The organism is Actinospineispora acaciae DSM 45401, assembly GCF_000620785.1.
In the GTDB taxonomy this organism is placed as follows: Bacteria; Actinomycetota; Actinomycetes; order Mycobacteriales; family Pseudonocardiaceae; genus Pseudonocardia; species Pseudonocardia acaciae.
The window spans coordinates 1,753,585-1,808,519 of sequence record NZ_JIAI01000001.1 but is presented as its reverse complement, the minus strand read 5'-3'; the positions used below and the strand labels follow the sequence as shown (position 1 = coordinate 1,808,519).

57 protein-coding genes and 1 pseudogene (2 of these 58 only partly in view) are annotated in these 54,935 nt (G+C 71.6%); 27 read left to right on the top strand and 31 right to left on the bottom strand.

Annotation, left to right across the window (positions count from 1 at the left end):
- On the bottom strand, positions 1–186 hold the 5' portion of the coding sequence (locus N912_RS61910; RefSeq protein WP_245645227.1) for a helix-turn-helix domain-containing protein. 72 nt of this gene lie to the left of the window's left edge; the window shows 186 of its 258 coding nt (coding positions 1–186); it begins with the start codon at positions 184–186; its stop codon lies beyond the left edge, outside the window.
- On the opposite strand from N912_RS61910, the gene N912_RS63350 reads away from it, so the two are divergent.
- Both N912_RS63350 and N912_RS63345 read left to right on the top strand, forming a co-directional pair.
- Entirely contained in the window at positions 124–465 is a 342-nt protein-coding gene (locus N912_RS63350) for a hypothetical protein (protein ID WP_156993283.1), read from the top strand. The two genes, N912_RS61910 and N912_RS63350, sit on opposite strands and share 63 nt — an antisense overlap.
- A 225-nt stretch (positions 466–690) precedes the next feature.
- Positions 691–2,109 carry a hypothetical protein gene (locus tag N912_RS63345; RefSeq protein ID WP_156993281.1) on the top strand — a complete coding sequence of 473 codons (1,419 nt, stop codon included), beginning with the start codon at positions 691–693 and terminating at the stop codon, positions 2,107–2,109.
- Positions 2,110–2,225: 116 nt separating this feature from the next.
- Here N912_RS63345 and N912_RS0108715 read toward each other — a convergent pair whose 3' ends face one another.
- The gene (locus tag N912_RS0108715) at positions 2,226–3,425 is read right to left on the bottom strand and encodes an MFS transporter (RefSeq protein ID WP_028922146.1); all 1,200 of its coding nucleotides are present in this window, start codon (positions 3,423–3,425) and stop codon (positions 2,226–2,228) included.
- A gap of 300 nt (positions 3,426–3,725) precedes the next feature.
- On the opposite strand from N912_RS0108715, the gene N912_RS61905 reads away from it, so the two are divergent.
- A complete protein-coding gene (locus N912_RS61905; RefSeq protein WP_169747837.1) occupies positions 3,726–4,286 on the top strand; it encodes a universal stress protein in 561 nt (186 codons plus the stop codon).
- On the opposite strand, the gene N912_RS50395 is transcribed toward N912_RS61905, so the two are convergent.
- Positions 4,201–4,812 (bottom strand): TetR/AcrR family transcriptional regulator, encoded by a 612-nt coding sequence (locus N912_RS50395; RefSeq protein ID WP_051579846.1) that lies wholly within the window; start codon positions 4,810–4,812, stop codon positions 4,201–4,203. The genes N912_RS61905 and N912_RS50395 overlap by 86 nt on opposite strands.
- 94 nt (positions 4,813–4,906) lie before the next feature.
- Here N912_RS50395 and N912_RS0108700 point away from each other — a divergent pair, with 94 nt between their 5' ends.
- The gene (locus N912_RS0108700; RefSeq protein ID WP_028922144.1) at positions 4,907–5,797 is read left to right on the top strand and encodes an alpha/beta hydrolase; all 891 of its coding nucleotides are present in this window, start codon (positions 4,907–4,909) and stop codon (positions 5,795–5,797) included.
- Positions 5,797–6,270: a TIGR03618 family F420-dependent PPOX class oxidoreductase gene (locus N912_RS0108695; protein ID WP_156993279.1), complete on the top strand. Its 474-nt coding sequence runs from the start codon at positions 5,797–5,799 to the stop codon at positions 6,268–6,270. The genes N912_RS0108700 and N912_RS0108695 overlap by 1 nt, the downstream gene beginning before the upstream one ends.
- On the opposite strand, the gene N912_RS65085 is transcribed toward N912_RS0108695, so the two are convergent.
- The 15 genes and pseudogenes from N912_RS65085 to N912_RS50380 all read right to left on the bottom strand — a co-directional run bounded on the left by N912_RS65085 (position 6,267) and on the right by N912_RS50380 (position 18,937).
- Entirely contained in the window at positions 6,267–6,464 is a 198-nt protein-coding gene (locus N912_RS65085) for an NADPH-dependent FMN reductase family protein (RefSeq protein ID WP_028922142.1), read from the bottom strand. The two genes, N912_RS0108695 and N912_RS65085, sit on opposite strands and share 4 nt — an antisense overlap.
- A 19-nt stretch (positions 6,465–6,483) precedes the next feature.
- A pseudogene (locus N912_RS66960) lies at positions 6,484–6,825 on the bottom strand (NADPH-dependent FMN reductase); the annotation flags it as partial.
- Positions 6,822–7,202 carry an LLM class flavin-dependent oxidoreductase gene (locus tag N912_RS0108685; RefSeq protein WP_028922141.1) on the bottom strand — a complete coding sequence of 127 codons (381 nt, stop codon included), beginning with the start codon at positions 7,200–7,202 and terminating at the stop codon, positions 6,822–6,824. The pseudogene N912_RS66960 and the gene N912_RS0108685, both read right to left, overlap by 4 nt.
- Positions 7,203–7,222: 20 nt before the next feature.
- Positions 7,223–8,506, bottom strand: coding sequence for a hemolysin family protein (locus N912_RS0108680; RefSeq protein ID WP_028922140.1), 1,284 nt, complete (start codon positions 8,504–8,506; stop codon positions 7,223–7,225).
- A gap of 25 nt (positions 8,507–8,531) precedes the next feature.
- A complete protein-coding gene (locus tag N912_RS0108675; RefSeq protein WP_037063034.1) occupies positions 8,532–10,820 on the bottom strand; it encodes a heavy metal translocating P-type ATPase in 2,289 nt (762 codons plus the stop codon).
- 21 nt (positions 10,821–10,841) lie between these two features.
- A complete protein-coding gene (locus N912_RS0108670) occupies positions 10,842–11,741 on the bottom strand; it encodes a hypothetical protein (RefSeq protein ID WP_028922138.1) in 900 nt (299 codons plus the stop codon).
- Between the two features lie 24 nt (positions 11,742–11,765).
- On the bottom strand, positions 11,766–11,972 hold the full coding sequence (locus N912_RS0108665; protein WP_028922137.1) for a heavy-metal-associated domain-containing protein: 207 nt from the start codon (positions 11,970–11,972) through the stop codon (positions 11,766–11,768).
- 32 nt (positions 11,973–12,004) lie between these two features.
- Positions 12,005–12,286 carry a metal-sensitive transcriptional regulator gene (locus tag N912_RS0108660; RefSeq protein ID WP_028922136.1) on the bottom strand — a complete coding sequence of 94 codons (282 nt, stop codon included), beginning with the start codon at positions 12,284–12,286 and terminating at the stop codon, positions 12,005–12,007.
- An 81-nt stretch (positions 12,287–12,367) separates the two neighbouring features.
- On the bottom strand, positions 12,368–13,156 hold the full coding sequence (locus N912_RS0108655) for an alpha/beta fold hydrolase (RefSeq protein ID WP_028922135.1): 789 nt from the start codon (positions 13,154–13,156) through the stop codon (positions 12,368–12,370).
- On the bottom strand, positions 13,153–14,226 hold the full coding sequence (locus tag N912_RS0108650) for an NADH:flavin oxidoreductase/NADH oxidase (protein WP_028922134.1): 1,074 nt from the start codon (positions 14,224–14,226) through the stop codon (positions 13,153–13,155). Before N912_RS0108650 ends, N912_RS0108655 begins: the two co-directional genes overlap by 4 nt.
- A gap of 89 nt (positions 14,227–14,315) precedes the next feature.
- The gene (locus tag N912_RS0108645; protein ID WP_028922133.1) at positions 14,316–15,110 is read right to left on the bottom strand and encodes an IclR family transcriptional regulator; all 795 of its coding nucleotides are present in this window, start codon (positions 15,108–15,110) and stop codon (positions 14,316–14,318) included.
- A gap of 20 nt (positions 15,111–15,130) precedes the next feature.
- Positions 15,131–16,054 carry an ABC transporter substrate-binding protein gene (locus N912_RS0108640; RefSeq protein WP_211261149.1) on the bottom strand — a complete coding sequence of 308 codons (924 nt, stop codon included), beginning with the start codon at positions 16,052–16,054 and terminating at the stop codon, positions 15,131–15,133.
- Positions 16,055–16,083: 29 nt separating this feature from the next.
- Complete coding sequence (locus N912_RS0108635) at positions 16,084–16,830, bottom strand: ABC transporter ATP-binding protein (protein WP_028922131.1); 747 nt, start codon at positions 16,828–16,830, stop codon at positions 16,084–16,086.
- 2 nt (positions 16,831–16,832) lie between these two features.
- On the bottom strand, positions 16,833–17,600 hold the full coding sequence (locus tag N912_RS50385; RefSeq protein WP_051579845.1) for an ABC transporter permease: 768 nt from the start codon (positions 17,598–17,600) through the stop codon (positions 16,833–16,835).
- On the bottom strand, positions 17,597–18,937 hold the full coding sequence (locus N912_RS50380; protein ID WP_051579965.1) for an aryl-sulfate sulfotransferase: 1,341 nt from the start codon (positions 18,935–18,937) through the stop codon (positions 17,597–17,599). Before N912_RS50380 ends, N912_RS50385 begins: the two co-directional genes overlap by 4 nt.
- 141 nt (positions 18,938–19,078) lie before the next feature.
- On the opposite strand from N912_RS50380, the gene N912_RS0108620 reads away from it, so the two are divergent.
- The gene (locus N912_RS0108620) at positions 19,079–20,119 is read left to right on the top strand and encodes a LacI family DNA-binding transcriptional regulator (RefSeq protein ID WP_028922130.1); all 1,041 of its coding nucleotides are present in this window, start codon (positions 19,079–19,081) and stop codon (positions 20,117–20,119) included.
- 10 nt (positions 20,120–20,129) lie between these two features.
- Positions 20,130–20,750, top strand: a complete 621-nt coding sequence (locus N912_RS0108615; RefSeq protein WP_037063844.1) for a TetR/AcrR family transcriptional regulator — start codon at positions 20,130–20,132, stop codon at positions 20,748–20,750.
- Here the strand turns inward: N912_RS0108615 and N912_RS0108610 are convergent.
- Entirely contained in the window at positions 20,734–22,227 is a 1,494-nt protein-coding gene (locus tag N912_RS0108610) for a DUF2235 domain-containing protein (RefSeq protein WP_028922128.1), read from the bottom strand. The genes N912_RS0108615 and N912_RS0108610 overlap by 17 nt on opposite strands.
- Positions 22,228–22,294: 67 nt before the next feature.
- Entirely contained in the window at positions 22,295–23,386 is a 1,092-nt protein-coding gene (locus N912_RS63340) for a hypothetical protein (protein WP_156993277.1), read from the bottom strand.
- A gap of 276 nt (positions 23,387–23,662) precedes the next feature.
- Here N912_RS63340 and N912_RS50375 point away from each other — a divergent pair, with 276 nt between their 5' ends.
- From N912_RS50375 to N912_RS60080, 4 genes are read left to right on the top strand one after another with little or no spacing between them, the layout of a single operon-like run.
- Entirely contained in the window at positions 23,663–24,409 is a 747-nt protein-coding gene (locus N912_RS50375; protein WP_245645206.1) for a bestrophin-like domain, read from the top strand.
- Positions 24,410–24,433: 24 nt separating this feature from the next.
- Complete coding sequence (locus N912_RS0108590; RefSeq protein ID WP_028922126.1) at positions 24,434–25,339, top strand: aminoglycoside phosphotransferase family protein; 906 nt, start codon at positions 24,434–24,436, stop codon at positions 25,337–25,339.
- A gap of 55 nt (positions 25,340–25,394) precedes the next feature.
- Positions 25,395–26,201 (top strand): BtpA/SgcQ family protein, encoded by an 807-nt coding sequence (locus tag N912_RS0108585; RefSeq protein ID WP_028922125.1) that lies wholly within the window; start codon positions 25,395–25,397, stop codon positions 26,199–26,201.
- A 2-nt stretch (positions 26,202–26,203) separates the two neighbouring features.
- Positions 26,204–27,262 carry an SIS domain-containing protein gene (locus N912_RS60080; protein WP_028922124.1) on the top strand — a complete coding sequence of 353 codons (1,059 nt, stop codon included), beginning with the start codon at positions 26,204–26,206 and terminating at the stop codon, positions 27,260–27,262.
- Here the strand turns inward: N912_RS60080 and N912_RS50370 are convergent.
- A complete protein-coding gene (locus N912_RS50370; RefSeq protein ID WP_084210681.1) occupies positions 27,238–27,855 on the bottom strand; it encodes a DUF899 family protein in 618 nt (205 codons plus the stop codon). The genes N912_RS60080 and N912_RS50370 overlap by 25 nt on opposite strands.
- A gap of 119 nt (positions 27,856–27,974) precedes the next feature.
- Between N912_RS50370 and N912_RS0108570 the strand changes: the two genes are divergently transcribed.
- From N912_RS0108570 to N912_RS0108560, 3 genes are read left to right on the top strand one after another with little or no spacing between them, the layout of a single operon-like run.
- Entirely contained in the window at positions 27,975–28,316 is a 342-nt protein-coding gene (locus tag N912_RS0108570; protein WP_028922123.1) for an ArsR/SmtB family transcription factor, read from the top strand.
- 4 nt (positions 28,317–28,320) lie between these two features.
- On the top strand, positions 28,321–28,827 hold the full coding sequence (locus N912_RS0108565) for an SRPBCC family protein (RefSeq protein WP_028922122.1): 507 nt from the start codon (positions 28,321–28,323) through the stop codon (positions 28,825–28,827).
- Positions 28,827–29,489, top strand: a complete 663-nt coding sequence (locus N912_RS0108560) for a dihydrofolate reductase family protein (protein WP_028922121.1) — start codon at positions 28,827–28,829, stop codon at positions 29,487–29,489. The genes N912_RS0108565 and N912_RS0108560 overlap by 1 nt, the downstream gene beginning before the upstream one ends.
- Before the next feature lie 3 nt (positions 29,490–29,492).
- Here N912_RS0108560 and N912_RS0108555 read toward each other — a convergent pair whose 3' ends face one another.
- On the bottom strand, positions 29,493–30,455 hold the full coding sequence (locus N912_RS0108555; RefSeq protein ID WP_028922120.1) for a threonine ammonia-lyase: 963 nt from the start codon (positions 30,453–30,455) through the stop codon (positions 29,493–29,495).
- A 116-nt stretch (positions 30,456–30,571) separates the two neighbouring features.
- Here N912_RS0108555 and N912_RS0108550 point away from each other — a divergent pair, with 116 nt between their 5' ends.
- From N912_RS0108550 to N912_RS0108535, 4 genes are all read left to right on the top strand, one after another.
- Complete coding sequence (locus N912_RS0108550) at positions 30,572–31,804, top strand: flavin-dependent oxidoreductase (protein WP_028922119.1); 1,233 nt, start codon at positions 30,572–30,574, stop codon at positions 31,802–31,804.
- 124 nt (positions 31,805–31,928) lie between these two features.
- Positions 31,929–32,753 carry an SAM-dependent methyltransferase gene (locus N912_RS0108545; RefSeq protein ID WP_037063840.1) on the top strand — a complete coding sequence of 275 codons (825 nt, stop codon included), beginning with the start codon at positions 31,929–31,931 and terminating at the stop codon, positions 32,751–32,753.
- Between the two features lie 315 nt (positions 32,754–33,068).
- The gene (locus N912_RS0108540) at positions 33,069–33,935 is read left to right on the top strand and encodes a hypothetical protein (RefSeq protein WP_156993275.1); all 867 of its coding nucleotides are present in this window, start codon (positions 33,069–33,071) and stop codon (positions 33,933–33,935) included.
- A complete protein-coding gene (locus N912_RS0108535) occupies positions 33,932–35,776 on the top strand; it encodes a phosphoenolpyruvate carboxykinase (GTP) (protein WP_028922116.1) in 1,845 nt (614 codons plus the stop codon). The genes N912_RS0108540 and N912_RS0108535 overlap by 4 nt, the downstream gene beginning before the upstream one ends.
- Before the next feature lie 4 nt (positions 35,777–35,780).
- Here N912_RS0108535 and N912_RS0108530 read toward each other — a convergent pair whose 3' ends face one another.
- From N912_RS0108530 to N912_RS0108515, 4 genes are read right to left on the bottom strand one after another with little or no spacing between them, the layout of a single operon-like run.
- On the bottom strand, positions 35,781–36,179 hold the full coding sequence (locus tag N912_RS0108530; RefSeq protein ID WP_169747836.1) for an OsmC family protein: 399 nt from the start codon (positions 36,177–36,179) through the stop codon (positions 35,781–35,783).
- 2 nt (positions 36,180–36,181) lie between these two features.
- Positions 36,182–37,252, bottom strand: a complete 1,071-nt coding sequence (locus tag N912_RS0108525) for an S-methyl thiohydantoin desulfurase family protein (RefSeq protein WP_028922114.1) — start codon at positions 37,250–37,252, stop codon at positions 36,182–36,184.
- The gene (locus N912_RS0108520; RefSeq protein ID WP_028922113.1) at positions 37,246–38,802 is read right to left on the bottom strand and encodes a hydantoinase/oxoprolinase N-terminal domain-containing protein; all 1,557 of its coding nucleotides are present in this window, start codon (positions 38,800–38,802) and stop codon (positions 37,246–37,248) included. The genes N912_RS0108525 and N912_RS0108520 overlap by 7 nt, the downstream gene beginning before the upstream one ends.
- 1 nt (position 38,803) lies before the next feature.
- Positions 38,804–40,108 carry a purine-cytosine permease family protein gene (locus N912_RS0108515; RefSeq protein WP_028922112.1) on the bottom strand — a complete coding sequence of 435 codons (1,305 nt, stop codon included), beginning with the start codon at positions 40,106–40,108 and terminating at the stop codon, positions 38,804–38,806.
- A 216-nt stretch (positions 40,109–40,324) separates the two neighbouring features.
- Between N912_RS0108515 and N912_RS0108510 the strand changes: the two genes are divergently transcribed.
- Positions 40,325–41,335 (top strand): DUF917 domain-containing protein, encoded by a 1,011-nt coding sequence (locus N912_RS0108510; protein WP_028922111.1) that lies wholly within the window; start codon positions 40,325–40,327, stop codon positions 41,333–41,335.
- Positions 41,332–42,894, top strand: a complete 1,563-nt coding sequence (locus tag N912_RS60075; RefSeq protein WP_051579843.1) for a helix-turn-helix domain-containing protein — start codon at positions 41,332–41,334, stop codon at positions 42,892–42,894. Before N912_RS0108510 ends, N912_RS60075 begins: the two co-directional genes overlap by 4 nt.
- 7 nt (positions 42,895–42,901) lie before the next feature.
- Here the strand turns inward: N912_RS60075 and N912_RS0108500 are convergent, their stop codons facing one another.
- Positions 42,902–43,669, bottom strand: a complete 768-nt coding sequence (locus N912_RS0108500) for an SDR family NAD(P)-dependent oxidoreductase (RefSeq protein WP_037063030.1) — start codon at positions 43,667–43,669, stop codon at positions 42,902–42,904.
- A 99-nt stretch (positions 43,670–43,768) separates the two neighbouring features.
- Between N912_RS0108500 and N912_RS0108495 the strand changes: the two genes are divergently transcribed.
- The gene (locus N912_RS0108495) at positions 43,769–44,224 is read left to right on the top strand and encodes a winged helix-turn-helix transcriptional regulator (RefSeq protein WP_028922109.1); all 456 of its coding nucleotides are present in this window, start codon (positions 43,769–43,771) and stop codon (positions 44,222–44,224) included.
- Between the two features lie 67 nt (positions 44,225–44,291).
- On the opposite strand, the gene N912_RS50360 is transcribed toward N912_RS0108495, so the two are convergent.
- Complete coding sequence (locus N912_RS50360; protein WP_169747835.1) at positions 44,292–45,650, bottom strand: helix-turn-helix domain-containing protein; 1,359 nt, start codon at positions 45,648–45,650, stop codon at positions 44,292–44,294.
- Positions 45,651–45,874: 224 nt separating this feature from the next.
- On the opposite strand from N912_RS50360, the gene N912_RS0108485 reads away from it, so the two are divergent.
- The 3 genes from N912_RS0108485 to cyaB are packed head-to-tail and all read left to right on the top strand — an operon-like array spanning position 45,875 to position 49,659.
- Positions 45,875–48,028 (top strand): B12-binding domain-containing radical SAM protein, encoded by a 2,154-nt coding sequence (locus N912_RS0108485; protein ID WP_245645205.1) that lies wholly within the window; start codon positions 45,875–45,877, stop codon positions 48,026–48,028.
- 17 nt (positions 48,029–48,045) lie between these two features.
- Entirely contained in the window at positions 48,046–49,089 is a 1,044-nt protein-coding gene (locus N912_RS0108480; RefSeq protein WP_156993271.1) for an aldo/keto reductase, read from the top strand.
- Between the two features lie 15 nt (positions 49,090–49,104).
- Entirely contained in the window at positions 49,105–49,659 is a 555-nt protein-coding gene (gene cyaB, locus N912_RS60070) for a class IV adenylate cyclase (RefSeq protein ID WP_051579841.1), read from the top strand.
- 23 nt (positions 49,660–49,682) lie between these two features.
- Here the strand turns inward: cyaB and N912_RS61900 are convergent, their stop codons facing one another.
- Entirely contained in the window at positions 49,683–51,116 is a 1,434-nt protein-coding gene (locus tag N912_RS61900) for a helix-turn-helix transcriptional regulator (protein ID WP_169747834.1), read from the bottom strand.
- A gap of 555 nt (positions 51,117–51,671) precedes the next feature.
- On the opposite strand from N912_RS61900, the gene N912_RS63335 reads away from it, so the two are divergent.
- Together N912_RS63335 and N912_RS0108465 are read left to right on the top strand one after the other, a co-directional pair.
- Positions 51,672–51,914, top strand: coding sequence for a hypothetical protein (locus tag N912_RS63335; RefSeq protein ID WP_156993269.1), 243 nt, complete (start codon positions 51,672–51,674; stop codon positions 51,912–51,914).
- Positions 51,915–52,144: 230 nt separating this feature from the next.
- Positions 52,145–52,435, top strand: a complete 291-nt coding sequence (locus N912_RS0108465; protein WP_028922105.1) for a hypothetical protein — start codon at positions 52,145–52,147, stop codon at positions 52,433–52,435.
- 94 nt (positions 52,436–52,529) lie between these two features.
- Here the strand turns inward: N912_RS0108465 and N912_RS65080 are convergent, their stop codons facing one another.
- The gene (locus N912_RS65080; protein WP_051579840.1) at positions 52,530–53,090 is read right to left on the bottom strand and encodes a CGNR zinc finger domain-containing protein; all 561 of its coding nucleotides are present in this window, start codon (positions 53,088–53,090) and stop codon (positions 52,530–52,532) included.
- Positions 53,091–53,157: 67 nt separating this feature from the next.
- On the opposite strand from N912_RS65080, the gene N912_RS0108455 reads away from it, so the two are divergent.
- Positions 53,158–53,769: a GNAT family N-acetyltransferase gene (locus N912_RS0108455; protein ID WP_051579839.1), complete on the top strand. Its 612-nt coding sequence runs from the start codon at positions 53,158–53,160 to the stop codon at positions 53,767–53,769.
- On the opposite strand, the gene N912_RS0108450 is transcribed toward N912_RS0108455, so the two are convergent.
- Positions 53,749–54,935: the 3' portion of an aminotransferase class III-fold pyridoxal phosphate-dependent enzyme gene (locus tag N912_RS0108450; RefSeq protein WP_028922102.1), read on the bottom strand. 52 nt of this gene lie beyond the right edge of the window; only the last 1,187 of its 1,239 coding nucleotides appear in the window; the start codon falls outside the window, past its right edge — the gene reads right to left on this strand; it ends in the stop codon at positions 53,749–53,751. The genes N912_RS0108455 and N912_RS0108450 overlap by 21 nt on opposite strands.

The following is a 54,935-nucleotide window of genomic DNA, read 5'->3' as shown; positions in this document are numbered from 1 at the left end:
GTGCGCCGCTCGACCCGGCGGCGCTTGAGCTCGAGGTGCAGTTCGAGGCGGACCAGGCCGTTGGACAGGTCGACCCCCAGGCAGCTCTGCGATGCGGTCGAGCCGGTAGTAGAGGCTGCTGCGGTGCAGGTTCAGCCTGGTCGCGGTGGCCTGCGCGTTGCCGCCGAGATCAAGATAGGTCTCCAGGGTCTGGAGCAGCGCCGGCCCGGCCCGGTCGAGCGGCGTGAGCGCCCCGCCGGGCGTGGGCTGGTGTTCGAGCGCGGCACCCTCGCCGCCGGCACGCTCGGTTTCGGAGTCCTAGAAGCCACCGCGCGCACGGTGCCCGCGCGCCCGGTCCGGGTGGGCGCCGACGGCGGGTTCACCTTCCACGGCACGCGCTACACCGCGCCGGCCGGGACGGGCTCGCCATGGTGGCTGTCCCAGAGCTCGCCGGGCTCGCGGGTCACCGGGGCCCGGTCCGGGTAGGGACCTTCTGCGGCATCCGCTACAAGACGACACGTTGACGCCGATTCCGCCTGTGTACAGCCCGTCCATCATCGGTTGAACAAAACAGCCACCGCGACCGCAACGTACGCAGTAAGCTGTGTGCCCCCCATCGGATTGAATCCGGGACGGCACACCTTGGTGAACGAACTTATAGAATGGATCGGTGAGCTACGAGCGCTCCTGCTCTTCTTAGAGCCTCAGGTCATGGTCGGCTGGCCGCTAGAAGTGAGGCTCGCGCTGTATACGTTTGCTATTTTGATAATGCTCCGATTTGTCATCGGAACCCTGCGTCTTGTTGGCCTTCTTGCCTTCGTTCTATGTAGGGTCTGGATAGCATGTATTGGTAGATTCTGTGACGAGTTCCTACCGGGAAGCGACCTGGCTCTCGACGATCTGTTCGCCGACTGGTTTGTCGCGACCGAGTCGCTGCTTTGGAACGCAAGTCTAATCTTCCCCCCTGACGATACCCTGGCAAGGCGTCCCCGCGGAGTCGAAGACGGGCAAGGGTTCATCTTCCACTCTGACCTGAGTTTGAGAGTGCTCGCCTCGGGGCTCACTTCTTCTTTTATGCGAATGGTTGCGCTCTTCGTGACATTCGTCCCAGTATTCGTGGCGTCCGTCATCTTATCGATCTTTAGGTCATTCTTTAGGCAGAGACTGCTACTCTTGGTCGCAATCTTCGGTGCATTGTGGTGTCTGGGATTCCCGACCTTGCTAGTAGGGCCACTCGTTCAAATCTCAGGCTATATATTCGAAAGCGGCGTGAGCCTGCCGACACTCCTGGCGTTGGGAACGTTGCTGGCGTTCTTGTACGCGGCACTTAACAGCGATGTCCGTGGACGAGCAGAATTGAACAAAACCGCAAGTGTTGCATGCCGGACAAGCCTGCTGCGAGTAATCACGAGCCTGGAAGGCATCGAACACCGTCTCGCTCGCCTTCGCTTCAATGGGATAAGTCGCCTTCAGGTATTCCCCGAACGTGGCGATATCGCATCCTTTACGGGGCGTGACGATTTTGCTTGGCGCGGCAACAAACTGCTGCCCCGAGGCTCCCGCTGGATCTCTACGAGGAAAACCGCGAACGGGTCGACACTCAAAGAGATAATAGAAGTGGCGGACGAGTCGGCAACAGTCGACATTCCCCAAATCGGTTACGCCGACCCGAGCCTCGAACAGCTCGTCGCGAGCCTGCGCGCGGACGCTGAGATAGTCTCGTCCGCACTTACTGAAATTGAAGAAGCGGGCTACTGCAGTAAGATAGATCGCGTCGTTGGTCAATATGGTGTACTAATTTTGGAAGGCTTGCGAGAAAATGAGTTCGGCCTGGGCCACGCATTGGATAAACCTGGTACTCCATGGTGGGAAACTCGGTCCGCTCCAACAGGACGAGCGCTCACCGTGCGGGCAATTTTCCACGACCTAAAGTCGAGTCCTGATGACTATCTCATGCGTCATGCGTCCGAGAACCTTCGCGCGATTGTTCGCGAGACGAGAAGCAGCGCCTACAGAGCGTACTGGGAAATCAAGCTCGATTGCACCCGTATCAGGTGGCTCGTCTTCAAGGTTGACTCATCGCTGCGGCCAACCGCATGGGAGCGAATTCGCCAGTTCTTCGGAAAGTGATAACCGGAAGTGTGTCTCAACGGATCTGCACCGGCGACCCGGCATGCTGGACGTCGCCGGGATGGACTCCGCCGTGCCGAACCTGATCAGCGACTTCTCCCGGCCGCTCGATCTGGTCACCGAACGGCCGAGCCGAGCGCGTGCGCGGGCAGCCGGGGCGCCACCCAGCGCAGTGCCAGCCCGCCGGTCACGGAGAGCGTCGCGACCGTGAGCCAGGGCAGCCAGGGCGCGACGGAGAACAGCGCGACCACACTCGGGGCGAGCACGCCGGCGACGGTGAACGCGTACTGGAACGCGGAGAGGTAGCGGCCCCGGGCGTGCCGCGGCGCGGCGGCCTCGGCGAGGGCGTTGAGGCGGCCGCCGGAGATCAGGTTGGCGGCGGCGAGGAGCAGCGTGCACGCCAGCAGGTACGCCGGTCGCGCGCCCGAGGGCAGCAGCACGGCGGCGGCGCTCGCCGCGCACCACGCCACCACCACGGGCCTGGCCAGCAGCATCGCGGCGGGCCGGGACAACCTGCCGGTGGCCCGCAGCGCCAGCGTGCCCGCCGTGCTCGTGACCGCCGTGAACAGCGCCAGGATCGCGCCGGGCAGCCACGCCGGGGCGCCCAGTATCTCCAGCGCGTACACCGGCACGCCGACCAGGAAGAAGTCCACGGTCAGCCCGAACAGCGTGCTGATCACGATCAGGGTGAGGTAGGGCCGGTCGCGCAGCACACCGCGCCGAGGGGCGGTCGGCGCACCAGGCTCGGCCGGTACCCGCACCGGGGTAGGCAGCCAGAACGCGAGCAGCGCCGCCGCGACCAGGAAGCTCACCGCGTCGACGCCGATCGCGACCCGATACCCGACCGGACCGGCCCACACCAGCAACCCGCCCGCGGCCAGCGCCCCGAGCCCGAAGCTCGCGCCGCGCACCATGTTGGCCACGGTGAACGCCCGGTCCTTCGGCCCGTCCCCGGCCACGTCCGCGATCAGCGCGAACAGCGCGCTGTAGAACGCCTGCTGCCCGCAGGCCACCAGCACCGCCGCCGCCACCACCAGCGCCACGCCGTCCGCCGCCAGGTACGCCGCCACCCCGCCCGCCTGCAGCAACTGCGCGATGATCACGACCGCCCGCGCCCCGAGCCGGTCCACCAGCCGCCCGGCCAGCGCCGGAGTGGCCAGCCCGGCCACCGTGCCCACGGTGACCGCCGTCCCCGCCACCGCCAACGGCAGCCCCACCACGCGCGTGACGAACACCAGCGTCAACGGCAGGAACAACCCCGAGCCGAAGTTGTCGATGCCCAACGCCACGAACAACGCAACCCGGCTCCTGGTCACCGCCCGAGGCTACCCAACGCCGTCCGGTATTTCGGCCCACCTGGGTGAGACGGCCCCCATCGCGGCCGTCCGCGCGGTAAACTCGCAGGCCATCGGCGGTGGGGCTCGCCGTCAACCGTAGCTGTCGCAGCTGCCAACAGTCCCTACCTTGAACGGAAGGTAGGGACCCATGACCCAGTCACCGGAACCGATCCCCACCGGCCCCCGCCGTGTCCTCCACCGGCGGGCTCGGCGATGCTCAACGGTCGAGCTGGAGAGAGTTCGGGTCCTCGGCCGGTCGTACCGAAACGGGGAGTGGTGATGAATGAGTCCGGTGAGCACGACAGGGCATCCACGGTTGTGGTCGGCTATCGTCCAGACTCATCAGGTGAGCGCGCGCTCGCCGTCGCCGTCGACATCGGGCGGCGGCTGGCCGGCAGGCTGCGGGTCGTGCACGTGGTGGACCTGACCGACTACCCGGTTGATGTCGACTCGGCGGACTGGGAGCAGCGCGGCGAGGAGACGCTCGACCGAGAACGCGACCGGGTCACGCACACCCTGGTCGGCTGTGGCCTGGACTGGCAGTACGAGGTCCGGCACGGTGATCCCGCCTGCGAGCTGGACCAGGCGGCGCGGGAGAACGACGCGCTGCTGATCGTTCTCGGCAGCCGAGGCGGCGGCGTCGGCGCGACGGTGTCGCGATGGGTCAGGCCGTCGGTCACGCATCGAACGATCCGGTGCCAGCACCGGCCCGTCCTGGTGGTGCCGGCGCGGCGGAGCGTCTCCGAGGGCTGGCTCAGTGGCTCGGCTCGGAACCGGCATCACCAACAGGGTCGAGGGTCTCGATCCATCGTTCGAGGCGCCGGGCCTGGCCGGCCATGATCTGAGGCTGTCCGAGCGTGCCGCTGAGCGTCGCGGCACCGTGGTACGAGGCGACCAGCTCGACCGCCAGGTCGTGGGCGTCGGGTCGTCCCATGGCGCGGAACTGGCGCTCGGCCCAGTCGAGCGGGATCCGCATCAGCGGAGCGGCGAGCAGGTCCGAGCCCTCGGCCCGCTTGGCGAGCTCCGAGCACAGCGTCCCGTAGGGGCAGCCGTACCGGGCGATCACGTCCCGCCGCTCGGCAAGCAGGTGCATCAGCGCCGTGAGCCGGGCCTTGGGTGCGCGATGCCGGCGCTCGAGCTCGTCGACGGCCTCGGTGAGACGCTGCGCGTGCGCGTGCACGACGGCGCCGATGATGTCCTCCTTGGTCTTGAAGTAGTAGTACACGTTGCCCACCGGCACGTCGGCCGCCGTCGCGATGTCGGCCAGCGTGGTGCGCGCCACCCCCTGGTGGTACACCAGCTCGCACGCCGCGGCCACCAACCGCTCCCGCTTGCCCGGCCGGACGGCCCGTTCTGAGTCAGTCATCTCACCAAAATCATAGACAGCGCCGTGATCACCTTATACGGTCAGTGAGTGAGGTAACTAACTCACACCTTGTCCAGGTGAGGAGGACCGGTGCATGTCCAGTAAGGAATCGGCCGCGCTGCGTGAGGTGTACCGGGCGGTTGCCGAGCGCGCGGCGGCCAACCCCCCGGGGATGGACTACGAGACCGCGATGTCGCGCCTGGCCGCCGAGCCGGCCGATGTGCGCTACAGCGAGGTCACCGCGGCGGGCCTGCCGGCGATCTGGGCGGACCCCGAGGGCTGCGACCCGGAGCGGGTGCTGGTGTTCTTCCACGGCGGCGGCTTTGTCAGCGGCTCGAAGGACAGCCACCGCAAGCTCGCGGCGCACCTTGCGAAGGCCGCCGGCTGTCGCGCCCTGGTCCCGGACTACCGGTTGGCTCCCGAACACACGTTTCCCGCGCAGCTCGACGACGCGCGCGCGGTGTACGACTGGCTCCTCGACCGGGGCCACCGGCCGTCGCGGATCGCCCTCGCCGGGGACTCCGCCGGCGGCAACATCGCGACGGCGTGCGCGCTCGCGCTCGAACGCGACGGCCGCCCGCTGCCCGCCGCCGTCGCGGCGTTCTCGCCGTGGTACGACATGGAGGCCGCCGGAGAGACGTTCGAGTCCAACGCGGCCAACGACTTCTTCATCTCCCGCGAGCTCGTGCACATTGTCGCGCCGCTGTTCCTCGGCGGGCATTCCCCGTCCGACCCGCTGGCCAACCCGTTGTACGCGGACCCGTCCGGGCTGCCGGCGGTCTTCGTGACCTGCGGCGGCGACGAGACGCTGCGGTCCAGCGTCGAAGGGTTCGCGGAGTCGGCCCGGCGAGCCGGCGTCGAGGTCGCGCTCGACGTGTGCGACGGAATGCAGCACGCCTACCAGTGCATGGTCGGCCGTGCCCCGGAGGCCGACGCCGCTATCATCGAGGCCGGAAAATGGCTGCGCGAGAAGTTGGACAGCTGATGAATGCCAACGCCACCCGGCACGCCGGCGCTGATCTTTCCACGTTCGCCGAGCTCGTGTCCCTCGATCACGGGCTGTGTGTGCTCAGCACGCTGCGCGGCGACGGCAGCGTCCAGGCGTCGGTCGTCAACGCGGGCGTTGCGCGGCATCCGCTGACGGGCGCACCGGCCGTCGGGCTGGTGGCCACCGGCGGCTCCCGCAAGCTGCGCAACCTGCGCGCCGACCGCCGGGCCACGATCGTCGCGCGGGCCGGCTGGCGATGGGCGACGGTCGAGGGGACCGTCGAGATCATCGGCCCGGACGACCCGCATCCCGATGTCGACGGCGAAGGCCTGCGGCTGTTGCTCCGCGAGATCTTCCGGGCCGCCGGGGGCAGCCACGACGACTGGGACACCTACGACCGAACCATGGCCGACGAGCGGCGGGCCGCCGTCCTTCTGGCGCCCGCCCGCGCCTACACCAACCCCGCCTAGGCGCGACCCGTCGCGCGGGCGCGGAGCAGGTCGGCCACATCGTTGAGGCCCACCTCGATCCGCCCGTGGACGCGGGGGTTGAGCAGTGCCGTGCCGTCGAAGTCGCCGGAGGACGCGAAGACCGCGACGGGCACCGTCAACGCCTGGAAGAAGGCGAACAGGGGGCCGCAGGGCGTGGTCCAGGACCAGGGCATGGTGGTCTCCTCCGCCGGTCGCGGCGAGCAGGACCGGCTTGTTGGCGAGCGCGTACTGGTCGACGAGGTCGAAGAAGTGCTTGAACATCCCCGGGTACGAACCGCGGAACACCGGGGTCGCGGCGATCAGCAGGTCGGCCCGCTCGGCGAGCCGCAGCGAGGCCTCGACCTCGGGGCCGACGTCGTCGCGCTCGGTCGCTCCGGTGAACCCGGGGCCAAGGCGGTAGACGTCGATGCGGGAGGACCGCACGGGCAGGATTGCGGCCAGCGTGTCGAGGATGACGTCGACGAGGCCCAACGTCGTGGACGGCCGGTTCGGGCTGCCGGTGACGACGACGACCCGCAGTGCCGCGCCGGTCATGCCGCGCTCCGCTCGGCCGAGGCGACCTCGCGGCGCACGACCGGCGCGACCTCGGTGCCGAGCCGCTCGATCGCCTCCAGGTGCTCCTTCTGGGGCACGCCGCCGACCCCCACCCAGATCGGGATGGTCTCGCCGTCGGCGCGGGGCGCGATGTCCGCGTCGACCAACGGGGCGCGGAAACGTCCCCGCAAGGTCAGCGGATTCCGCTCGCGGATCTCGAGGAGCAGGTCGAGCTTCTCGCGGAAGAGGTCGGCATAGTCGCGCCGGTCGTACCCGAACAGCGGGAAGGACTCGGTGTAGGAGCCGCGCCCGGCGATGATCTCGGCTCGCCCGGCCGACAGCAGGTCGACGGTGGCGAACTGCTCCCACACCCGCACCGGGTCCCGCCGGGTGATCGTCAGGCCGGCGCGGTTGTGGGGTTCGGGCGCAGCCGCACTCCGGTGATGGCGTGGTGGGCGACCTCGGTCACCTCGACTGTCCAGTCGGTGAGCGCGACGGTGTCGCCGGGGGCGTCGGGGATGCGTTCGAGCACGGCCAGCACCAGGCCGGCGACGGTGGTGTAGTCACCGCGCGGCGCGTCGGCCAGCACGACGCCGAGGTCGGGCAGGTCGTGCACCGGGAACGTGCCGGGCAGCGACAGCGAGCCGTCCGGCTGTGGTTGCACAGCCATCACGTCGCGGTCGGTCTCGTCGTAGATCTCCCCGACGATCTCCTCCAGCAGGTCCTCCAGGGTGACGATGCCGGCGACGCTGCCATGCTCGTCGGCGACCAGCGCGAACTGCTGGCGCTCGTTCTTGAACCGGCGCAGCGCGTCGGACACCCGCACCGACTCCGGGAACACCACCGCCGGATGGACCACGTCACGCGCCGCGCCCCGCTCGCCGAGCAGCTCCCGCAGGTGCGCGATGCCGACCGTGTCGTCCAGGTCCCCCGAGGTCACCACCGGCGCGCGGGAATGCCCGGACGCGGCCAGCTCGGCGCGGGCCCGCGCGATCGGCAGGTCCGCGGCCAGGGTGAACACCTCCCGCCGCGGCACCAGCACCGCCCGCAGGGTCCGCTCGTGGATCTCCAGCGCGCCGCTGATGATCGTGCGCTGCTCCGCGGTGAGCCCCCGGTGGCCGACCACCAGGTCGCGCAGCTCCTCCGGGCTGAGCTGCTCGCGCGCGGCGCTCGGGTTGCCGCCGAACAACCGCACCACCAGGTCGGTCGCCGCGCCCAGCGTCCACACCGCCGGCCGTGCGATCGCCGCCAGGGCGTCCAGTGGCCGGGCCACCAGCAGCGCCCACCGCCGCGCGTACTGCATCGCCAGCCGCTTGGGCGCCAGCTCGCCGAACACCAGCGTGACGAAGGTCAGCACCACCGTGACCAGCGCGATGGCCACCGCCTCCGCCGCCGCGCCCAGGAACCCCAGCGGCGGCACCAACGGCTGGGCCAAGGTCACCGCCGCGGTGGCCGAGGCCAGGAAGCCGGCCAGCGTGATCCCGATCTGGATGGTGGCCAGGAACCGGTTCGGGTCGCGCGCCAGCCGTGCCAGGGTGCGCGCCCCGGCGCCGCCGTGACGTTCCAGCTGCCGCAGCTGCCCCTCCCGCAGCGAGATCAACGCGATCTCGCTGCCCGCGAACACCGCGTTGATCAGGACCAGGACACCGACCAGCACCAGGTTGAACCAGTAGCCGCCCATCTACCTCGTCGCACCGTCCCCGTTATCACGATGAACCACGCACAGTACCGGGGGCGAAGCGGCGCAGGGTGAGGCTGTTGGCGACCACGAACGCGGAGCTCGCGGCCATGGCGGCGCCGGCGATCATGGGGTTGAGCAGGCCGGCGGCGGCGAGTGGCAGGGCGGCGACGTTGTAGGCGAACGCCCAGAACAGGTTCGCCTTGATGGTGGCCAGGGTGCGGCGGGCCAGCCGGATGGCGTCCGAGGCCGCGCGCAGGTCGCCCCGGACCAGGGTGAGGTCGCTGGCCTCGATGGCGACGTCGGTGCCGGTGCCCATGGCCAGCCCGAGGTCGGCCTGGGCGAGCGCGGCGGCGTCGTTGACCCCGTCGCCGACCATGGCCACGACCCGGCCCTGCGCCTGGAGGTTCTTGACGACCTCGGCCTTGTCGGCGGGCAGGACCTCGGCGATGACGGCGTCGGCGTCGATGCCGACCTCCTCGGCGACGGCGGTCGCGGCGGCGGCGTTGTCGCCGGTGAGGAGCATGGGGGTCAGGCCGAGGCGGCGCAGGCGGGTGACGGCCTCGGCGGAGGTCGGCTTGACCGTGTCGGAGACGACGAGGACGGCGCGGGCCCGGCCGTCCCAGGCCACCGCGACGGCGGTGCGGCCCTGTTGTTCGGCGGCGGTCCTGGCGGCGGTCAGTTCGGGGGTGAGGGGCTGGCTCCATTGTTCGAGCAGGGCCGGGCGGCCGACCAGGACGGCGTGGCCGTCGACCGTGCCGTGCACGCCGAGGCCTTCGGTGTTGGTGAAGTCGGTGACCTCGGGCAGCGTGGTGTGGCGGTCCCTGGCGGCCCGGGCGATGGCGGCGGCGATCGGGTGCTCGGAGGCGTTCTCCAGCGCGCCGGCGAGCCGCAGTGCCTGGGCCCGGTCGGTGCTGGGGTCGAGGTGGATGTCCACCAGGGACATCTGGCCGGTGGTGACGGTGCCGGTCTTGTCCAGCACGATGGTGTCCACCCGGCGGGTCGACTCCAGCACCTCGGGTCCCTTGATCAGGATGCCCAGCTGGGCGCCCCGGCCGGTGCCGACCAGCAGCGCGGTGGGGGTGGCCAGGCCGAGCGCGCAGGGGCAGGCGATGATCAGCACGGCGACGGCGGCGGTGAGTGCGGCCCCGGTGTCGGTTCCGGTGCCGAGCCAGAACCCGAGGGTGGCCACCGCGAGGGCGATGACGATCGGCACGAACACCCCGGAGATCCGGTCGGCCAGCCGCTGCACGGCCGCCTTGCCGTTCTGCGCCTGCTCGACCAGGCGGGCCATCTGCGCGAGCTGGGTGTCGGCGCCGACCCGGGCGGCCCGAACCACGAGGCGGCCGCCGGAGTTGACGGTGGCCCCGGCGACCGGGTCCCCGGGGCGGACCTCGACGGGCACGGACTCGCCGGTGAGCATGGAGGCGTCGACCGCGGAGGAGCCGTCCTCGACCACGCCGTCGGTGGCGATCTTCTCCCCGGGGCGGACCACGAACCGGTCGCCGACGGCGAGCCGGTCGGTCGGGATGCGGACCTCGGTGCCGGCGCGCAGCACCGTCACGTGCTTGGCGCCGAGCTCGAGCAGCGCGCGCAGGGCGGCGCCGGCGCGCCGCTTGGAGCGCGCCTCGAAGTAGCGCCCGGCGAGGATGAACGTGGTGACCCCGGCGGCGACCTCGAGGTAGATGTTCCCGGCCCCGCCGTCCGGGTCGCGGGCCAACAGCGAGAACCCGTGGACCATGCCGGGAGTGCCGGCGGTGCCGAACAGCAGCGCGTAGAGCGACCAGCCGAACGCCGCGCTCACGCCCAGGGAGATCAGCGTGTCCATGCTCGCGGCCCCATGCCGCAGGTTCGCCCAGGCGGCGCGGTGGAACGGCCACGCCGCCCAGGTCACGACCGGTCCGGCCAGCGCAAGGGAGATCCACTGCCAGTAGGTGAACTGGGCGGCGGGGACCATCGCCATCGCGATCACCGGCACCGACAGCGCGACGCTGGTGACCAGCCGGTCACGCAGCGGCCGGGTCGGGTCGGTCCCGGCCGGCGTGTCCGGTGTGTCCCGCGCGTCCCGCCGGACCGGGAGCCGGGCGGTGTACCCGGCGGCCTCGACCTGGGCGACGAGCGCGGCGGGGTCGATCCCGCCGGGGGCGTGGACGCTGGCCTTCTCGGTGGCGTAGTTGACGGTGGCGGTGACGCCGTCGAGCTTGTTGAGCTTGCGCTCGACACGGTGGGCGCAGGAGGCGCAGGTCATGCCGCCGATGGCCAGTTCGATCTCGGTCACCGCCGGGTCCGAGGACGGTGCCGTCGCGGTGGTGCTCATGGTCGGGGCCTCCGGTGGGGGTCAGTGGCCGTGGGCGTGCTCGGCGGCGGGCGGTGCGGCGGCGGTGGCCGGCCCGGTGGGCACGGTGAACGCCGCCGTGCGGACCACGCCACCGTGCTGGAAGTCCAGGAACAGCCGGTAGGTGCCGGCGCTGGGCACCTCGGCCACGAAGGTGACCGTCGGGCCGGGCGCGGTGCGGCCGTCGCCGGGCGAGCCGTCGGGGTGCACGTGCAGGTAGGCCAGGTCGCCTCCGCGCAGCGCGACCAGGTGCCCGTAGGCGGAGAGGTAGGGCTGCAGGTCGGTGACTTCTCGGCCGTCCCTGCTCACGGTCAGGCTCACCGGCGAGGCCCGGCCGGGCACGAGGTCGCCGGCCAGGGTCACCGTGTAGCCGTCGACGTGCGCGGTGCGGCTGGGCTGGTAGGTGACGGGTTCGAACGAGCCGGCCGCGACCAGGTCGACCCCCAGGGTGATGGCCGGTCCACCGGTGCGGGCGAAGTCGGCGAACGCCCGGTAGGACCCGGCGGCGGGAAGCGTGAGCGGCACCCGCCAGGTGCCGTCGGGGTCCATCTCGGGGTGCACGTGCTGGAACGACGCGGTGTCCCGGCGCACCACTATCAGGTGCATGCGCTTGTCGTGCTCGACGTCGAACCCGGTCACCGCCGCGCCGTCGGGGCCGGTGACGCGGAAGGCGAACTCCTTCGCCGCGCCGGGGGTGAACGCGGGGTCGGCGGGGGTGAGGGTGTAGCCGCCGCTGCTCGCGGCCAGGCCGCCGGGCTGGTCGGCCCCGGCGCTCGACATCGCCTCGCTAGTCCCACCGGCCTCACTCGACAGTGGGCCGACCGCCGATCCGACCGCGTACCCACCGGACGCGAGCACGACCAGCGCCGCGCCGTAGGCGGCGAGCCTCGTCGATGTCCTCATGCCGTCCCTCGAACGCCGTGGAGGTCAGCCGGCGAGCCGGTAGCCGGCCGTCTCGACGGCGGCCCGGACCTGGGCCTCGTCGACCGGCCCTTCGCTGCTCACCGTGACGGTCCCGGTGGGCAGGTCCACCGCGACCTCGGCCACGCCGTCGATCTCGGTGATCTCCTCGGTCACCGAGAGCGCGCAGTGCTCGCAGGTCATCCCGGTCACGGTGTAGGTGCTCTCGCTCATCGGCGTTCTCTCCTCCGCTTGTCGTGGTTCGGTCAGGACTTGACCAGGCGGGCGATGGCCGCGCTCGCCTCGGCGACCTTCGCGTCGGCGGTGGTACCGCCCTCGGCGACGGCCTCGGTGACGCAGTGCCGCAGGTGCTCGTCGAGCAGGCCCAGCGCGACGGCCTCCAGGGCCTTCGTCACCGCCGAGACCTGGGTGAGCACATCGATGCAGTACTCGTCGTTCTCGATCATCCGGGCGATGCCGCGCACCTGGCCTTCGATGCGCCGCATCCGCCGCAGGTAGCCGTCCTTGTCCTTCGTGTAACCATGCATGGGATACCTCCTGGGGGTAATTCGGAGATTACCTAAGGGGGGTATCGTATGCAAGCGGGGTGCCGAGATCGACACCGGCGTCTAGCCGGAGACCACTCCGGTCAGCAGCGTGGCGGTGCCCTCGGGCGACTCGACGTGGAAGTGGTGAGTGCCCAGGTCGACGGGCACGATGCGGAGGCGGTCGCGGTAGCGGTCGACGGCCTCCCCGGTGATGATCGAGCGCACCGCGAACAGCGTGATCGGCGCCGTGACCTCGCGCAGCGCGGCGTCCATGTCCCAGCGCACCAGGCCCTCGAGCGACAGCAGGCCCGCCGGCTGCCGGACGGCCGCCATCTTCGCGAAGTAGGCGTCCTTCAGCGCCGGGTGGGTACCGGGCGGGGAGCCCGCCTCGACCATGCCGCGCATCGCCGAGGCGAAGTCCTCGTGGAACGGCCGCAGCACGGCGTCCGCCCGGCGTTCGTCCTGCGCGGGGAACAGCGACAGGTAGTGCAGGGCGTCGAGCGCGACCACGTGCGTGACCACGTCGGGAAGCGCCCGCGCGGTTTCGACGGCCACCGCCCCGCCGAGGGAGTGCCCGACCACGACGCAGCCGTCCACCGACTCGGCGTCGAGCACGGCGGCGACGTCGCGGGCGAACTCCTCCATCGTCCAGACGTCACGGGTGGAGCGGGACTCCCCGTGCTCGGCGAGATCGACGGCGAGCACGCGGTAGTGGCCGGGAAGAAAGCCGGTGATCGCGTCGAAGTCGGTGCGGTCGCACCCCCAACCGTGGATGAGCGCGAGGGTCGGCCCACCGGCCGGGCCGCTGACGGTGTACCGGATCGTCGTGTCGCCCGGGCGCCGAACCGTGCGGCTCGCGGTGATGCTCACAGCGCGCGGTGGTACTGGTAGGGCCAGGCCGCCGTGTCGTCGGGCCGGTCGCGCAGGGCGAGGTACGGATCGCGCAGCAGGGCGCGGCCGATCAGCACGGCGTCCGCCCGGCCGTCGGCCAGGACCCGGCGGGCCAGCGACAGGTCACCGATCTGTCCGACCGGGGCGACCGGGAGGCCCGACGCCTGCCTGAGCGTGCTCGCGAACTCGACGTTGACCCCGTCGCGCGCCGGCGGCCGCGCCTCCCGGTCGCGCACCAGCACACCGGAGGTGACGTCGAGCAGGTCGATGCCCACGGCCGCGAGCTCCTTGGCGAACGTCGCCGCCTCGTCGATCGAGATCCCGCCCTCGATCCAGTCCGTCGCGGTGATGCGGACGAAGACGGGCTTCTCCGCGGGAAAGGCGTCACGGACGGCCCGGGCCACCCGCAGCGGAAACCGCATGCGGTTCGTCGGTGTTCCGCCGTACTCGTCGGTCCGATGGTTGGACAGGGGCGAGAGGAATTGGTGCAGGAGGTAGCCGTGCGAGGCGTGGATGTCCACGGCTTGGTACCCCGCCAGGTGAGACATCCGGGCCGCGCGGGCGAACGCCTCGACGACCTCGTCCAGGTCGGCGTCGTCGGCCTCCCGGGGCACGCCCAGGTCGCCGAACGGGACCGCCGACGGCGCGAACGAGCGCCAGCCGCCGTCCGCCACGCTCACCGGGCCGTTCTGTCCCTCGCCGTCCCAGGGCACCCGGTGTGACGCCTTCCTGCCCGCGGCCAGCAGCTGGACGGCGGGAACCGCGCCGCGCTCGGCGATGAACGAGGTCAGGCGTTGGTGCGCGGCCGCCTGGTCCTCGTTCCAGATCCCGAGGTCCGCCGAGGTGGTGCGGTGCGCCGGCCCGACGGCGTTGGACTCGACCATGACGAGGCCCACCCCGCCGACCGCGCGGGCGCCGTAGTGCACGAGGTGCCAGTCGGTCGGCTTCCCGTCGGCTCCCGCGGCGTACTGGGCCATGGGGGACATCCACAACCGGTTGGGGACCGTGACGTCCCGCAGCCGCAGCGGCATCTCCGATAACCGTCTCATGCCACCCAATGGTACGCCTTATCGCAGTGCGGCACGGTTCGGAGAGATGTGGGGCCGAAGACCGTGGTGCACAGGAATGGATGAGGTGGTCAGGCGGAGGAGAGCAGGCGGCTGATCTCCTCCGCCGCCGCGACGACCCTCGGTGCCAGGGCCTTCTCGCGTGAACCGTCATAGCGCATCTGCGGCACCGGGAGCGTGAGCGCCGCGACGGGGCGCCCGGCCGCGTCCGTGATGGCCGCGCCGATGGAGGCGACGTGCGGGCGGTACCACGACGACGAGCCGTGCAGCGCGTACCCGCGCTCGACGGTCCGGGCGATCTCCCGCCGGACCTCCTCGGTGTCCGGCACGGGGGCCTGCGCGAACTCCGTGAGCTCGCGCCGCAGCAGCTCGTCGACCTCGGCATCGTCCAGCAGTGCCATGATCGCCACGCCCCCGGAGGTGGCGCGCAGCGGCACGCGTACGCCGATCTCCTGGACGACGCGGACCACCTGCGTGCTGTCCTCCCGCGCCACGATGACGAGGTTCTCGCCGTCGCGCAGGCCCAGCAGAACCGTCTCGTCCGTCTCGGCCGCGAGGCGTTTCATGACGGGCCCCGCCACCTCACGGAGGTCCTGCTCCCCGGAGCCGCGCAGCCCGAGGGTCAGCGCCTTCATCGTCACGCCCCACCGGGCGCGCTCGGGGTCGACGACCCTGAGCCAGCCGGCCTCCTGGAGCGTGACCAGGCACCGCTGCACGGAGCTCTTCGGGATGTCCGTCACGCGGGACAGTTCGGAGACGCCGATCGGCTGTCGCAGCGCGACCTCTTCGAAGACGCGCAGCGTGCTCAGGACGCTGTTGATGGACCGGACACGGCTGGCCGGCCTGTCAGCTTCTCCCGTGGGCACAAGATCGCCAGCGTAACAGGTCAGGGTTTGACGAAGCTGTTGTCGGTGAGCGTCGCGTAGTCGGGGAGCTGGGTGGTCGGCCCGATGGCTCCCTGGTCCTTCTCCCACCGCCCGAGGGTGGTGAGTGTGGCGGCGAGATCCGCCTGTGGTTGCCGCACGGTGAAGTCGAACTCGGAGAGAACCGTCGTGAGCAGTGCGGGACCGAGTTGGGTCGCGGCGGACACGGCGGCCACGGCGTCCGGCGATTGTGCCTCGAGGTCGGCGCTCGCGTCTTTCAGGGCGGCGAAGAAGGACGACAGCGCCGGGGACTTCTTCGCGACAGCGGTGTCGGTGGCCAGATAGAGGCTGTGCTGGGTGTAGCTTCCGCCGCCGAGCACTACCGCGTCATCACCGAGCGCCGCGACGACCTGGGCCTGATAGGGCTGGAATATCGAGACCGCGTCGACGTTGCGCTGCGTCGCCGCCGTCACCATTGCCTGCGGCGCCACCTGGACGAGGGTGGCGTTGATCCGGTTGTGGCTCAGCGTGTCGGCCGCGAAATAGGCGGCGCTGGTGCCCAGTGGCGTGCCGATCCTTCGTCCGGCGAGGTCGTTGACCGTGGCGATGCCGGTGCCGCGCCAGGCCACGATGCGGGAGCCCGCCCAGCGTGACCCGTCGGCGACGATCCGCAACGAGGCGGACCGGGTGAGCGTCGCGGCGGTGGGCACATCGGCGGCGGTGGTGACGTCGACCTGGCGCGCGGCGAGCGCCTGCAGCGCCTCCACCCCGGAGGGGAAGTTCACCACCTTCACGGTGATCCCGTGGCGGGAGAAGTATCCCGCCCTGTCCGCGACCGGGACCTGCGCCCAGGAGGGGTCGACCACGAATCCCACGGTGAGCGTCTGCGTCGACTCGTCCGGGCCGGCGCAGGCGCTCGTCGACAACATCACCGCCGACGCGAGCACGGTGAGGACAGTTCTCAGTACGGAGTTCTTCACGGCTTCTCCAGTTGATGGTGCAGGCATCGCCGCAGCTCGCTGTAGCCGGGAAGGTCCGCGAGGCTGTCCGGTGGGCGGGGCCGGGCCAGTGGGTTGGCGATATGGGTGCTCAGTTTTCCGTCGCGGATCACAACGATGTTGTCGGAAAGCCGAATTGCCTCGTCCACATCGTGCGTGACGAACACGATCGTCCGTTTCAGGCGCGACCACAGGTCCACGACGAGGTCCTGCATGCGTAGCCGGGTGAGGGCGTCGAGCGCCGCGAAAGGCTCGTCCATCAGCATGATCTCGGGCTCGCCCGCCAGCATTCGGGCGATTCCCACGCGTTGGCGCATTCCGCCGGACAACCGGCTGGGTCGCTCACGGGCCACCGAGGGGGGCAGCCCGACCATCTCGAGCAGCTCGGCGATCCGTTCGGCACGGAGCCCCCGTGGGGTGCCGAGGGCGTGCAGCGCGAAGCCGATGTTGCCGGCGACGCTCGTCCACGGGAAGAGCACATCGCGTTGGAAGACCACGCCTCGGCGCGGGCTCGGCTCGGTGACCGGCCGGGTGCCGTCGACCACCTCGCCGGCGGTCGGGGCGAGCAGGCCGGCGAGGCAGTGCAGCAGCGTCGACTTGCCGCTCCCGGACGCGCCGACCAGCACGGTGAACGAGCCGTCCGCCGCCTCGAAGTCGATGTGGTCGAGCGTCGGGGCGGGCCTGCCGGGGAAGCGGACGGTGAGGTCGCGGGTGCGCAGGCTCATGGTCAGCGTTCCTCGCTCGCCCACCGGGTCAGCGGCCGGGTCGCCGCCGTGACCGCCACGTCGCAGGCCGCGCCGAGCCCTCCGAGCACGATCAGGCAGAAGATCAGGCGGTCGGCCTGGGAGAACAGCTGCGCCTGGTAGATCCGGTAGCCGAGGCCGGAGGTGGTGCCGGTCATCTCCGCGACCACGATCAGGACGAACGCCATCGCGGCGCCGACCCGCAGCCCGGACGCCACGTCCGGCCCGGCCTCCGGGATGACGACCCTGGTCACGACGTGCCACCTCGACGCGCCCAGGCATCGCGCGGCACGCAGGAACTCGACGGGCGTGGAGGCGAAGCCGGCGTGGCTGTTGATCCACACCGGCACGAACACCCCGAGCGCGATCACCAGCGTCTTGCTGTTCTCCCCCAGCCCGAACCAGAGGATCGCGAGCGGCACCAGCCCGATCGTGGGGATGGGGGCAAGCAGGCGCAGCATCGGTTGCATGAGCCGGCGTCCGGCCCAGGTGCTGGAGGTGACAGTCCCGGCCAGGAAGCCCGCGGCGGCGCCGAGGACGAAGCCGACGGCCGCGCGCCGCAGGCTGGCCACCACGTCCGGTACCAGGACGCCGTCGCCGTAGAGCGCCCCGCCGGCCCGCAGGATGTCCGGGACGCCGGGGAACAGCTCCCTGGGGAACTGCCCGGTCGCGACGACCAGGGTCCACAGCAGGCCGGCGAGCACCAGCCCCAGGGCGGTGCCGCCGAGCGCCTTCACCGAGTCCGCCGTCATGCGCTCGACGCCACGGACGGCGCGGGCGCGGCGCGTCGGTCGATCGCGTCCAGCGGACCCGGCGCCCCGATCGGAACCCAGTCGAAGGGCACCGCCTGGGACCGGTAGATCAGCCGGGTGCGGCTGGCGCGGTCGACGTTCGGCACGGTCGGCTCGCGGACCTCCGGCTCGCCGGCCACGCCGTCACCCTCGTGCGGCGTGAGGTACTCCCACACCACCTCCCCGGTCGGGGTGACCTGGAAGATCCGGCCCTGCATGCCCTCGGTGACCAGGGTGTTCCCGTTCGGCAGCCGCTGGGCGTTGCTCACGAAGGAGCTGAAGAAGCTCCAGGACGGCAGGCCGGAGTCCTCGGCGGTGTACTGCCAGACGATCCGCTCGGTGGACGGGTCGATCTCCAGCACCCGCGATCCGGCGTAGATGCCCAGCGGCGCGGGCGGGTACCCGGCGCCGCCTTGGTTGTCGAACACCAGGATGTTGCCCGCCCCCGCCAGCCCGTCGGCGATGACGTGCGGGTTGTGCTGACCGGAGATCTGGTCCAGCGGGCGCGGCAGGTTGTGGACGTGGATCCGTTGGTGCTGCTGCCCGGCCTCGGCGGGGAAGTACGGCCCCAGCCGCCACACGATCGCCCCGCTGGCCTTGTCGATCAGCGCGATGACGTTCGCCTTGCGGGAGCTGATCAGGATGTTGTCCGGGTGGAACACGCCGGCCGGGTCCGCGCGGTGCCACCTGTTGGGGCCGACGGTGGTGGCGCTGTTGATCTCCAGGTACCCCCAGATGTCCCCGGGGTCGCGGGCCACCGCCGCGCGCATGTTCTCCCGGCCCTCGTCCGAGAGGCCCAGCTCGTCGAGGTGGTCGCCGGCCCGCCACTCCCAGACGATCTCGCCGTCCGGGGTGACCTCGTACAGCCCCTGGTCGCCGGTGACGTGCGCGCCCAGGCCGGGAACCCGCCGGGGAATGGTCACCAGCAGCAACCGGTTGCCGTTCGCCAGCAGTTGCCAGTCGTGGTTCTGCCGGGCCGCGCCGCCGGGTGCCTGGGTGCCCCACTCCCACAGCGTCTCGCCGGTCCAGGACAGCTGCCCGACCGTGCGGTTCGCGTAGATCCCGCCCCGGCCGCCGGGGACCTGGGACAGCTGCAGGCCGACGTCGCCGAGGCGCCCGCCGTTGAGCGCGGGGTCGATGATCCTGGGCGGCACCCCGGGGAAGGGCCACCGCTGGTGCACCCTGCCGTGCAGGTCGATCAGCCGGGTGATGCCGTCCGCGCCGCTGTACAGGACGTAGCCGGGATAGGCCCGACCCGGATCGAGATAGGTCACGCCGCTGAACCGCACGAAGGCCATGCCGAGCACTTCTACCAGCCGAAACGGCCACTGCCACGGGTTTGAATCAGCGCAATCTAAACGATTTGAGCGGTGGCCGGGCTCGCGTACTCTAATCGGTTTGAATCCCCGTTCGGGGACGTTGCGGGGAGGGGGCGGCCGGTGGCCGGCAAGCGGGTGACGCTCGCCGATGTCGCGCGCCGCGCGGGCACCTCGACGGCGGTGGTCAGCTACGTCCTCAACGACGGCCCGCGCCCGGTGTCGGCGGCGTTGCGCGCCAAGGTGCTCACGGCGCTCGACGAGCTCGACTACCGGCCGGACCGCATCGCGCGCGCCCTGCGACGGCGACGGCGCTGGGGGCTCATCGGGCTGCTGGTGCCGGACGTGACCATGCCGCTGTTCGGGACGCTCGCCGGGCGGATCGAGCTGGAAGCCCGGGGCCGGGGCCAGCTGGTGATGGTGGGCAACACCGGCTACGACCCGGCCGTGGAGGCCGAGTTCGTCGAGTCCTTCGCCGATGCCGGCATGGACGGCCTGATCGTGGTGGGCGGCGCCGACGGCCCCACGACCGCGCGGGTGTGCGGGCGGGCGCGCGTTCCGCTCGTGTGGGTCCACAACAACAGGAACCTGACGGACTCGCGCATCGTCCGCGCCGATCACGCCCACGCCGGTGCGCTGGCCGCGCGGCACCTCGTGCTGGCTCATCGATGTCGGGCCGTCGCGTTCGTCGGCGGTTTCACCGAGGAGGAGGTGGAGTTCGGCGACCGCGAGACCGTTGCCGAGCGGTACCGCGGTTACGAGTCAGTGGTCGGGGCACGGGCCGCCCGGCCCGTGCCGACCGACCTCACCCTCGCCGGCGCCTACCGCGCGGTGTGCGGTTACCTCGCGGACAACCAGCCACCGGACGGCCTGATCGCCGGCACCTACGGGCAGGCCGCAGCGGTGCTGCGGGCCGTGACCGACGCCGGCCTGCGCGTGCCCCGGGACATCGCGCTGGTCACGTTCGACGGCGACGCTCGCAACGCCTACGCCCGCCCCGTACTGACCACCGTGCGCCAGGACATCGACACCATCGCGCGCCAGGCGCTCGACCTGCTGCTCAGGCCCGGCGACACGGCGGCGGCGCTCGACGACGTCGAGGTCCACCTCCACACCGGCGAGAGCTGCGGCTGCCGCGAACCCGGCCTTGGCGGATCAAGGTAAGGTGCCGGCCATGGCCACCGCACGAGCACGACGGCCACCGGACGAGGCTCGCCGGCTGATCCTCGACGCCGCCGCCTCGCTGCTCGCCGAGGGTGGGGTCGCGGCGGTACAGGTGCGTGCGGTGGCCGCGCGGGTCGGCATGACCGACGCCGGCGTCACCCATCACTTCGGCAACCGCGAGAAGCTCCTTGCCGAGCTGCTCCGGCACGGTGGCCGCCAGCTTCGGGCCGTGCTCGGCGAGGTCCTCGACGCGTGGTTGGACCACGGCACCGACCTGGTGGAGCTGGTCGAGTCGCTCCAGGGCGTGTACCGGCGCGGCTACGGCGAGCTGGCCGTGGCCCTGCACGCGGCCGGGTGGCGCGATCCGGGCGCCGGCATGCTGGACCCGGTCGTCGACGCCCTCCATCGGCTTCGGCCGCCCGGAAGCTCGGTCGACGACACGCGCCTCGCGGTCGCGGCCCTGCACCAGGCGATGGCGACGGAGGCCCTGTACGGGAGCGCGTTCCGGCGCAGCGCCGGCCTCGGTGGCGACGCGGCGGACGACCCGGCCCCGCAGGTGCGCTGGTGGGAGCGTCAGCTGCACCTTGCGCTCGGCGTCGAACCGGCCGACCGGGTCAGCCCAGCCGGGTGACGGTGAGGTGGACCGCGCCTCGGTTGTGTGAGTAGAGGCCCCAGGCGCTGTTGGCGTACGCGTAGAGGTAACCGGCGCGCTCGACGGTGTGTTCGGCGCGATCGCCGATCACGAACGACCGGTGGGGCTGGAGCGCGCCGTTGGAGTCGAACCGCTGGTCCGCGACCGTGCCGAGCAGCGCCATCCACGGTGCCCGCTCCGAGCGTGGCGCCGCGAGGAAGGTGGCCGTCTCGTTGTGGCTCCAGCCGCGCAGGCGCTCCTGCCACCAGCCGGCGAGCGAGCTGGCCAGCCGCAACAGGCCGGACGGGCCGAGGTCGACCCCGGACGTGCCGGCCGGCCCCAGTGCCGTGCCGGCGCCGAGCCACTCGCCGCTGGCCACGAACTCGTAGCGCCCCGGTTCGAGGTACAGCCCCGCGTCGTTCCACATCCGGGCGGCGTAGACGTCGAGACCGGCGTGATCACCGACGGCGAGGGTGCGGCCCGGCCGGTACGGACCGACCGCCAGCAGGGGCCGGGCCTGCCTGTCGAGGGCCGAGTCGGCGACCGCGTCGCCCGTCGTGACCAGGGGTATGGGCCGTGGCGCCGGTCCGAGGTAGCGGAACAGCCCGGTGCAGCTGTCGTGCAGCACGTCGAGGGGGTCGGGCTCGACCTGGTCCTTCATGCCGGGGCGGAACCGCAGCTTGGCGTACGCCTCCGCCTCGTCGATCATCCACCTCAGCGCGCAGTCGGACAGCCCGGTCTGCCGATGCCCGCCCCCGACGTCGCAGTGGTCACCCGGGAACCAGACCTGCCTGACGGTCCCCGGGCGGGACTCGCCGATGCCCGTCCACAGGGTGGGGGTGAACGGGCCTCGGGCCTCGTCGAGTGCGACGGCGTGCCGCGCGTGCTCGACCTGTGGGCTGAGCGTGGTGTTGTGGAAGCGGTGGCGGCCGTCGATGTCGAGCAGGTTCAGCAGGCCGAGCTGGTCCGGGATGCCCAGCGCGCCCACGGTGTCCCACACGCCGAGGAACCTGATCGGGGGCGGGGGGTACGGCGGTGACTGGGCGGGTTGGCCGCGCGCGGGGCGGTAGACCTTGTCGTAGAGGCGGTCGATCTCGTGCCACCGCTCGGACGGGGCCATGTCCTCGGGGAAGCTGGCCAACCCGCAGGCGGACAGCATGCCGGACAGGCTCCGCACCGTGTAGGCGCCCCGGCTGAACCCGAACAGGCAGATCGCGTCGCCGTCCCGGTAGTGCGTCGCCAGCCACGAGTAGGCGCTCTTGATCGTGGCCGAGACGCCGACGCCCAGGCCGCCGCCGGCGAGGCGATCCACCAGCGTCGGGCCGGTGCCCACGCCGGGGTGGTAGTAGCCGAGCTGGTCGTCGTCCCGCTCCAGGGCGTGGTAGAGCCGCACCACGTTCGTCGGGGTCGGGACGCCGTCGAGCGTCTGCCCGGGGGTGTTCCACGTCCCGTCGCAACAGACCACCAGGTGACGCATCGGCTCGCTCCCCATCGTCGGTGCCCTGTACAGAGCGTCGTCGGCAACGGCGAGATACATGCGTGAGTCATCGAATGCGCAGCGCCGCGGTGATCGCGCCCACGCTGACCGTCATGACCATGACGCCGAGTACCGCGATGACGGCCGCCGTTCGTGCGGGCGTGGCGAGGGGTCCGTGTGCGGTCGTGTGCCTGACCGGGTGTGGTGGGGTGGCGGCTCGGGGCTGGCGAGCGGCCGGTGGCGCTGCCGCCGCCGGAGGTGCGGCCGGCGGGGCAACGGCGGCTGGAGGCGGCGCGGCGGCCGGGGGCGCGGCGGCCGGGGGCGCGGCGGCCGCTGGAGGCGCGGCGGCGGGTGGTGCGGCCGCTGGCGGGGCGGCTGGGGGTGCGGCGGCGGGTGGGGGTACGGCGGCCGCCGGAGGTGGCGGCGCGGCAGCCGGCGGTGGTGGCGGTGCGGCGGGTGGCGCGGGCGGAGGGACGGCGGCGGGGGCAGGGGCGGGCGCGGCCGGTGGCTGGGGCGGCGGCGCGGGGACGACCGGTTCGGAAGGAGGTGGCTCAGGCGTGGCCGGTGGGGGAACCGTCGGTTCCGGTATGGCTTGCGGCGGGATCGTCGGTGGTGGCGGTGCCGGCTCGGGCGTGACCGGCGGCGGGGCCTGGGGTACGGGGGTCTCGATCGTGGGCGGCGCGGGTGCGGACACGGTCGGAACGGGCTGGGGCACCGGGCTGGGCTGTGGCACCGGGCTGGGCACCGGGCTGGGCACCGGGGCGGGCGGCAGCAGGATCTGGAGCCCGACCGTGGCCCTGGCGTAGATCACGCCGCCGAGCGGGGTGGCGCCGACGACCGAGGCGGACAACTGGGGCCGGCCGGCCTGAGCGACCCCGATACAGGCCACCGTGGTGGTCTGGCGCGGCGGCAGCACCAGAATGCGGACCTGGCATCCGGGCGCGATGTCGAGCTGGGCCACGAGCAGCTGCAGGCCGATCTTTCCGGTGTTCGTCACGTTGGCGAGCTGGGTGACGAGCTGTCCGGGCTGCGCCGATTCCGGGTCGAGCCAGGTGCGGATGGCCACCTTCGCCTCCGGCTGCACGGCCTCGGCGGCCGTGGCCGGTAGGCAGCATAGGCCGAGCACGACGGCGACCAGGACGAAGCCGACAGCCCGCATGACACGCCTTTCCGTGCTCGGCCCCACAAAAAGAGTGTGAGGACAAAGTTGAATAGGACTCTCCGCTCCCTGGCGGAATTCCTAGCCCGGCGACGAAGCCATGTACAGTTCGATGGCACCGGGTTCACCCAATCCGGCGGAACCGGCCGCGAGCATCTGGCCGATAGGCGTAGTCCGGCATTAGTTTCTCGGCGGGCATTCGGCCGAATTCGGGCGCCGACCCGCATTCTTCGAGAGGCGAACAGGTCTTTTGCGGTGGTCATAGAAATCGTTGCGGTGGTCGTCCTGCCGACCATGCTGGTGGTGGCCGCGACGGCCGGCCTGGGCAGCCGGCGGGCGGTGCGCGGCGGCGGGTCCGACGCCGACTCGGTGGGCTTCGCCGGGGGCGTCCTGGCCGCCCTGTTCACGGTGGTGCTGGCGTTCCAGGTGGTGTTCGCCTGGCAGGTCGGCTCGGACATCGAGGCGAGCTCGGCCACCGAGGCCAACGCGCTGGCCGACGCCTACGACCACGCCGAGGTCGCGCCGGAGCCGATGCGCGCCTCGATGCGCGGCCTGCTGCGGGAGTACGCCGACGTCGTCGCGAACCGGGAGTGGATGACGCTGGCGGAGCGCGGCGCGGCGGACCCCCGGCTGACCCGCATCCTGGCCGAGACCCGCGCGGCGTTCGCCTCGCTGCAGCCCACCGACCCGGTGCCCCAGTTCGCCCGCGAGCAGGGCCTGCAGGCGGTGCGGACCATCGACGACAGCCACCGCTCGCGGGTCGAGTCGGCCACCGGCTCCCACGTGTTCAACAACGTGCTGCTGGCCGGGACCGTCCTCGGCGCCGTGCTCCTGGTCGCGTTCCCGCTGCTGGCCGGGATCAGCGCGCGGCCGGTGAACGTGGCGGTGATGGCGCTGCTGACGGCCAGCCTCGGCGCCGTGGTGCTGATCGCGCTGCAGCTGTCCCGCCCGCTGGACGGCCCGTTCGGCGTCGAGCCCGACCCGTTCCGCGCCGCGCTCAGCCACATGCAGGCGCCCACCTGACCCGGCCGGCTACGGTCTCCTCACGTGACCCACACCGAGATCGAGATCACCGCGGAGCTGGTCCGTGAGCTGCTCCGCGACCAGCATCCCGACCTGGCCGATCGTCCGGTGCGGCTCGGCGCGCGCGGCTGGGACAACCAGCTGTGGCGGCTCGGCGACGACCTCGCCGTCCGGCTGCCCTGGGCGACACGGGCCGCCGATGACCTGCTGCGCAAGGAGCACGCCTGGCTGCCCGCCCTCGCACCTCGGCTGCCCCTGAGGGTTCCCGTCCCTCGGCGCCTCGGGGAGCCGTCCGAGCGGTACCCCCGGCCGTGGATCGTCACCACCTGGGTGCCGGGCGCGCCCGCCGACCGTGCCCCCGCCACCCGTCCCGACGCCGCCGCCGACGGCCTGGCCGCCTTCCTGACCGCGCTGCACCGACCGGCTCCCGAGGGGGCGCCCGTCGGCCGTGGCCGAGGCGGCCCGCTGGCCGGCCTCACCGAGGGGTTCGCCGAGCAGCTCGCCTCGGCGACCGAGCGCGGCCTGGTCCCCGACCCGGACGCCGTCCGCGCGGTCTGGGAGGACGCCGCCGCCGCGCCCGAGTGGGCGGGGCCGCCGACGTGGCTGCACGGCGACCTGCACCCGGCCAACGTCCTCACCTCGGACGGCGCGTTCTGCGGCGTGATCGACTTCGGTGACCTCTGCGCGGGCGATCCGGCCAGCGACCTGGCCGCCGCGTGGTCGCTGCTGCCGGACGGGGCGCTGGACCGCTTCCACCGCGGCTACCGGCCGGCCGCGGACGCCGCGACCCTGCGCCGCGCCCGGGGCTGGGCGGTGGGGCGGGCGCTGGGCGGCATCCTCGTCGGGGACGCCGGCGTCCACGGCCGCCCCGGCGGCAAGCCCACCTGGGGCCCACCCGCCCAGGCCGCCCTGCGACGCCTCACCGCTTGAAAATGACGGTCCCGCGCGCGATCGTCCTTGGTGCGCCAGACATTGCGGGGGGCCGATGCGCACATTCGACACGCTGGGCGCGCGCAAGGTAGTGCTGGGGATGGTTCACCTGCGGCCGCTGCCGGGCACGCCGCTGTACGAGGAGGGCAGCTTCGAGCGGACGCTCGATCTGGCCGTGCACTCGGCGCGGGCGTTGGACGAGGGCGGGGCGGACGGCTGCCTGGTGCAGACGGTGGATCGCCTGTACGGCGTCGGGGAGGAGTCCGACCCGGCGCGGACGACGGCGATGGGGTTGATCGTGTCCGCCGTGGCGGCGGCCACCCGCGCGGAGTTCCAGGTCGGGGTGCAGGTGATGCGCAATGCGCTCAAGGCGTCGCTCGCGGTGGCCACCGTGTCGGGCGGCAGCTACATCCGCGCCGGCGCACTGGTGGGCGCCACATTGACGACGCACGGCCTGGTGCGGGCCGATCCGCTTGCCGTGATGGAGTACCGGGCGAAGATCCGTGCGCAGCGGATCAAGATCATTGCCGACATCGACTCGATGCATTTCAAGTGGTTCGGCGAAGCCAGGCCCACCGCCCAGGTCGCGCGGTCCGCACGGCAGGTGGGGGCGGACGCGGTGGCGATCGGCCACCCCGACGAGCACACCACCATGGAGACGATCGCCTCGGTCCGCGCGGCGGTGCCCGAGCTGCCGATCATCCTGGCGGGCTACACGAACCACGACAACGCCGCCCGGTTGCTGGCCGAGGCGGACGGGGCGTTCGTGGGCACCTGCCTGGAGGTCGGCGGTTGGGGCGGCCGGATCGACCCCGACCGGGTCAGGGCGTACATGGACATCGTTCGCGCCCTGGAGCGCTGACGATGGAACCGGAGGTGATGATCAGGCAGGTCGAGGGGCTCGCCGGGGACCTGCGGACGCTGACCGGCCGGTTCGAGCGGCGGGTCGATGACCTGATGGCGCCGGCGCGGTGGGCCGAGGTGCGGCGGGTGTACCTGACGGGGGACGGCGACTCCTACCACGCCGCCCGCGCCACCGAGATGGCCTTCGAGTCGATCGGGGGCGCGGACTGTGCGCCGATGAGCGCGCTACGGTTCGTGCGCTACGGCGCCGAGTGGATGCGTCCGACCGGCGCGCGGGACACGCTCGTGATCGCGATCTCCGCCTCGGGAAGGACCGAGCAGGCCGTGGCGGCCCTGCGCGCCGCCCGCCGGCACGGCGCGCCGACGGTGGCCGTGACCGGCACCCCCGGCAGCGCCGTGACCCGGGTCGCCGACCACACGCTGCTGGTCGACCTGCCCGACCCGGAGCCGTCCCCGGGGATCCGTACCTACCAGGCGAGCGTGCTGGGGCTGCTGCTGATCGCCATCCAGCTCGGCGAGGCACACCGCGCGGACGCGCTGCGCGGTGAGCTGGTCGCGCTCGCCGACCCCGTGCGCACCACCGTCCAGGCGATCGGACAACGGTGCCGCCAGGTCGCGGACGTGATCGCCGACGCCCCCGTGATGGTCATGACCGGCAGCGGCCCCAGCTTCGGCACCGCGCTGTTCGCCGCCGCCAAGGTGATCGAGGCGTCAGGGGTCTTCGCCGCCGGCCAGGACCTGGAGGAGTGGTGCCACGTCGAACGGTTCGCCCACCCCAGCGACATGCCCCTGTTCGTCATCGCCCCACCGGGCCGGTCGCTGGACAGGGCCGCCGGCCTCGCCGCGCAGGCGCACGAGCTCGGGCGTCGCGTCATCGCCGTCACCCATCACGAGGACACCGCGCTCACCGGCCACACCGACGCCGTGCTGCCCGTGCACGGGCGGACCCGCGAGGAGTTCACACCGCTGCTCTACCACCCCTTCGCCAGCCACGTGGCCGCCCACCTGGCCCGGCGACTGGGACGGCTGCCGTTTCAGGCCGACCTCCCGCGCCGATGAGCCCGGCCCAGCAGCGCGTAGTTGAAGTCGACCACCTCTACGCCTCGGCCGGTCGTCCAGTAGGTCTCGAAGACGCGGTCGCCGTCGCGGAGGTAACAGACCAGGTGCATCATGCCTGTCTGGCGCCCGACGAGGAGCGTGTCGAGGGATTCGCGCGCCGAGTACCAGGGCATCGTCCAGCCCATGAACTCGCGGTAGCGGGCGCTTTCGTCGTACGGGCACTGGCAGAACACCGCATAGGTGATGTCGCGCGAGTGTAGGTAGGACAGCTCGGTGACCTGGGTGTTGTTCCAGGTGCAGCCCTCGCACTGCTCGGGAGCCGGTCGGCCCGGGTACCACATGAAGTAGTAGGCGATGAGCTGCTGGCGCCCTTCGAAGGCGTCCAGCAGGGTGACCCGCCCGTGCGGGCCGGCCAGCGTGAGGGTCGGGTCCACCTCCACCATGGGAAGCCGTCGACGGGCCGACGCGATCGCGTCACTCTCGCGGGTGTGGGCCTTCTCCCGAGCCCGCAGCCGGTCCAGCTCGGCCTCGAAGCTCACCCGGTCGACCACCGGCGGCTGGGCGGGGGTGTCCGGGTCGATGTCGTTTCGCATGATCAGCTCCGTGTCGTCGGGTCGGTCTGCCCACCGACGATCGGGAGCGCCTCGGATTCGACATCCCGGCGGGAAGAGTTCGGCTTGACGCATGCCGATATGGGAATATGATGGACGCCATGGCACGAGCAGCGACGACGTCGGACGCGTTCAACGCGATCGCCGAGCCTCGGCGGCGGGACATCCTGGCGCTGCTGCGGGCGGGTGAGCGGCCGGTGACCGACCTGGCCCAGGAGCTGGGGATGAGCCAGCCGAGGGCGTCCAAGCACCTGCGGGTGCTCCGGGAGGTGGGGCTGGTGCGGGTCCGAGGGGCGGGCAAGCAGCGCCTCTACGGCCTGGACGCCCGGGGGCTGCGGCCGGTCCACGAGTGGGTCGGCGGGTTCGAGCGGTACTGGAACGAGACGTTCGACCGGCTGGACACCTACGTGCAAGAACTCAAACAGACACGGCGGGAGGACTGACCGAATGGCAGGGGCAGGGCAGGAAACGCGGGCGGAGTCGGCGACGGCCGACCGGGAGATCGTGATCTCCCGGGTCATCGACGCCCCGAGGGAGCTGGTGTTCGAGGCGTTCACGGAGGTCCGGCACCTGTCGCGGTGGTGGGGCCCGGAGGGGTTCAGCACCACAACGCGATCCTTCGAGTTCGTCGAGGGCGGGGTGTGGGAGTTCGTGATGCACGGGCCGGACGGGACCGACTACCCCGAGTGGATCTCCTGGACCGAGATCGCGCCGCCGGAGCGGATCGCGCTGCTGCACGGCGAGTCCCGCGACGACGCGAACGCCTTCGAGTCGGTCCTGACCTTCGAGCCGGACGGCGCGGCGACCCGGCTCGCGATGCACACGGTGTTCCGCACCAAGGAACAGCGCGACGAGGCGGTCGAGAAGTACCACGCGATCGAGGGCGGTCGGCAGACCCTGAGCAACCTGGCCGCCTACGTCACCGAGATCGTCCGGAAGGGAGCGGAGGGCTGATGGCCGGCAAGGTGTTCTTCAGCGTGTCGATGTCGCTGGACGGCTTCGTCGCGCCCGAGTCCCACGCCGTCGCCGTTCGTGCCATGCGCAGCGCGGACGACCCGGACGTGGAGCGCTGGATGGCGCAGTGGATGGAGCTGCAGCAGTGGGTCTTCCCGACGCGGTTCTTCCGGGAGAACCTGAAGCTGGGCGAGGGCGGCGAGGAGGGCCTCGACAACGACATCGCGCGGGAGACGTTCGAGCGCACCGGCGCGAGCGTCATGGGCAAGCGCATGTTCGACCTCGGCGAGCTGGCCTGGCCGGAGGAGGCGCCCTTCCACACCCCGGTCTTCGTCGTGACGCACACCGAGCGTGACCCGTGGGAGCGGCCCGGCGGCACCACGTTCCACTTCGTCAACGACGGCATCGAGCACGCCGTCAAACGTGCCCGCGAGGCCGCCGGCGACCGCGACGTCCGCATCGCCGGCGGCGGCGCGACGATCCTGGAGCACCTGAACGCCGGCCTCGTCGACGAGTTCTCGATCACGCTGTCCCCGGTGTTCTTCGGCGCCGGCACCCGCCTGTTCGAGGGCGTGGACGCGTCCAGGATCGCGCTGGAGCCGGTTCGTTCGGAGCCGTCGCCGAGGGTGACGCACCTGACCTACGCCGTGCACCCGCGGTAGCCGTCACGCGCCGACCCAGCGGTGGTAGGCGGCCACGTCGACGTTGCTGCCGCACACGACGGTGGCCACGTGCCGGCCGGCGAAGCGGTCGCGGTCCTCCAGGACGGCCGCGATGCCGAGCGCGGCCGACGGTTCGACGACGAGGCCGGCGTGGTCCAGGAGCATCCGCATGCCGGCGATGATCGACGCCTCCCGGACCAGGACGGCGTCGTCGGCGACCAGGAGGAGGTCGTCCAGCACGGCCGGGATCGGGTGGCGGCCGGCGACGCCGTCGGCGATGGTGTCGGTCGAGTCGGTGGTCACGACGCGCCGTTCGCGCCAGGACCGCGTCATCGCCGGTGCGCCCAGCGGCTGGACGCAGATCACCTCGACGGACGGGGCGAGGGCCTTCATGACATGGCCCACGCCGGTGGCCAGCGCCCCGCCGCCGAGGGCGATCAGCACGGCGTCGAACGACGGCACGGTGTCGACCAGCTCCAGGCCGATGGTGGCCGCGCCCTCGCAGGTCTCGACGTCGAGGCTGTCCTCGACCAGCCGGATGCCGTCGTGCCCGGCGATGGCCGCCGCCCGCTCGCGGGCATCCTCGATGTCGCCGTCCACCAGCTCCAGCGTGGCGCCCAGCGCGCGGATGCGACCAAGCTTGGCCGCCGGCGCGAGGCGGGACGCCACCACCGTGACGTCGATGCCCCGGCCGCGCCCCGACCACGCGAGGGCCTGGCCGAGGTTGCCCGCGCTGGCGCAGACCGCGGCGCGCGAGCCGTTCCCGGCGAGCAGGCCGGCGACCACCTCGGTGCCCCGGGCCTTGAAGCTGCGGACCGGGTTCGCCGTTTCGAGCTTGACGCTCACCGCGCAGCCGAGCCCGGGCTCCAGCGCCTCGCAGCGATACAGCGGGGTGTCCAGAAAAATCGGGTCAATTATTCGGCGAGCCGCCCGAATCCGGGCGGTGTCCAGGCGCGTTTCGGGCACGAGGCAGCAGCGTAGCCATGGCCGGTCATCCCGGGGGAGTAGTCCGCGAGTCGTCCGGCAGCGGTTGTGGTGCCCCCGGTGACTCTTTACCGTTCCCCCAGATTGGGGAGGTCGGCATGAGGGTCATCATCGTGGGGGCGGGCATCGGCGGGCTGGTGACCGCGTTGCATCTGCACGAGGCCGGGATCGAATGCGAGGTCTACGAGCGAAGCGAGACGATCCGGGAGCTGGGCGTCGGCATCAACCTGCTGCCGCACGCGGTCGGTCCGCTTGCCGAGCTGGGGCTGCTCGAACCGCTCCGCGAGATCGCGGTCGAGACGCGCGAGCTTCGCTACGCCCACCGGCTCGGGCACACCATCCTGAGCAAGCCGTGCGGGCTCGCGGCCGGCTACCAGGTGCCGCAGTTCTCCATCCACCGAGGGCGGTTGCAGGGCCTGCTGTACCGGGCGGTCGTCGAGCGCCTCGGCGCGGACGGGGTGCGGACCGGGCACCGGCTCACCGGGTTCTCCCAGCGCGCCGAGGGGGTCGGCGCGATGTTCGCGGACCGGTCCGGCCGCCCGCTCGGTGAGCGGGAGGGCGACATCCTGGTCGCGGCCGACGGCATCCACTCCACGGTGCGCGCGGCCCTGCTGCCCGACGAGGGCGCGCCCCGGTGGAACGGCGTGCTGATGTGGCGCGGCGCGACCGAGTGGCCGGCGTACCTGGACGGACGAACCATGATCGTCGCCGGTGGGAACGAGGCGAAGCTCGTGCTCTACCCGGTCGGGGCGGGGGCGAGCGCCGACACCCGCCTGACGAACTGGGCGCTGTGCGTCAAGGCCGGCAGCCCCGGCGACCCGCCGCCCCGCCGGGAGGACTGGTCCCGCCCGGGCGACCGGGGCGAGGTCGGCCCGCACATCCCGCGCTTCCGCATCCCCGAGGTCGACGTGGCCGCCCTGATCGCCGCCACCCCGGAGATCTTCGAGTACCCGATGTGCGACCGCGACCCGGCTCCACTGTGGACCCAGGGGCGGGTCACGCTGCTCGGCGACGCCGCGCACCCGATGTACCCGATGGGCTCCAACGGCGCGGGCCAGGCCATCCAGGACGCGGTCAGCCTCGTCCGCTGCCTGCGCGAGCGGGCGGACCCGGTGGCCGCGCTGCGTGCCTACGAGGACGAACGGCGCCCGGTCACCGGCGACATCGTGCTGCGCAACCGCGTCGGCGGCCCGGAACGCGTGATCGACGAGGTGGAGCGGCGTGCCCCGGACGGCTTCGCCCACCTCGACGACGTGATCGATCCCGCCGAGCTGGACCGGATCGTCGCCAGCTACGCCGCCGCGACCGGCATGCCGAGATCCACGGGGTGACCGCCGCCGGCCGAGGGTGAGCGGTTGGTCGCCGGGAGTGCTCGACGGGCGTCCGGCTTCGTGGAAGTCTGAGCGTCGGCCGCGACGACGCGGCGGTTCCATGGACCCATTCAGGGAGTTCCCCGTGGTCGATGAGATCCCCCAGGACCTCAGCCCCGAGCTGGCCGCAAAGATCCGGTTCGACGTGCCGAACTCGGCGCGGACCTGGAACTACCTCATGGGCGGCAAGGACCACTATCCGGCCGACCGGGCGGCCGGTGAGGCGTTCGTCGAGCGCTATCCCGAGATGGTGGTGATGGCGAAGCAGGCCAGGCAGTTCCTGATCCGGATGGTGCGCTTCCTGGCCCGCGACGCCGGGATCCGCCAGTTCCTCGACATCGGCACCGGCCTGCCCACGATGCAGAACACCCACGAGGTGGCCCAGTCGGTCGCGCCCGAGTCGAAGGTCGTCTACGTGGACAACGACCCGGTGGTGCTCGCCCACGCCCGCGCGCTGCTCACCAACACCACCCCGGAGGGCGTCACCGCCTACATCGACGCCGACGTCCACGACCCGGACCTGATCGTGTCCGACGCCCGCAACCTGTTGAACTTCAACCAGCCGGTCGCCGTGATGTTCATGGGGCTGCTCGGGCACGTGGTGGACGACGAGGAGATGCATTCCATCGTCGCCCGGGTGATGGACGCCGTGCCCTCGGGCAGCTACCTGGTCAACTACGAGGGCACCAACACCAGCAGGGCGTACGTCGAGACGCTGGAAGGCTGGGCGAAGGCCGGCGCCGCGCCGTACGTGGCGCGCAGCCCGGAACAGATCGGCCGACTGTTCGACGGGATGGAGATGGTCGATCCCGGGGTGGTGCCCGTGTCGCGGTGGCGGCCCGAAGCCCACGAGGTCGGCGCGGTCCCGCCGTTCGTGGACGCCTTCGGCGCGGTTGCCAGGAAGCCCTAGCGGCCGGCGCCCGTGAGCTTCCCGTCCGGGGCGTCCTTTCGGGGCGGCCGGGCGGGTGACGCTCGTCGTCTGGGCGTATCCGGAGACAACCTGTGGCCGGTCGGACGTGAGGTGTCCTATCTCGCACGATCCAGAACTTGCGAAGATTGTTAACTGCGAAGATGATGGATCCATCGCCCTGGTAAGGACTCGCCGGCCGTGGTGTCCGCCGAGCCCGGGTGGAGGAGAGCCGCGGGACATGAGCGAACTCAGCACGATCCTGCCTGTCCGGGTCGGCACGAGGGCCGCGTCGGTGCTGGTCACGGGGTGCCGATCGTGACCTCGCGGACCGGCCGGGTGGTGGCGGTGGTCGGCGACGGTGGCGCCTCCTACCGGACCGAGCGCCCGGACGCACTGGAGGCGGCCCTGCGCCGCCACGCCGCGCTCATCCACGAGCTGGCCGGCCTGCCCACCCGCGCGATACTGCTGGACTCCACCCGCCGCGCCGACGCCGTCGCGCACGCGCTGGCCCGGCTCCGCCACCGGGACTCCGGCATCGCCGCGATCGTGCTCACCCACACCGCGCCCGACCCGGCCACCGAGGCGCCGGCCGCCCCGCCGGTGCTCACCGATCGGGACGCCACCGCGATCGTGCTGACCGCCTCGGTGCTGACCACCCTGACCCGCGCCGGCCGGCCGCCCGCCCAGAGCCGGGTGGTGATCGCCGGCGCGAATACGATGCCGGCGCTGTGCCCGCTGCTGGTAGCCCACGGGATCGGCGACATCACCACCTGGAATACCGACGACGCCGCCGCGTTCCCGCTGCTGAGCGTCGCGGCCGGGGCCGATGTCGTGATCAACCTCCTGGCCGGTCACGGCGGCCGAGCTCCCGCTCTCGCGGCCCTGTGCGCGGCGCACACCGGGCCCGTGGTGATCACCCCGGACCCGGCCCGCGACCCGCTGCTCGTCCTGCCCGGCCTGCTCCGCGCGCTCACCACCATGCCACCGGCGCCGATCGGGGCCGACCACCAGGACGCATGGCATGCCTGCGTATGGGCGCTGGTGATGGGTACCCCACCCGAACAGCAACGCCCGCCCGGGCCGAGCCGCGAGTTGACCGACCACATCGCCGACGCCGCGACCCGCGCACTACATCCCGGCGCCGCACAACCAGCCCGCACACCGCGAGGAGACACCGAATGACCGACACGACGACCCGAACGACGCCGAGCGAGGCGCCGACCAGTCACCGGGGTGTGGTGGAGTGGGTGGCCGAGGTCGCGGCGCTGACCACCCCGGACCGGGTGGTGTGGTGTGACGGTTCGGACGACGAGTGGCGACGGCTGACCACCGAGTTGGTGCGGGCGGGCACGTTGGTGCGGCTGTCGGGCAAGCCGAACTCGTTCTGGGCGGCCTCGGACCCGAGCGACGTGGCGCGGGTGGAGGACCGCACGTTCATCTGCTCGCGCGACGAGGCCGACGCCGGGCCGACGAACAACTGGATGGACCCGGTGGACATGAAGGTGCTCATGACCGAGCACTACCGGGGCTCGATGGCCGGGCGGACGATGTACGTCATCCCGTTCTGCATGGGGCCGCTGAGCGCGCCGGCGCCCAAGCTCGGGATCGAGATCACCGACTCGCCGTACGTGGTGTGCTCGATGCGGATCATGACCAGGATGGGGACCGCCGCGCTGGACCGGTTCACCACCGAGGACGGAGCCGAGCGGGAGTTCGTCAGGGCGCTGCACTCGGTCGGTGCGCCGCTGCGACCGGGGCAGGCCGACGTGGCGTGGCCGTGCAACCCGACCAAGTACATCACCCACTTCCCGGAGGAGCGCACGATCTGGAGCTACGGTTCCGGCTACGGCGGGAACTCGCTGCTGGGCAAGAAGTGCTACTCGCTGCGCATCGCCTCGGTGATGGCCCGCGACGAGGGCTGGCTGGCCGAGCACATGCTGATCCTCAAGCTCACCTCGCCGGCCGGGCGGGTGCACTACATCGCCGCGGCGTTCCCGTCCGCGTGCGGCAAGACCAACCTGGCGATGCTGCAGCCGACGCTGCCGGGCTGGAAGGCCGAGACGCTGGGCGACGACATCGCCTGGATGCGGTTCGGCCCGGACGGGCGGCTGTACGCGGTGAACCCGGAGTTCGGCTTCTTCGGTGTCGCCCCCGGCACCGGCTATGGCACCAACCCGGTCGCCATGGCCACCGTCGAGCAGGGCAACTCGATGTTCACCAACGTGGCGCTCACCGACGACGGGGACGTCTGGTGGGAGGGCATGACCGAGCACCCGCCCTCGCACCTGACCGACTGGACGGGCCGCGACTGGACGCCCGATGCGGACCGGCCGGCGGCGCACCCCAACTCGCGGTTCTGCACCCCCATCGAGCAGTGCCCGATCGTGGCCCCGGAATGGGACGACCCGGCCGGGGTGCCGATCTCGGCGATCCTGTTCGGCGGCCGCCGCGCCAGCACGGTTCCGCTGGTCACCGAGTCACGCGACTGGCGGCACGGGGTGTTCCTCGGCGCCACCCTGTCCTCGGAGACCACCGCGGCGGCCACCGGCAAGGTCGGCGTGGTCCGCCGCGACCCGATGGCCATGCTGCCGTTCATCGGCTACCACGCCGGCGACTACCTCGCGCACTGGCTCGACCTCGGCAAGAACGCCGACGCCAGCAAGCTGCCCAGGATCTACCACGTGAACTGGTTCCGCCGGGGCGGCGACCGCCGGTTCCTGTGGCCGGGGTTCCGGGAGAACTCCCGGGTGCTCAAGTGGATCATCGAGCGACTCGAAGGCACGGCCGCCGCGACAGAAGCTCCGATCGGATACGTGCCCACCGCCGACGACCTCGACCTGACCGGCCTGGACACCGACCTGGCCGACATCACCGAAGCGCTCGCCGTCGACCCCGCCGAATGGCGCGAGGAGCTCGGGCTCATCGAACAGTGGTTCGCCACCATCGGCGACAGGCTGCCGGCGCCGCTCACCGACGAGCTCGACGGCCTGCGCCACCGCCTCGACCAGCCTTCAGGGGCATAGCGCGTCACGGTGTGCGCGTGGTCGCGGACACCGAGAACGTCGGGTGCGCGGCGATGGTGTTGTGCACCTTGCACCGGTCACCGGCGCGGACGAGCGCGTCCACGTGGGCCTGGCTGAGCCCCTCGGGCAGCTCGTAGGTCACGTTGATCTCGCTCATCCGCACCGGCCGGGTGGCGCTCTCGGCGGAGACGGTCACGCCGGCGCCGGTGACGTCGATGTTGTTGTGCTGGGCGTAGTCGACCAGGGTGGCCAGCATGCAGGCGCCCACGCCGGCCAGGAACAGCTCGGTGGCCAGCCAGGAGCCGTCCGCCGGGTTCCACTCGGTGCCCAGCGTGGCGCGGCCGTTGCTGACCTCGAAGCTCAGCGCGCCGGTGTGCCGGGCCCGAACCGTGTAGTCGGACATGGTCATCCCTTTCCGTGCGGGGCTATCGGGACGTACTCGTGGTCGTATCCGAAGTAGCCGGGGCCGACCAACGCCAGCCCTTCCGGGGTGCGCCAGCGGTGGTGGCAGGGCAGGCCGAGCACCACGACGCGGAAGCCGTACCGCATGGCCTCGGTGGTCACCGGCTCCCCGGTGTCGGCGTCCAGCACCGCGACCAGGTCGGGCACCGAGGCCAGCACGTGGCCGTCGCTCTCGGCCACCAGGTGCTCGTTCTGGAACTTGAGCAGCATCTCCGAGCTGTCGAACCCAACCAGCCGGGCTGTTCCCTTGGCGAAGCCGCCCTCGGTGCGCCGGGCCACGTCGACGACCTTGCCGGTGAACAGCACCCGCCCGCCCATCTCCTCGGCGATCGCGGCCGCCGCGTCCCGGTGCTCGGCCCGGCATTCGGTGACCAGCCGGCCGAGGCGGCCGGCGAGCGTGAGCGTCTCGGGTACGAGGCCGGTCCTGGCCTGGACGCCGCTCATCGGGTACAGCGCGATGCAGGCCGAGCAGCCCATGTCCACGGTGGCCGAGCGGGCCAGGCGTTCGGACCACGGGTTGTCGACGGTCTCCAGCACCACCCGGTTGCCCTTCTCGTCGGCCATCGCCATCGGGCTGGCCGGGATGCCGTCCAGGGTGGGCAGCACCATCTGCAGCTCGGGGAAGGCCCGGCCCATCCCGTCCGCGTCGATCAGCGGCAGGCCGGCGGTGGCGGCGGTGATCAGCGGGGTCATCGAGTTGAGGCCGCCGGCCTCCAGGCAGGCGATGTGGGTGACCGGGCGGCCCAGCGCGGACTCGATGCCGGCCAGCGCGTGGCCGAACTCGTGGCCGGCCGGCGGCTTCTCCACGATCACCGTCGGCGCGCCCATGATGCCGACGGGCACCACCAGCGCGTCGTCCGGCACGTCCGCGAGCCCGACCAGGGTGACCGGGCCGTGGCGCTCGATCGCGTTCTCGGCCAGCAGCCGGCCGAGGTAGGGGTCCCCGCCGCCGCCCGCGCCCAGGATCGCGGCGCCGCGCGCGATGTCGGCGACGTCGTCGGCGTCGATCAGCACGAACGTCCTCCCAGGATCAGGTCGCCGACGGCCTTGACCCGGACCCGGACCGCGTTGCCCGGCAGGTAGGCCATCGGCAGCTCGTCGACCTCGACGATGCGGATGGTGTGCTCGGCGGCGCCGGCCAGCAGCGCGCGCTGGATCGCCTCGTCCTTGGCCCGCTCCAGGATCTTGTCGCGGCCGTCGGCGCCGGCGGAGAACACCTTGTCCACCTCGCCGCCGACCTGCGCGATGGCGGCCCCGATCGCGTTGGCGACGGCGAACCGCTCCGGTTTGACGACCTTGTCGAAGCCGGGCAGTTCGTCCGGCAGCAGGACGCTGCCGCCGCCGACCAGCACCATCGGCACCGGCTCTGCCGAGGTGCGCATGGTGTCCGCGAGCGTGGCCACCCGGCGGGCGACCAGCTCCAGGCACCGGCGGACGTCGGCGGCGGGCAGGCCGGACACGCGCCGCCGGTCGCCGAGGTCGGCAAGGCGGCCGGCCACCGCGACGTCGGTGGCGGTCAGGGTGTCGCCGCCGAACACCATGGCCTCGGTGTGCAGCGCGTAGCCGACGCTGTCCGGCCCGACTTTCGGTTCGGCTCCCAGGTCCACCCGGCTGCCGCCGCCGATGCCCACCGACACCACGTCCGGCATCCGGAAGTTGGTCCGCACCCCGCCGATGTCCACCTCGGTGCCGGCCGGCCTCGGGAACCCGCCGACCACCGCGCCCACGTCGGTGGTGGTGCCGCCGACGTCGACGACTATGCAGTCGGACAGCCCGGACAGCAGCGCGGCGCCGCGCATCGAGTTCGTCGGGCCGGCGGCGAACGTGGCCACCGGGTAGCGGCGCACGTGGTCGACGTCCATCAGGGTGCCGTCGTTCTGCGACAGGAACAGCGGCGCGCCGATCCCGGCATCCAGCAGCGCCCGGGTGAACGCGCCGGTGACCCGGGTGGCGACCGGCAGCAGCGCGGCGTTGATGATCGTCGCGTTCTCCCGTTCCAGCAGCCCGACCCGGCCGATCTCGTGCGACAGCGACACCCGCAGCCCGGGCAGCTCGTCGGTGAGAATCTCCGCCGCGCGCAGCTCCAGCTCCTGGTTGACCGGCGAGAAGATGGACGTGATCGCGGCCGAGCCCACGCCGTTGGCGGCCAGGTCGGCGGCCACCCGGCGCAGCTCGTCCTCGTCCAGCGGCGCGATCTGCCGGCCGTCGAACTCGTGCCCGCCCCGGCACAGGTACACGTGGTTGCCGGTGGCCGCCCGCAGCCGCTCGGGCCATGCGGTCAGCGGCGGGACACCGGCCGAGGCGGGCAGCCCGAGCCGGATCGCGGCGGTCGGCGCCAACCCGGCGGCCTGGACGACCGCGTTGGTGAACTGGGTGGTGCCGATGGCCACCGCCTCGATGTCCGCCGGCCGGTGGCGGTGCTCCTCGGACAGGGCGGACAGCGCGGCCACGATCCCGGCCGTGACGTCCCCGGTGGTGGGACGCTTCACCGAGGCCAGCACGCTGCCGCCGTCCATCAGGACGGCGTCGGTGTTGGTGCCGCCCACGTCGATGCCGATGTGCACGTCAGCTCCCCCCAACCCGCACCACACCCAGCTTGCCCAGCACGGCATACACCGCGAAGCCCACGACCAGCGAGTTCAGCGCCGGGATGCCGGCCTGCACGGTGTAGCCGACGACCGCGGCGGCGGCCCAGGCGAGCAGGCCGGCGGGCACGAAGTCCGGGGCCTGCGCGGGCAGCCGGGCGGCGCGCGCGGACTCGGCGAGGTCGCCGCGCCAGGCCCGCACCACGAAGTACTCCGCGATCATGATCCCGGCCACCGGGGGCATCAGGATGCCGATGAAGGTCAGCATCGGCACGAAGTAGCCCAGGATGCCGACCGCCGAGAGCACCGACCCGAGCACGCCGACCGCGAGCGTGACCACCGCCCGGTTGAGCTTGCGGCCGAACAGCACGTCGATGACGTTCACCAGCCCGAGCGAGGAGGAGTACAGGTTCCAGTCGTTGATCTTCAGGATGGACGCGACCAGCACCAGCGTGCCGACCAGCCCGCTCGCCGTCGTGATGATCATGACGACGTCCGAGGTCCGGGCCGCGTGCGCGAGCAGCACGCCGATCAGGCCGACCACGTACTCGCCGAGCGTCACCCCGACCACCGTCTGCTTGACCACGTCGGCCGCCGAGCGGTTGAACCGGGTCATGTCCGGGGTCATCACCGCGCCGACGATGAACCCGCCGGCCACCAGCGTGGCGCCGGCGGGCAGCGAGATCGGGGTGCCCGGCGGGGGCGAGGAGACCAGCTCGGCCAGCGGGTGGCGGGACAGCTCGGTGGTCACCGACCAGCCGGCGAGCAGCAGGAACGCCGGCACCGTGAGGTACGCCGTCCAGGCCATCGAGCCGAACCCGAACACCACGATGACGGTCACCGCGATGCCGCCGAGCAGCGCCAGCAGCCACACCGGCGGTCCGGCGACGATCGCGGCCAGGCCCGCGGCGAACACCGCGTTCTGCACGCCGAACCAGCCGATCAGCGACACCGCGATGATCAGCCCGACCAGCGCGGACCCCTTGCGCCCGAACCCGCACCAGCGGGCCAGCACCGAGGTGGACAGGCCCTCGCGCATGCCGGCGATGCCGACGAAGATCGTGACGATCTCCAGAAGGACCGAGCCGATGGTGATCGCCAGCACCGCGTCCCAGAACGACATGCCGAACCCGAGGGTGGCCCCGAGCAGGAACTGCGCCAGCGCGGAGAGCTGGCCGAACCGCTGGGTCGCCACCGAGAACCAGGAGTACCGGGCGCGGTCGGGCACCCGCTCCAGGGCATAGTCGTCGTGGCCGGGCAGCTGCTCGCCGACGTGTGTTCTCACGGGAGCCTCCGGAGGGGGAGAGGGCGGCGTCGCCCGCCGTTGGACGAAAGCTAGGTGGCCTGGTCGTCGGCGGCAATGGGCGGGTGGCACCGCAAGAAGGCCTGGAATGTGCCAACCGCACGGGCTTATCGTCTGCGTATGTCGCGTCACTCGCCGGCGAGGCTCGATAGGCGCTCTGCTTCAAGCCGGCTTCCACTCGGTGCGGGTCGCGCGGGCGTGTTCCTGACGTCCGATGAGGTCGGTCCGTTGGCGCGCGGCTGCGCCCTGCTGGGCTCGGGCGGCGGGGGGCCGACGGCGATCGCGGAGCCGCTGCTGGCCGGGGTTTTGGACGAGCGCGGACCGGTGCCCGTGGTGGACGTCGGCTCGCTTCCGCCGGACGCCTGGGTGGCGTGTGTGGGGGCGGTGGGCTCGACCAGCGTGATGCGCGAGCGCCCGCCCGCCGGCCCGGAGTTCGTCCGCGCGGTGCGGGCGGTGGAGCGCCGGCTCGGGCGCCGGCTCGACGCGGTGCAGACGCTGGAGATCGGCGGGGTCAACGGGCTGCTGGGCGCGACCGCCGCCGCCTGGCTCGGGCTGCCGCTGGTCGACGCCGACGCGATGGGCCGCGCCTATCCCCGCATCGACCAGAACGCGCTGGTCGGTCACGTCCCGGCCGCGCCGGTGGGGCTGAGCGACCCGAGCGGCCCGGTGCTGGCCCTGGACGCCGCGCCCGACCACGCCGTGGAGCGGATCATCCGGGGGGTGCTGCCGGCGATGGGCGCCTGGGCGGCGGTGTGCCTGCACGCGGGCCCGGCCCGGAGCTACGCCGCGCAGACCCTGGCCGGCTCGCTCACCCGCGCGCTGGCGCTCGGGCGCGGGGACGGACCGCCGACGGCCGCGACCGCGCTGTTCGAGGGCACCGTCATCGAGGTGCTGCGCAGGCGCGACCCGGAGGGGATCGGCGGGGTGGTCTCGCTGCGCCACGCCGACGACCCGGGCCGGTCGATGCGGCTGGACTTCGCCAACGAGTACGTGGCCGCGTTCGACGACGGCGCGCCGGTGGCGCTGGCCCCGGACATCCTGGCGCTGGTCGACGCGCGGACCTGGGCGCCGGTCGGGGTCGAGCAGGTCATGGCGCAGCAGCGGGTGCGGCTGCTGTGCATCCCGGCGCCGGCCGCGCTGCGCGAGGACCGGCCAGGGCGGCCCTCGCTCGGGCTGGCCGGGTACGGCCTGGCCCCGCTCGCGCCGTGAACGCCGACGGCGTCCGGCTGCGCGACCTGCTGGGGCTCGACGCGCTGCACGGCGCTTGCCTGGTCGGGGACGCCGACGGGCTGGATCGGCTGGTGACCGAGGTCGAGCTGGTGGAGCCGGACACGGTGCTCAGCGCGCGCATCCGGCCCGGCGCGGCCGTGCTGTTCGCCGCCGACACGGAGGCCGCCCGGCCCGGCGGGCACCTGCTGGACCTGGTACTGCGGCGCGCGCGGGAGGCCGCGGCGGCCGGCGTGCTGGTGCACGGGCCCGCCGGCGAGATCCCCGCCGCGACCCGGCGCCTGGCCAACCGCACGAACCTGCCGCTGGTCCTGGTCCCGCCGGCCGCGACGCCGTTGGAGCTGGCGGTGGAGTTGCGGGTGGCGGTGGCCGCGCCGACGGTCGAGCACGGCCGCGTCGTGCACCGGCTCGGGCGCGCGCTGCACCGGCCGCTGGAGGACCTGCTCCACACGCTGTCCGACTGCCTGCGCGCGGCGGTGTGCGTGTGCACCGCGCACGGCGTGGTCGTCGCCGGGCGCGAGCCGGCGACCGACGTCGCGGAGCTGGTGTCCGCGCGCGGCCTGACGTCGTTCACCTCGGGCGCGCTGAGCGTCGCGGTGCTGCCCATCGTCGGGCCGGCCGGCGCGACCACGCTCTGGCTGGTGGCCGAGCGCGAGCGGGTCGGCGCGCTGTGGCGGCGGACCGCCGAGTACGCGCTGGCCGCCGTGCACGGCAGCCTGCTCGCCTGGCTGGCCCGCGAGCAGCTGGCCGCCGAGCGCGACGCCCGGCTGCGCGGCACGCTGCTCAGCGAGATCCTCGAGCACGGCGGCGCCGTCGCCCCGGCCGTCGCCGAGCAGGCCGCCAAGGCCGGGTGGCGGCTCACCGGCTGGCACCTCGGCATCCACCTGCGCTTCTCCGGCGAGCACACCGCGTCGGCCGCCCACTCGGCCGAGGCGCTGGCCGGCGAGCTGCGCGCCACCGGGCTGCACCTCGGCCCGCTGGTGGAGCGCGCCGACGGCTGGTCCACCTGGATCACCAGCGCCCAGCAGCCGCCCGCCGACCACGCCCACCGCGTCGCCGTCAGCCTGCGCGACGCGCTGCGCACCCTGCACGGGCGCGGCCGTCGGGGTGTGGCCGCCGGCGTCGGCGCCCCGCAACCCGACGTGCCCGGCATCGCCAGCACGCTGGCCGAGGCGCGGCAGGCCGCGGTCATCGCCGAGTCCTCCGGCGACCCGCTCGCCGTCCGGGTGGTGCAGGATCTGGGCGCGTCGCGGCTGCTGCTCGGCTGGTACTCCGCGCCCGCGTTCCGCGACTACGCCGCCCAGCTGCTGCGCCCACTGCTCGACGCCGACGATCCGGAGCTGTTCGCCACGCTGGAGGCCTACCTGGACGCGGCCTGCTCCACCATGCGGACCGCCCGCGCGCTCGGCATCCACCGCAACACCGTCGGCCAGCGCATCACCAGGGCCGAACGGATCCTCGGCACCTCCCTGACCCAGCCGGACACCCGGCTGGCCCTGCAGCTCGCGCTGCGCGCCGTTCGCACCGGCCAGGCTCCCTGACCGGGCCTCAGAACGTCCTCAGCATGCCGCCGTCGATCACGACGTCCGAGCCGCTCATGTTGGGGACCTGGCCGGACGCGAGGAACACCACGAGCGCCGCGACCTCGTCCGGGTCGGCGAACTCGCCGGTGGGCAGCCCGAGCACCGCCGGAAGCTGGTCGGTGTAGTCCTCCAGCGCGACGCCCGCCCGCTGGGCCAGCGCGTCGCCGGCCCCACCCGGGCGCGTCCACACATCCGTGCGCACCGGGCCGGGAGAGATCGTGTTCACCCGCAGCCCCCGGCCGGCGAACTCCTCGGCGAGCGCCTTGCCGAGGTTCGACAGCGCCGCCTTGGTCGCGGAGTAGGCGACCAGCCGGGAGTGCGCCAGCCGGGCGTTGACCGAGCTGATGTTGATCACCGCGCCCCGGCGGTCCAGCAGGCTCGGCAGCGCCGCCCGGGTCGCGCGGACGGCGGACATGAACGTCAGGTCGAAGGTGTGGCGCCAGGCGTCGTCCTCGAGCTGGAGGAACCCGCCGGCGGGCGTCGAGGTACCCGCGACGTTGTTGACGAGCAGGTCGATCCCGCCGTGCCGGTCGAGCGCGCTGTGCACGAGGCGGGCGGGTCCGTCGGGGGTGCCGAGGTCGACCTCCAGCGCGTCCGGTGTCGCCTCCCGCAGCGCGTCGGTGACCGTGCGGCTGCCGCCGACGACGGCGAACCCGTCGGCGACCAGCGCCCGCACGGTCGCCAGCCCGATCCCTCGTCCCGCGCCGGTTACCACGGCGACCCGCGTCGTCATCGGTCGTTTCTCCAGGCCTGCCAGTGAGTCCCTTGCTTCATGCCAGGGACGCTAACGTAGCGATTTGCGTCATGCAAGTGACTGGCTAGACTGGGCCGGGTGCTGCCCCGGACCTACCCCGAGATCAACTGCTCGATCGCGCGGACCCTGGAAGTGGTGGGCGATCGCTGGACGCTGCTGGTGGTGCGCAATGCCCTGGCGGGCGAGACTCGGTTCGAGCAGTTCCAGGAGTCGCTGGGGATCGCGTCGAACGTGCTCAGCGATCGGTTGGGCCGGCTGACCGAGGCCGGCGTGCTCTGCCAGCGGCCTTACCACGACAAGCCCGTGCGTTTCGAGTACCTGCCGACCCGCAAGGGCCGCGACCTGTGGCCGGTGCTCGCCGCGATGATCGCCTGGGGGGATCGGTACCACCCGCCGCCGCACGGGGCGCCGCGCCTGCTGGTGCACGAACAGTGCGGCGGTCAGGTCGCCGCCGAACTGGTCTGCGCCACGTGCGCCACGGCCGTCTCGCCGGATGCGGTGGTATCCGTCGACGGCCCCGGTGCGATCGCCTAGCCGCCGATGAGCTCGCGCGTCATCGCGGGAAGGCATTCTCGAAAAGAACGTTCTCTGGACATCACACCTAGATCAGGTCACCGGAGCGCAGAGCCTCGATAAGAGTGGCGACCTCAGCATCGCTGCGCCAGGCCGTCAGCATTGTCGTCAATGGTCGCAGTTCGTTCTCCGTCCGCACGGAGCCGGTCTGGCGGGCGAGGGTGAGCGCTTGCAGGCCGACTGTGGCGGCTTCGTGGACCTGGTGGTCGTGGGCGTATGCGATGGCGAGCTTGGCCATCCGGTAGCCCCGGTCTCGGTCGTAGCCAGCTGGGAGTTCGTCGATCTTGCGTTGGTAGATGGTGATGGCCTGGTCTATGCGGCCGACGTCGCGCAAGCAGGTTGCGGCCTGGTCTTCGAGGGTGTCGGTGCCGTAGTGGTGGATGTATGCCGGTACGCCCGGCGGCGGGTCGGTTCCGGCGGCGGCGAGGAGTTGGGCGGCGTTGTCCAGTTTGGGCTGGCAGCGGTCGTAGTTGCCGGTGATGGCCCAGCCTCGGGCCTCTTGCTGGCTGGCCAGGGCGAGGATCTTGGTGTCGATGCCGTCCGGGTTGTGCTGGGCGGCGGCGGCCAGGTCGGTCGCGCGGGCGGCGTCCCCGGCTCGGTAGGCGATGTTGCTCTTGCGGATGAGCATGTACGCGGCCATCTGCCGGTCGCCGGCGATCTGGGCCAGTTCGGCGGCGCGGTCGGAGTACCACATGGCGGAGTGGGTGTTGCCGGCGTCTTGGTGCAGCCAGCCGACCATCTCGGCGTAGTGGGCCTGGATGGGCGTCAGAAGTGCGCGCATGCGGGGGGTGGATTCGCGGCGTAGCTGGTCCAGGGTGGCGAACTGGGTGTGCACGACGGGCAGTAGGTCGGCTGGGCCGAGCATCTTGTCCGCTGTGTAGTGCTCGGCGAGTAGCCGCTCGAAGTAGCCGGCGACGCGGTCATCGACCTGACGTGGGCGGTCGATCGCCCTGTGGAGCCGGTCGATCTCGTCGGGGTTGAGCAGGCCGGGCAGCATGGCCATCAGGCCCCCGGCGGCCAGGAGATCGCGGCGAGAGAGCGGCACGCGTATGACCCTTCCGTCCGGCAGTCGCAGCTCCACGGTAGCCGTCGGCGGGTCGCCCTCGCTGGGTACGACGGCGCGGGCCGGTGGGGGCGTTCGGCCCTGGTCTGCCTGTTCGGCCAGCCGGTGCAGGGTGGTGAGCAAGTCGCCGGTGCCGAGCGCGGCGTCCATCGACCGCACGTAGTCCAGCGCGGGCAGGTGCTCGCCGTGTTCGGCCCGGCTGAGCCGGGAATGGTCGTAGTGAATGGCGCGGCCGAGCTCGCGCAGCGACATCCGGGCCTGTGTCCGGTGTGCACGTAGTGCCGCGCCGAACATGGTGCGGGCTAGCTCGCTGGCGTCGGCCATGGCCCCGCCCTCTGCCTGTGGCTGTTGCGGCTGTTGCTGGGTTGGTGCGGCAACAGCGGAGGTCTCGCCGCGAGCCCAGCGGCTCCGCACGCTGGGTTCCGGCGGCCCTCTCGGGACAGTAACAACACCGCAGCTCCGGCGTGGGTACTTCGCGCCCTCGTGAGCTGTTCCCAGCGGGCTGCACACGCTCCAGGCCATGTCGCAGATCCCGCTGGAGGTCGGAGATGACCCAGGTTCTTCTGTCCCCGCGTGAGCGCTTGCTGTACGCGGTCGCGCACGCCACCGGTGACATTCAGTCCCTGGCGTCCGGGGCGGGGACGCTGCCGGTGACCCAGCCTGACAAGCTCCACGCCGTGCTGGCCGAGCACCTCGGCCCCGGCCACACGACCGTCGTGACCGGCGCGCTCGATCGGCGCCTGGTTCTCATCGGACCCAACACCGCCAGCGGCGACGATGTCTGGACGGCGGCGGACCTGTCCGGGCAGCCACACGCAGCCCGGTCCTGGCCGGCCTGGACCACCGGTCGGCTGAGCATCGCCAATCCGTCTGGGTGGCTGTCCACCGCCACGATCACCCCGGACGGTCGCTACCGGCTGCTGCGGCCTCGGCTGTTGCTCGCCGCGCTGTATCACCCGGAGAACTTCCCGCTGCCGCGCTTCCCGCTCGCGATCTCCGACCTGGCACGCGCCGCGCGGTCGAGCTTGCTGGGCCGCGCGGAGCTGATGGACATGCAGCTCGGCGCCACGCTCGACGACATCATCGGCCGCGTTCTCGCCGGCGAGGTCGACATTCTGGGGATCTCGGCCACCTTCGGCCAGCACGACCTGATGACCTGCCTGCTCGACGCGGTATCCGAACTGGACAAGCCGCCGTTGATCGTGGCCGGTGGCAGCTTGACCGTGCGCAACGAGCGGCTCTTGCTCGACCGCTACCCGCAACTGATCATCGGCCGAGGCGCGGGCGAGCCCACCATCGCCGACGTGCTCGCCCACTGGCACGGCGATCTCGAGCTCAACGAGATCCGCGGCGCTGGCCATCGCGGCTCAGCGCGCGGCGAGGGCACGCTGACGATCGGGCGGGTCCGGCGGACCGCCACGGTGGCCAACCGGCTGCAGACCGACATGTGGCCCGAGCTGGACCTGCTCGACGTCACTTTCGAGGCCAAGGGCGTCGCCCAGCTGGAGGCCTCGCGCGGGTGCACCAACTACTGCAGCTTCTGTCCGCGCGGGCACAAAGGACAGTGGGCCAGCTCCGACCTGAAGGCTCTGCGCTGGTTGCTCGCCGAGATGGGCCACGTGTTCGACCGGCATCCGCGGATCCCGCGCACGGTCTACCTGGTCGACGAGGAGTTCATCGGACGAGGCGACGACGCGGTCGCGCGAGCGCTGCGGGTCGCCGACATCCTCGCGCAAGCAGGGTTCTCGTGGGAGACGTCGTGCCGAGTCGATCAGGTCGTTCGCGTGGACCGCGACCTCGCGTGGCACGTTGAGCGCGGCCAGCTCTGGCGTGGGTTGGTCGAGCGCGGGATGCGGCGCTGCCTGTTCGGCGTCGAGTCCGGCGTGACCAGCATCCTGGACCGGTTCAACAAGGAAACCTGCGCTGAGCAGAACGCCCTGGCCATCCGCACCCTCACCGCCCTGGGAGTGCCGCCGAGGTTCACCTACATCACGTTCGACCAGCAGATGAGCGCCGGCGAGCTGCGGGCCACCCACGCGTTCCAGGGCCGCACCGACCTGCTGCTGCGCCCGCAGCCCGAGCTGAGCGTCGAGGAAATCGTCGACGGCGTGCGCGACGAGGAGTGGGTCGCCGAGCACACCACCGGCCGGCCGTTCTACACCGGCATCTCCTACATGCTCGTCAGCATGGAGTGCCTGATCGGCGCCGCCTACACCCGCCGCGCCGAGGCCGCCGGCCTCACCGGACGGGCCGACCCGTCGATGGGCCGGGTCGAGGCCTGGTTCGCCGACTGGCGCATCGGGGTGTTCTCCCGCTGGGCGCAGCTGTGGATCGACCGGAACTTCGCCCTCGACTACACCCTGAAATCGCTGGAGAAGATCACCGACGGGCAGCCCCATCAGGTCGTCCGTGCCCTGCGCGGCGTGGTGAAGACCGCCGCGTACCAGCTGCTCGACGGCATGATCAACCTGCTCGACCACACCGAACCAGAGCCTGTTCGCATCGATGCACTCGACGCGGACTGCGCAGCTCTGGCCGGGGAACTGCTCGGCGGGCTGCGCGGGCAGTTCGCCGCCGCACTCGCCGCGATCGAGCCCTACCTCGCCGACGAGCACCACGACCTGGTGCGCCGCGAACACGACCGGTGGGCCGCCACCGACACCTGGCGGCTGATCAACGCCGCCGACCCGTGCGGCACCTGACCGAGAGGACCACGCCCATGTTCTCCGTGCCCCGCCGGGTCCTGCCCGGCCTGAACATCGAGGTGTCCGCGATCGGCGCCGGCTGCTGGGCCATCGGCGGCCATGCCATCAACCGAGGAGTACCGATCGGCTGGGACGACGTCGACCCCGCTGCTGCCTACGAGGGCCTGCTGCGAGCGCACGCCCTCGGCGTGACCCTGTTCGACACCGCCGACGTCTACGGCCTGGGCCAGTCCGAACGGTTGCTCGGGTGGCTGCTGCGCCGCGTCGACCGCGCCTCGGTCGTGGTGTCGAGCAAGGTCGGCTACTTCGCCGGCACCGCCCGCCACCCCTACCTGCCCGCCCAGATGCACCGCCAGTTCGCCACCACGCTCGACAACCTCGCCACCGACTACCTAGACATCTACTTCCTGCACAGCAGCGACTTCGGGCCCGATGACCGGCACCTCGACGGCGCGGTCGCCGTGATGCGAGAGCTGCGGGAGCAGGGCCTGATCCGGGCGATTGGACTGCGCGCACCGCACAGCTTCGCCGAGCAGTGGGCCACCAGCGACCGGCCCGAGGCCGCCGCGACCGCCCGCTGGCTCTGCCTGTTCGACGCCATCCAGCCGGACATCGTGACCGCGCGGTACAACCTCCTCAGCCCCACCTACCAGCCGTGGGAGACCGACATATTCGACTTTGCCCGCCCGCGTGGCGTCGGAGTCCTCATCAAGCAGCCCCTCGGCCAGGGCGCCCTCTTCCGTCGCCACGCTGGCCCGCACCAGTCATTCAGCAGCGGGGACCATCGCTCGCGTGACCCGCTGTTCCGGCCTACGGCCCTCGCCGAGGTGGACGCCCGGCTCGCGCCGATCCGCGCTCGCTTCGGCGACACCCCTGCCGCCATGGCGCGCGTCGCCCTCGGCTATACCCTGCACCGCGACTCGGACGCCGTCGCGCTCGTCGGCTTCCGCGACGCCACCCAGATCCACACCACCGTCACCAGCCTGGCCGACCCGCTCACCCTGCAGGACATGACCGAGCTGAAGGCCCTGCTCCACGCATCTCACGCCACCGTCTGACCAGGAAGGACCACCGTGCAGTACATCGAGGTCGAGAAGAAGTTCGCCCTGCCCGACCCGAACGCCCTCAAGGCCAAGCTCGAAACCCTCGGTGCCAAGCCCGGCGACCCGACCCGCCAGGTGGACGCCTACTTCAACGCACCACACCGGGACTTCCTCGCCCCAGATGCGATCTCGGAGTGGCTACGCGTGCGTACCGAGGACCGAGGCTCGTCGATCAACTACAAGCGGTGGCACCCCATCGACGCCCTGGTGAAGACCCACGCCGACGAGTACGAGACCAACGTCGCCGACGTCGAGGCCATCCGCCGGCTACTGGACGCCCTCGACTTCACCCCGCTGATCACCGTCGACAAGACCCGCGAGGAGTGGAAGCTCCCCGACGTCGAGGTCGTCTTCGACCACGTCGTGGACGCCGGCGACTTCGTCGAGTTCGAGTTCAAAGGCGACGCGGCCGACATCGACGACGCCACCACACGCTTGGAGGAGTTCATCGCCTCCCTCGGCGTCGAGCTGGGCGAGCCCATCAACCGCGGCTACCCGCACATCCTCCTGGGACGCGAGCACTGACCCTTTCGGGCGATTGCCACGTCCTACGCTGGCAATGCCGCCAGCGCGCGGACTTCGCGGACCTCCGGGAGCCGCGCTGCCCGCTCCGGCAGCCTGCTCAAGGCAAAGCTAATGGATGTGCGGAGATGACCATTCTTCAAGCTTGGCGGGAGCGAATCGTAGACCTCACTTGCATAGCGTGCTCCACCTGCGGCATCTCCCGAAACCATCATGCTTGCCGCTTGATGGAATTTGACTTGGGCCACACCTCGTGCAAGCGGCGACGAGTACATTGCCAACGCAGCATCATGCGCCTTCATGGCATCAGGAACATTCCCAGTGTATGAATGCACGAAGCTTCGGGCACCGAGTAGTCTACTTTCCGACCATCCCCAGGTAGTGATATCTGAGCGAGTGCCGTCATCCAGCGTCCCAAAGACACGTTCGAGTTCCGACAGCGTGCGATTAGCGTTCGCACGATCGCCTCTCAAGGCGTGCACGTGAGCGCGAGTGGCCAGGGCATTTGCGGCGCCCGGTGACGGTTTGCCGTCGGCCATAGCCAGCACATCGTCAGCGAGGCTCATCGCCTGCTTTGGCCCTCCGGGCCCGTGTAAGGTCAAGATCGCTCGACGCCCGCCGACAAGGCAGCGCAGATCGTGATCGTTGCTGGCCTCTGCGGCGGACTGCGAGATGCGCCAGTACCGTCCTGCGTCGCTCCAGTAGCCGTTGGTGAACAGCACGATCGCGGCAAGACCACTGAGCCGGGCGGCGACGCCAGCGAGCCGCGGTTGCCAACCTTGCTCGGCCGTCGTGAAGCGAGCGTTTACCTCGTCGAAGTCGACCAGCAAGCGAGAGAGCAGGTCGTACCGACATTCCCAGGGCCGAGCAACCAGGTAGGCGTACTCGTGGGCGGTGCGGTCCCAGTCGTTGACGTCATAGACGGTCGTCGGGGCGCGCAGAGCCTCGTCCAGCTGCCGACGGCTGGGCTCTGCCGCGGACACGAGACTTCCCACGGTCGCGCCACCGAGCGCCCTGATCGCATCTCGTCTGTCCACGCCGCCCTCCTCCCTCGACGCCTCGGCGCCCGGAGGGAGAACCTGCTGATCAACCTGCGTACCGAGCACCACAGTCGACGGTTGCGACCAGTCTGCATCCCGTCTGTCTCGTACGCCACATTCGGTTCTCTCATCTTCTGGTCGCGGCGCGGCGGGGACCTGACCATCCGCTCGCCCGAGCATGGTGATCGACATGGCCGGCTCGCGCGTTGGTCGGGGTTTGACCAGCTGTTCCAGCTCCTCCTGGGTTACGTCGAGGAGTGCGGCGAGCTCGCGGAGGTGCCGGCGGCTTGGCCGGTTCGTCAACGACTCCCAGCGGCGAACCTGCCGCTCCTCAACGCCCATCCGGTGAGCAAGCCCCTCCTGGGTGAAGCCGGCCTGATCACGGAGGTCCTGCAAGGTCTCCGGTGTTCGAGCACTCACGGTGTGCTGCCTCTCACCGTCTCGGGGTGAACGAGTGGGGCAAGCAGCGTACCGAAAAATCATTGCTGTTGATCAACAGTCCGGTCGAACGACCGGTCTGGCACTAGACGACCGGGCAAATGCCCTGGTCATGACATCTGCGGGGGTCTTCACTCGGTTTCATGATCCCCAATGGATCTGCCCTGGTCACGCGGCTGCGCAGGGCACGCGTCCACCTCTGCGACTTCGCCAGCATCGTGTGGTACTGGCTGACCTGCTGGCAGCGCCCGCGTGCGCGAAGCACTGACGGGCACGGCTTCTTCGTCCTCATGTACTCCCCCGAGGACGGCCAGTACCACGTCGTCCTCGAACGAAGGATGTGCGCGATCGCTCCTGGCCAGCCTGCGGTCCTGGCGATCTGCGGTCACGCGGTGCATTTCGCTTCACCAGATGAGGAGCATCGACAGGCACCGGGGCACTCCCGTTGTGTCGATCTCTTCAATGCTCTTGAGGTCCGACCGATTCTGCCAGTCCGACCCTCAGCGCCATATCCGCCAATTCTCGACGATTTGATTGATGTCCGATACGCCATCGGAGCGTGAAGATGAGCTACGACCTCATATTGAAACCCAGGAGACGACTGCCCCAGACAAGACTGATGGGCGCGCGCAGGCGCGAGCACTGGAGAGTACAGATCAGCGACTTTGCGCTCTACATCGCGCGACCGGCCAAACTGAATGGATCGACCTGGAGGCAAAACGGCAGGGCGCGCACGACATCGACAACCCGCCGGAAGCAGGCGGTCTCAATGCATATTGACTCGTCGTTACCTCAAATATGAAGCATTGACCTGGCGCGACCGATGGTCGTGGTTCCTGGCGAAATGGCAAATGTTGCCCAGCACCGAAACCGGGAGGGAGTGGTTCATATGAGCAGTTCAGTGAAGATCACGCCACCAATGCCGTGGGGGCGTGTGGACACCTGTTGGGTAGGAGTGTCGAATCCGGTTCGGGCGATTCGACGGATCGGAGAGGATTGGGTAACCACCGATGAATGACGTGATTTTCATGATCTTGATCGGCCTTGTCGTGCTCAGCATTTGGATGTTGACCCTAGCTGTCAAGAACATGCAGCGCATGTTCTACACGCTCTTGACCAAGGCCGATGGCGGTCCCCAAAGCGGAGACTCCGTCTCGTGCGCTAACGGCAAGCGAGCAAAAGTCCTATGGCGCCGATGGAATGGTGCTGAAGAGTACTTGGCAGTGCACTACCAGGATGGCAGCGGCCTCGACATGATATCGCTCGATACAATGCTGCCCATCTCCGTGCACCGCAACTGACCCCCGCTTGGAAACACTGCGAAATGCTGACGTTCAGTCCTCCATCAATTTCGTAAACAATGAATGCCAGATTCCCCTGCTCAGACGGGGCTGTTCAGTGTGGTCGGTTTCTGGCGCGGTAGGCGCGGGCCTTGTGGATGGACCCGCAGGCCCGCATCGAGCACCAGCGGCCGGTGCGGCTGCGGGAGGTGTCGTAGAACAGCCAGGCGCAGTCCGGGTTGGCGCAGGCCTTGAGCCTTGGCCAGGTGTCGGTGAGGACGGCTTCGTGTACGGACGCCGCCAGTTCGGCGATCGCGGCGGTGACGCCGGGGCGGTGTGGGGCCAGCGCGGTTCGTAGCCGGCCGTGCTCGTCGGTGTCGATCCGCACGACCTGGGGAGCGGCGGCGCTGAGCTGGTTGAAGGTGTTGAGGGCGTCGGCGGACGGACCGGTGGTGGCGGCCAGCTCGTGGAGCACGGCGCGGAACCGGTGGAGGTGGCCGAGGTCGGCGGTGGTGACGGCCTCGGTATGGGGGAGCAGGTCGTGCTCCGCCAGCCAGGCCGCGGCGCGGTCGGCGTCGGCGAGGTCGTCGTGGCCGCCGTAGCGGTCCTCGGTGTTGGCGAACCGCCGCACGAGCTCGAGCCGGCCGGGCGCGGGGTGGGCGGGGTCGGTGGTCATCGGATCAGGTCCTTCCGGCGCGTTCCGGCGTCACCAGTGTTTGACGGTTGATGGTAACGTCAGGCGGGTGAAGGAGGACTCCGAGGTGCGCTGGGCGCCGCTGACGGCACGGACCTTTGCCGACTTCGAGCTGGTCATGGGTGCGAACGGGGGCGCTCGCGGCTGCTGGTGCATGCACTGGCGGGTGCCCTTCCCCGAGTGGCAGCGAGGCCGGGGGTCGGGGAACCGCGAGCGGATGGCCGAGCGCGCCGCGAGCGACCCGCCGCCGGGGGTGGTGTGCTACCTCCGGGGCGAGCCGGTCGGCTGGGTCGGGATCGGGGAGCGGGCCGAGTACCGGCGCATGCAGCGCTCCCCGGTGATGCGTCCGGTCGACGACGTCCCCGCGTGGGTGATCAGCTGCATCTACCTGCGACGGGGGTACCGCCGCCGAGGGCTCCAGGCCGGGATGATCGAGGCCGCCTGCGAGTTCGCCGCCGGGTACGGGCAGCACACCGTCGACGCCTACCCCGTCGACCCGGCGGACGGCAGGCTCGCCGGCGCCGACAACGCCATGACCGGGATCGCCTCGGCGTACCGGGCCGCGGGGTTCACCGAGCTGGGGCGGGCCAAGGCCGATCGGCCGGTCATGCGCCGGGTCGTGGCGGCGGGCGTCGTGGGCTCACCCGCGCCGTCGGGCTGACGCGAACGCGTCGTCGGTGCGTTCCAGGATCGCGTCGATGTCGTCGTCGGTGTGCGCGGCGGAGAGGAACCAGTTGTGCCAGGGGTGCAGGTACACCCCGCGCTCGACGGCGGCCTCGGCCCACGCGGTGGCCATCCGCAGGTCGGTGTCGCCGGCGAAGGAGAGCATCGGCATCTGCACCGGGCCGGTCTGTCGGATCTCGACGCCGTGGGCCTGGGCCTGGGCGGCGAGGCCATCGCGCAGCCGGGTGCCGGTGCGGGCCATGTCCGGCAGCGCGCGGCCCTTGCGCAGCTCGGTGAGGGTCGCGAGGCCGGCGGCGAGCGGCACCGCCGCGTACCAGAACGACCCGGTGACGTAGATCGAGCGGGCGGCCTCGCGCAGCGCCTCGGTCCCGGTGACGGCGCCGAGCGCCTGGCCGTTCGCGATGGCCTTCGACCAGGCGGACAGGTCGGGGTGGACCCCGAGCGGCTCCCAGCTGCCGCCCAGGTCCAGCCGGAACCCGCAGCGCACGTCGTCGAGGACCAGGGCGGCGCCGGTGCGGTCGGCCAGGTCGCGCAGGCCGCGCGCGAACGCGGGGTCGACCAGCTCCTGCTCGCGCTTGATGTCGTGGCGCATCGGGCAGACCACGATCGCGGCCAGGTCGTCGCCGGCCTCGGCCGCGGCGGCCGCCGCGGAGGCGAGGTCGTTGTACTCGTAGTGCACCAGGTGTGCCTGGTCCTCGGCCGTGACGCCGGCCCCGCGCAGCGAGCACCACGGCACCGCGCCGTGGTAGGCGCCCCTGGCGACCAGCAGCTTGCGCCTGCCGGTGGCGGCGCGGGCGATCGTCACGCAGGTGGTGGTCGCGTCCGAGCCGTTCTTGCAGAACATCGCCCAGTCTGCGGCGGGGATCGTGTCCACCAGCAGCTCGGCGAACTCGACGGCGACCGGGCTGGTGCCGTCCAGGCAGTCGCCGCGTTCGAGCTGGTCTCGGACGGCGGCGGTGACGGCGGGGTGGCGGTGGCCGAGTACGACCGGGCCCCAGCCGCACATCAGGTCCAGGTAGGTGCGCCCGTCGGTGTCGGTGATGCGGCAGCCCTGGCCGGAGGCCATGAACTGGGGGTGTGCGTCGCTGAAGGCCGCCACGTTCATGTGGCCGTACATCCCGCCCGGGATCACCTGGCGGGCCC

What these genes read in the sequence shown, in the direction of transcription:
- N912_RS63345 (WP_156993281.1), top strand. Translation starts at nt 691, where the DNA reads ATGGTCGGCTGGCCGCTAGAAGTGAGGCTCGCGCTGTATACGTTTGCT.
- N912_RS61905 (WP_169747837.1), top strand. Translation starts at nt 3,726, where the DNA reads ATGAATGAGTCCGGTGAGCACGACAGGGCATCCACGGTTGTGGTCGGC.
- N912_RS50395 (WP_051579846.1), bottom strand. Translation starts at nt 4,812, where the DNA reads ATGACTGACTCAGAACGGGCCGTCCGGCCGGGCAAGCGGGAGCGGTTG.
- N912_RS0108700 (WP_028922144.1), top strand. Translation starts at nt 4,907, where the DNA reads ATGTCCAGTAAGGAATCGGCCGCGCTGCGTGAGGTGTACCGGGCGGTT.
- N912_RS0108695 (WP_156993279.1), top strand. Translation starts at nt 5,797, where the DNA reads ATGAATGCCAACGCCACCCGGCACGCCGGCGCTGATCTTTCCACGTTC.
- N912_RS65085 (WP_028922142.1), bottom strand. Translation starts at nt 6,464, where the DNA reads ATGCCCTGGTCCTGGACCACGCCCTGCGGCCCCCTGTTCGCCTTCTTC.
- N912_RS0108680 (WP_028922140.1), bottom strand. Translation starts at nt 8,506, where the DNA reads ATGGGCGGCTACTGGTTCAACCTGGTGCTGGTCGGTGTCCTGGTCCTG.
- N912_RS0108675 (WP_037063034.1), bottom strand. Translation starts at nt 10,820, where the DNA reads ATGAGCACCACCGCGACGGCACCGTCCTCGGACCCGGCGGTGACCGAG.
- N912_RS0108670 (WP_028922138.1), bottom strand. Translation starts at nt 11,741, where the DNA reads ATGAGGACATCGACGAGGCTCGCCGCCTACGGCGCGGCGCTGGTCGTG.
- N912_RS0108665 (WP_028922137.1), bottom strand. Translation starts at nt 11,972, where the DNA reads ATGAGCGAGAGCACCTACACCGTGACCGGGATGACCTGCGAGCACTGC.
- N912_RS0108660 (WP_028922136.1), bottom strand. Translation starts at nt 12,286, where the DNA reads ATGCATGGTTACACGAAGGACAAGGACGGCTACCTGCGGCGGATGCGG.
- N912_RS0108650 (WP_028922134.1), bottom strand. Translation starts at nt 14,226, where the DNA reads ATGAGACGGTTATCGGAGATGCCGCTGCGGCTGCGGGACGTCACGGTC.
- N912_RS0108635 (WP_028922131.1), bottom strand. Translation starts at nt 16,830, where the DNA reads ATGAGCCTGCGCACCCGCGACCTCACCGTCCGCTTCCCCGGCAGGCCC.
- N912_RS50385 (WP_051579845.1), bottom strand. Translation starts at nt 17,600, where the DNA reads ATGACGGCGGACTCGGTGAAGGCGCTCGGCGGCACCGCCCTGGGGCTG.
- N912_RS50380 (WP_051579965.1), bottom strand. Translation starts at nt 18,937, where the DNA reads ATGGCCTTCGTGCGGTTCAGCGGCGTGACCTATCTCGATCCGGGTCGG.
- N912_RS0108615 (WP_037063844.1), top strand. Translation starts at nt 20,130, where the DNA reads ATGGCCACCGCACGAGCACGACGGCCACCGGACGAGGCTCGCCGGCTG.
- N912_RS0108610 (WP_028922128.1), bottom strand. Translation starts at nt 22,227, where the DNA reads ATGCGTCACCTGGTGGTCTGTTGCGACGGGACGTGGAACACCCCCGGG.
- N912_RS63340 (WP_156993277.1), bottom strand. Translation starts at nt 23,386, where the DNA reads ATGCGGGCTGTCGGCTTCGTCCTGGTCGCCGTCGTGCTCGGCCTATGC.
- N912_RS0108585 (WP_028922125.1), top strand. Translation starts at nt 25,395, where the DNA reads ATGCGCACATTCGACACGCTGGGCGCGCGCAAGGTAGTGCTGGGGATG.
- N912_RS60080 (WP_028922124.1), top strand. Translation starts at nt 26,204, where the DNA reads ATGGAACCGGAGGTGATGATCAGGCAGGTCGAGGGGCTCGCCGGGGAC.
- N912_RS50370 (WP_084210681.1), bottom strand. Translation starts at nt 27,855, where the DNA reads ATGCGAAACGACATCGACCCGGACACCCCCGCCCAGCCGCCGGTGGTC.
- N912_RS0108570 (WP_028922123.1), top strand. Translation starts at nt 27,975, where the DNA reads ATGGCACGAGCAGCGACGACGTCGGACGCGTTCAACGCGATCGCCGAG.
- N912_RS0108565 (WP_028922122.1), top strand. Translation starts at nt 28,321, where the DNA reads ATGGCAGGGGCAGGGCAGGAAACGCGGGCGGAGTCGGCGACGGCCGAC.
- N912_RS0108560 (WP_028922121.1), top strand. Translation starts at nt 28,827, where the DNA reads ATGGCCGGCAAGGTGTTCTTCAGCGTGTCGATGTCGCTGGACGGCTTC.
- N912_RS0108550 (WP_028922119.1), top strand. Translation starts at nt 30,572, where the DNA reads ATGAGGGTCATCATCGTGGGGGCGGGCATCGGCGGGCTGGTGACCGCG.
- N912_RS0108535 (WP_028922116.1), top strand. Translation starts at nt 33,932, where the DNA reads ATGACCGACACGACGACCCGAACGACGCCGAGCGAGGCGCCGACCAGT.
- N912_RS0108530 (WP_169747836.1), bottom strand. Translation starts at nt 36,179, where the DNA reads ATGTCCGACTACACGGTTCGGGCCCGGCACACCGGCGCGCTGAGCTTC.
- N912_RS0108500 (WP_037063030.1), bottom strand. Translation starts at nt 43,669, where the DNA reads ATGACGACGCGGGTCGCCGTGGTAACCGGCGCGGGACGAGGGATCGGG.
- N912_RS50360 (WP_169747835.1), bottom strand. Translation starts at nt 45,650, where the DNA reads ATGGCCGACGCCAGCGAGCTAGCCCGCACCATGTTCGGCGCGGCACTA.
- N912_RS0108485 (WP_245645205.1), top strand. Translation starts at nt 45,875, where the DNA reads ATGACCCAGGTTCTTCTGTCCCCGCGTGAGCGCTTGCTGTACGCGGTC.
- N912_RS0108480 (WP_156993271.1), top strand. Translation starts at nt 48,046, where the DNA reads ATGTTCTCCGTGCCCCGCCGGGTCCTGCCCGGCCTGAACATCGAGGTG.
- N912_RS63335 (WP_156993269.1), top strand. Translation starts at nt 51,672, where the DNA reads ATGTCCGATACGCCATCGGAGCGTGAAGATGAGCTACGACCTCATATT.
- N912_RS0108465 (WP_028922105.1), top strand. Translation starts at nt 52,145, where the DNA reads ATGAATGACGTGATTTTCATGATCTTGATCGGCCTTGTCGTGCTCAGC.
- N912_RS65080 (WP_051579840.1), bottom strand. Translation starts at nt 53,090, where the DNA reads ATGACCACCGACCCCGCCCACCCCGCGCCCGGCCGGCTCGAGCTCGTG.